This is a genomic window from Clostridium sp. MCC328 (assembly GCF_018785465.1).
In the GTDB taxonomy this organism is placed as follows: Bacteria; Bacillota; Clostridia; order Lachnospirales; family Lachnospiraceae; genus Pilosibacter; species Pilosibacter fragilis.
On the sequence record NZ_WQPW01000108.1, the window covers coordinates 1 to 49,814 of the forward strand.

51 protein-coding genes, 1 tRNA gene and 1 pseudogene are annotated in these 49,814 nt (G+C 50.4%); 18 read left to right on the forward strand and 35 right to left on the reverse strand.

Annotation, left to right across the window (positions count from 1 at the left end):
• From GPK83_RS14230 to GPK83_RS14270, 9 genes are all read right to left on the reverse strand, one after another.
• Positions 1–383, reverse strand: a 383-nt coding sequence (locus GPK83_RS14230) for a DUF5131 family protein (protein ID WP_215705085.1), incomplete at its 3' end; no start/stop codon positions are given.
• A complete protein-coding gene (locus GPK83_RS14235) occupies positions 380–817 on the reverse strand; it encodes a radical SAM mobile pair system MarR family transcriptional regulator (RefSeq protein ID WP_215705086.1) in 438 nt (145 codons plus the stop codon). The genes GPK83_RS14235 and GPK83_RS14230, both read right to left, overlap by 4 nt.
• Positions 818–921: 104 nt before the next feature.
• Complete coding sequence (locus GPK83_RS14240; RefSeq protein WP_215705087.1) at positions 922–2,430, reverse strand: DNA methylase; 1,509 nt, start codon at positions 2,428–2,430, stop codon at positions 922–924.
• A 72-nt stretch (positions 2,431–2,502) separates the two neighbouring features.
• Positions 2,503–2,640 carry a hypothetical protein gene (locus GPK83_RS14245; protein ID WP_252196375.1) on the reverse strand — a complete coding sequence of 46 codons (138 nt, stop codon included), beginning with the start codon at positions 2,638–2,640 and terminating at the stop codon, positions 2,503–2,505.
• A gap of 116 nt (positions 2,641–2,756) precedes the next feature.
• Positions 2,757–3,176 carry a nuclear transport factor 2 family protein gene (locus GPK83_RS14250; protein WP_003864537.1) on the reverse strand — a complete coding sequence of 140 codons (420 nt, stop codon included), beginning with the start codon at positions 3,174–3,176 and terminating at the stop codon, positions 2,757–2,759.
• 34 nt (positions 3,177–3,210) lie between these two features.
• Positions 3,211–3,690: a flavodoxin gene (locus GPK83_RS14255; RefSeq protein ID WP_050005984.1), complete on the reverse strand. Its 480-nt coding sequence runs from the start codon at positions 3,688–3,690 to the stop codon at positions 3,211–3,213.
• A gap of 16 nt (positions 3,691–3,706) precedes the next feature.
• Positions 3,707–4,033, reverse strand: a complete 327-nt coding sequence (locus GPK83_RS14260) for a DUF6050 family protein (protein ID WP_215705088.1) — start codon at positions 4,031–4,033, stop codon at positions 3,707–3,709.
• Positions 4,034–4,044: 11 nt separating this feature from the next.
• Positions 4,045–4,557: an ImmA/IrrE family metallo-endopeptidase gene (locus GPK83_RS14265; protein WP_215705089.1), complete on the reverse strand. Its 513-nt coding sequence runs from the start codon at positions 4,555–4,557 to the stop codon at positions 4,045–4,047.
• A 59-nt stretch (positions 4,558–4,616) separates the two neighbouring features.
• On the reverse strand, positions 4,617–5,036 hold the full coding sequence (locus GPK83_RS14270) for a helix-turn-helix transcriptional regulator (RefSeq protein ID WP_007592960.1): 420 nt from the start codon (positions 5,034–5,036) through the stop codon (positions 4,617–4,619).
• A gap of 203 nt (positions 5,037–5,239) precedes the next feature.
• Here GPK83_RS14270 and GPK83_RS14275 point away from each other — a divergent pair, with 203 nt between their 5' ends.
• The 6 genes from GPK83_RS14275 to GPK83_RS14300 all read left to right on the forward strand — a co-directional run bounded on the left by GPK83_RS14275 (position 5,240) and on the right by GPK83_RS14300 (position 9,205).
• Positions 5,240–5,503, forward strand: coding sequence for a hypothetical protein (locus GPK83_RS14275; RefSeq protein ID WP_119311423.1), 264 nt, complete (start codon positions 5,240–5,242; stop codon positions 5,501–5,503).
• The gene (locus GPK83_RS14280; protein ID WP_215705090.1) at positions 5,500–6,228 is read left to right on the forward strand and encodes an ImmA/IrrE family metallo-endopeptidase; all 729 of its coding nucleotides are present in this window, start codon (positions 5,500–5,502) and stop codon (positions 6,226–6,228) included. The genes GPK83_RS14275 and GPK83_RS14280 overlap by 4 nt, the downstream gene beginning before the upstream one ends.
• Positions 6,228–6,470 (forward strand): hypothetical protein, encoded by a 243-nt coding sequence (locus tag GPK83_RS14285; RefSeq protein ID WP_117473792.1) that lies wholly within the window; start codon positions 6,228–6,230, stop codon positions 6,468–6,470. Before GPK83_RS14280 ends, GPK83_RS14285 begins: the two co-directional genes overlap by 1 nt.
• A gap of 219 nt (positions 6,471–6,689) precedes the next feature.
• Positions 6,690–7,187 (forward strand): hypothetical protein, encoded by a 498-nt coding sequence (locus tag GPK83_RS14290; protein WP_119311426.1) that lies wholly within the window; start codon positions 6,690–6,692, stop codon positions 7,185–7,187.
• A 540-nt stretch (positions 7,188–7,727) separates the two neighbouring features.
• Entirely contained in the window at positions 7,728–7,922 is a 195-nt protein-coding gene (locus GPK83_RS14295) for a helix-turn-helix domain-containing protein (protein ID WP_084761729.1), read from the forward strand.
• Between the two features lie 122 nt (positions 7,923–8,044).
• A complete protein-coding gene (locus tag GPK83_RS14300) occupies positions 8,045–9,205 on the forward strand; it encodes a tyrosine-type recombinase/integrase (protein WP_215705091.1) in 1,161 nt (386 codons plus the stop codon).
• A gap of 46 nt (positions 9,206–9,251) precedes the next feature.
• Here the strand turns inward: GPK83_RS14300 and GPK83_RS14305 are convergent.
• The 5 genes from GPK83_RS14305 to nifS form a co-directional block, all read right to left on the reverse strand.
• Positions 9,252–9,340: transfer RNA gene (locus tag GPK83_RS14305), tRNA-Ser, on the reverse strand.
• Positions 9,341–9,758: 418 nt separating this feature from the next.
• Positions 9,759–10,832 (reverse strand): N-acetylmuramoyl-L-alanine amidase, encoded by a 1,074-nt coding sequence (locus GPK83_RS14310; RefSeq protein ID WP_252196376.1) that lies wholly within the window; start codon positions 10,830–10,832, stop codon positions 9,759–9,761.
• On the reverse strand, positions 10,829–11,905 hold the full coding sequence (gene mnmA / locus GPK83_RS14315; protein WP_215705093.1) for a tRNA 2-thiouridine(34) synthase MnmA: 1,077 nt from the start codon (positions 11,903–11,905) through the stop codon (positions 10,829–10,831). Before mnmA ends, GPK83_RS14310 begins: the two co-directional genes overlap by 4 nt.
• Entirely contained in the window at positions 11,905–12,345 is a 441-nt protein-coding gene (gene nifU / locus GPK83_RS14320; RefSeq protein WP_015553494.1) for a Fe-S cluster assembly scaffold protein NifU, read from the reverse strand. Before nifU ends, mnmA begins: the two co-directional genes overlap by 1 nt.
• A gap of 11 nt (positions 12,346–12,356) precedes the next feature.
• Positions 12,357–13,541 carry a cysteine desulfurase NifS gene (gene nifS / locus GPK83_RS14325; RefSeq protein WP_215705094.1) on the reverse strand — a complete coding sequence of 395 codons (1,185 nt, stop codon included), beginning with the start codon at positions 13,539–13,541 and terminating at the stop codon, positions 12,357–12,359.
• Positions 13,542–13,854: 313 nt separating this feature from the next.
• Between nifS and GPK83_RS14330 the strand changes: the two genes are divergently transcribed.
• Positions 13,855–15,438: an oligosaccharide flippase family protein gene (locus tag GPK83_RS14330; RefSeq protein ID WP_215705095.1), complete on the forward strand. Its 1,584-nt coding sequence runs from the start codon at positions 13,855–13,857 to the stop codon at positions 15,436–15,438.
• Here the strand turns inward: GPK83_RS14330 and GPK83_RS14335 are convergent, their stop codons facing one another.
• Together GPK83_RS14335 and GPK83_RS14340 are read right to left on the reverse strand one after the other, a co-directional pair.
• Entirely contained in the window at positions 15,439–15,669 is a 231-nt protein-coding gene (locus GPK83_RS14335; RefSeq protein WP_015553497.1) for a hypothetical protein, read from the reverse strand.
• Between the two features lie 230 nt (positions 15,670–15,899).
• Positions 15,900–16,424 carry an adenine phosphoribosyltransferase gene (locus tag GPK83_RS14340; RefSeq protein ID WP_215705096.1) on the reverse strand — a complete coding sequence of 175 codons (525 nt, stop codon included), beginning with the start codon at positions 16,422–16,424 and terminating at the stop codon, positions 15,900–15,902.
• A gap of 317 nt (positions 16,425–16,741) precedes the next feature.
• Between GPK83_RS14340 and GPK83_RS14345 the strand changes: the two genes are divergently transcribed.
• The gene (locus tag GPK83_RS14345) at positions 16,742–17,221 is read left to right on the forward strand and encodes an Rrf2 family transcriptional regulator (protein WP_021904784.1); all 480 of its coding nucleotides are present in this window, start codon (positions 16,742–16,744) and stop codon (positions 17,219–17,221) included.
• Between the two features lie 302 nt (positions 17,222–17,523).
• On the opposite strand, the gene GPK83_RS14350 is transcribed toward GPK83_RS14345, so the two are convergent.
• Positions 17,524–18,834: an O-acetylhomoserine aminocarboxypropyltransferase/cysteine synthase family protein gene (locus GPK83_RS14350; RefSeq protein WP_215705097.1), complete on the reverse strand. Its 1,311-nt coding sequence runs from the start codon at positions 18,832–18,834 to the stop codon at positions 17,524–17,526.
• Positions 18,835–19,111: 277 nt separating this feature from the next.
• On the opposite strand from GPK83_RS14350, the gene GPK83_RS14355 reads away from it, so the two are divergent.
• Positions 19,112–20,110 carry an ABC transporter substrate-binding protein gene (locus GPK83_RS14355; RefSeq protein WP_215705098.1) on the forward strand — a complete coding sequence of 333 codons (999 nt, stop codon included), beginning with the start codon at positions 19,112–19,114 and terminating at the stop codon, positions 20,108–20,110.
• A gap of 199 nt (positions 20,111–20,309) precedes the next feature.
• Here the strand turns inward: GPK83_RS14355 and GPK83_RS14360 are convergent, their stop codons facing one another.
• On the reverse strand, positions 20,310–21,455 hold the full coding sequence (locus tag GPK83_RS14360; protein ID WP_242990564.1) for a D-alanyl-D-alanine carboxypeptidase family protein: 1,146 nt from the start codon (positions 21,453–21,455) through the stop codon (positions 20,310–20,312).
• A 407-nt stretch (positions 21,456–21,862) separates the two neighbouring features.
• Here GPK83_RS14360 and GPK83_RS14365 point away from each other — a divergent pair, with 407 nt between their 5' ends.
• Positions 21,863–23,374 (forward strand): polysaccharide deacetylase, encoded by a 1,512-nt coding sequence (locus tag GPK83_RS14365; protein ID WP_252196377.1) that lies wholly within the window; start codon positions 21,863–21,865, stop codon positions 23,372–23,374.
• A 28-nt stretch (positions 23,375–23,402) separates the two neighbouring features.
• Here GPK83_RS14365 and GPK83_RS14370 read toward each other — a convergent pair whose 3' ends face one another.
• From GPK83_RS14370 to GPK83_RS14400, 7 genes are all read right to left on the reverse strand, one after another.
• Positions 23,403–23,561 carry a hypothetical protein gene (locus GPK83_RS14370; RefSeq protein ID WP_215705100.1) on the reverse strand — a complete coding sequence of 53 codons (159 nt, stop codon included), beginning with the start codon at positions 23,559–23,561 and terminating at the stop codon, positions 23,403–23,405.
• Between the two features lie 53 nt (positions 23,562–23,614).
• Positions 23,615–24,562: a GTP-binding protein gene (locus tag GPK83_RS14375; protein ID WP_330579520.1), complete on the reverse strand. Its 948-nt coding sequence runs from the start codon at positions 24,560–24,562 to the stop codon at positions 23,615–23,617.
• 89 nt (positions 24,563–24,651) lie between these two features.
• Positions 24,652–25,920 carry a CobW family GTP-binding protein gene (locus GPK83_RS14380; RefSeq protein WP_215705101.1) on the reverse strand — a complete coding sequence of 423 codons (1,269 nt, stop codon included), beginning with the start codon at positions 25,918–25,920 and terminating at the stop codon, positions 24,652–24,654.
• Between the two features lie 305 nt (positions 25,921–26,225).
• Positions 26,226–27,044, reverse strand: coding sequence for a metal ABC transporter permease (locus tag GPK83_RS14385; RefSeq protein WP_215705102.1), 819 nt, complete (start codon positions 27,042–27,044; stop codon positions 26,226–26,228).
• On the reverse strand, positions 27,045–27,755 hold the full coding sequence (locus tag GPK83_RS14390) for an ABC transporter ATP-binding protein (protein WP_117470694.1): 711 nt from the start codon (positions 27,753–27,755) through the stop codon (positions 27,045–27,047).
• Entirely contained in the window at positions 27,752–28,921 is a 1,170-nt protein-coding gene (locus GPK83_RS14395; protein WP_215705103.1) for a metal ABC transporter substrate-binding protein, read from the reverse strand. The genes GPK83_RS14390 and GPK83_RS14395 overlap by 4 nt, the downstream gene beginning before the upstream one ends.
• Positions 28,922–29,098: 177 nt before the next feature.
• Positions 29,099–29,758, reverse strand: coding sequence for an HAD family hydrolase (locus GPK83_RS14400; RefSeq protein ID WP_015553508.1), 660 nt, complete (start codon positions 29,756–29,758; stop codon positions 29,099–29,101).
• Positions 29,759–29,991: 233 nt separating this feature from the next.
• Here GPK83_RS14400 and GPK83_RS14405 point away from each other — a divergent pair, with 233 nt between their 5' ends.
• Positions 29,992–30,474: a hypothetical protein gene (locus GPK83_RS14405; RefSeq protein ID WP_181968034.1), complete on the forward strand. Its 483-nt coding sequence runs from the start codon at positions 29,992–29,994 to the stop codon at positions 30,472–30,474.
• Between the two features lie 132 nt (positions 30,475–30,606).
• On the opposite strand, the gene GPK83_RS14410 is transcribed toward GPK83_RS14405, so the two are convergent.
• Genes GPK83_RS14410 through GPK83_RS14420 form a run of 3 tightly spaced genes read right to left on the reverse strand, consistent with a single transcriptional unit; the run spans position 30,607 to position 33,956 of the window.
• Positions 30,607–31,818, reverse strand: a complete 1,212-nt coding sequence (locus GPK83_RS14410; protein WP_117552561.1) for an ABC transporter permease — start codon at positions 31,816–31,818, stop codon at positions 30,607–30,609.
• Complete coding sequence (locus GPK83_RS14415) at positions 31,812–32,636, reverse strand: ABC transporter ATP-binding protein (protein WP_215705104.1); 825 nt, start codon at positions 32,634–32,636, stop codon at positions 31,812–31,814. Before GPK83_RS14415 ends, GPK83_RS14410 begins: the two co-directional genes overlap by 7 nt.
• 3 nt (positions 32,637–32,639) lie before the next feature.
• Entirely contained in the window at positions 32,640–33,956 is a 1,317-nt protein-coding gene (locus GPK83_RS14420; RefSeq protein ID WP_242990559.1) for an efflux RND transporter periplasmic adaptor subunit, read from the reverse strand.
• Between the two features lie 547 nt (positions 33,957–34,503).
• On the opposite strand from GPK83_RS14420, the pseudogene GPK83_RS14425 reads away from it, so the two are divergent.
• Both GPK83_RS14425 and GPK83_RS14430 read left to right on the forward strand, forming a co-directional pair.
• Positions 34,504–35,256, forward strand: a pseudogene (locus GPK83_RS14425) (ATP-binding cassette domain-containing protein); the annotation flags it as partial.
• 148 nt (positions 35,257–35,404) lie between these two features.
• The gene (locus GPK83_RS14430) at positions 35,405–36,259 is read left to right on the forward strand and encodes an ABC transporter permease (protein WP_015553516.1); all 855 of its coding nucleotides are present in this window, start codon (positions 35,405–35,407) and stop codon (positions 36,257–36,259) included.
• Positions 36,260–36,467: 208 nt separating this feature from the next.
• On the opposite strand, the gene GPK83_RS14435 is transcribed toward GPK83_RS14430, so the two are convergent.
• Positions 36,468–37,367 (reverse strand): YitT family protein, encoded by a 900-nt coding sequence (locus GPK83_RS14435; RefSeq protein WP_015553517.1) that lies wholly within the window; start codon positions 37,365–37,367, stop codon positions 36,468–36,470.
• 269 nt (positions 37,368–37,636) lie between these two features.
• The gene (locus GPK83_RS14440) at positions 37,637–37,969 is read right to left on the reverse strand and encodes a DUF3870 domain-containing protein (RefSeq protein WP_015553518.1); all 333 of its coding nucleotides are present in this window, start codon (positions 37,967–37,969) and stop codon (positions 37,637–37,639) included.
• Positions 37,970–38,244: 275 nt separating this feature from the next.
• On the opposite strand from GPK83_RS14440, the gene GPK83_RS14445 reads away from it, so the two are divergent.
• Positions 38,245–39,270: a DUF4392 domain-containing protein gene (locus tag GPK83_RS14445; RefSeq protein WP_252196378.1), complete on the forward strand. Its 1,026-nt coding sequence runs from the start codon at positions 38,245–38,247 to the stop codon at positions 39,268–39,270.
• A gap of 376 nt (positions 39,271–39,646) precedes the next feature.
• Positions 39,647–40,543: a LysR family transcriptional regulator gene (locus GPK83_RS14450; protein ID WP_015553520.1), complete on the forward strand. Its 897-nt coding sequence runs from the start codon at positions 39,647–39,649 to the stop codon at positions 40,541–40,543.
• A 353-nt stretch (positions 40,544–40,896) separates the two neighbouring features.
• Here the strand turns inward: GPK83_RS14450 and nudC are convergent, their stop codons facing one another.
• Positions 40,897–41,781, reverse strand: a complete 885-nt coding sequence (gene nudC / locus GPK83_RS14455) for an NAD(+) diphosphatase (RefSeq protein WP_117470703.1) — start codon at positions 41,779–41,781, stop codon at positions 40,897–40,899.
• Positions 41,782–42,104: 323 nt separating this feature from the next.
• Between nudC and GPK83_RS14460 the strand changes: the two genes are divergently transcribed.
• Together GPK83_RS14460 and GPK83_RS14465 are read left to right on the forward strand one after the other, a co-directional pair.
• Entirely contained in the window at positions 42,105–43,469 is a 1,365-nt protein-coding gene (locus GPK83_RS14460; protein WP_215705106.1) for an MATE family efflux transporter, read from the forward strand.
• Positions 43,470–44,061: 592 nt separating this feature from the next.
• Positions 44,062–44,472, forward strand: a complete 411-nt coding sequence (locus GPK83_RS14465; RefSeq protein WP_015553523.1) for a helix-turn-helix transcriptional regulator — start codon at positions 44,062–44,064, stop codon at positions 44,470–44,472.
• Here the strand turns inward: GPK83_RS14465 and GPK83_RS14470 are convergent.
• Positions 44,426–44,689: a helix-turn-helix transcriptional regulator gene (locus GPK83_RS14470; protein WP_015553524.1), complete on the reverse strand. Its 264-nt coding sequence runs from the start codon at positions 44,687–44,689 to the stop codon at positions 44,426–44,428. The two genes, GPK83_RS14465 and GPK83_RS14470, sit on opposite strands and share 47 nt — an antisense overlap.
• Before the next feature lie 200 nt (positions 44,690–44,889).
• Between GPK83_RS14470 and GPK83_RS14475 the strand changes: the two genes are divergently transcribed.
• Positions 44,890–45,318, forward strand: coding sequence for a hypothetical protein (locus GPK83_RS14475; protein WP_015553525.1), 429 nt, complete (start codon positions 44,890–44,892; stop codon positions 45,316–45,318).
• A 172-nt stretch (positions 45,319–45,490) separates the two neighbouring features.
• On the opposite strand, the gene GPK83_RS14480 is transcribed toward GPK83_RS14475, so the two are convergent.
• From GPK83_RS14480 to GPK83_RS14490, 3 genes are all read right to left on the reverse strand, one after another.
• Positions 45,491–46,882, reverse strand: coding sequence for an alanine/glycine:cation symporter family protein (locus tag GPK83_RS14480; RefSeq protein ID WP_215705107.1), 1,392 nt, complete (start codon positions 46,880–46,882; stop codon positions 45,491–45,493).
• 511 nt (positions 46,883–47,393) lie between these two features.
• Positions 47,394–48,182: a tRNA threonylcarbamoyladenosine dehydratase gene (locus GPK83_RS14485; protein WP_015553535.1), complete on the reverse strand. Its 789-nt coding sequence runs from the start codon at positions 48,180–48,182 to the stop codon at positions 47,394–47,396.
• 160 nt (positions 48,183–48,342) lie between these two features.
• Positions 48,343–49,563 carry a diaminopropionate ammonia-lyase gene (locus GPK83_RS14490; protein WP_215705108.1) on the reverse strand — a complete coding sequence of 407 codons (1,221 nt, stop codon included), beginning with the start codon at positions 49,561–49,563 and terminating at the stop codon, positions 48,343–48,345.
• Positions 49,564–49,814 lie beyond the last annotated feature (251 nt).

Consider the following 49,814-nt stretch of genomic DNA (forward strand, 5'->3'; position numbering starts at 1 on the left):
GCGTCGATACGCCACAGTTCGGCTTTCCTCGTCACCGTAACGCCAAACCATGCGTTTTCCAGATCGGTATCAAAATCCAGCAGATCGGGGCGCTTGGTAAGGAACAGGAACTGATGCTGTGGATTTTCACGGATCTTTGCAAATACCTCGTCTCTCCATTCCGGCTTCCATCCGGAGAGATCGCTCATGCCGGTAAGAAGAAAGTTTTGTGGACGTTTCTTTTCCATCATCTTGAGCTTACCCGGAAAGAACTCAGGATCAGCGAAGTCATCGATCATATGCCAGCGTTTCACATTGTTGCGGGCATAGCAATATGCACACCCCACTGTGCAGCCGATGACGAGATTCATGTTCTGAATCTGATCTTTGATACAAATACTCATGACTTCTGCCACTCCTCAAGATTCTTTCTGATGCGGTCGAGGCATTCCTCAAACCGGGTAATTTCTTCCTCTGAAAAACCCTTGTAGTAAATGCTGTCCATCTCATCAGATACAGAATCGTACTCGCCCTTTAAGGTATGTGCTTTCTCGGTCAGAAACAGGAGGGTTTTCCTTTTGTCCGTTTCAGACTGAACACGGCTTATCAGTCCTTGATTTTCCATTCTTTCCAGCATCGTCGTAAGAGAAGTTATCGCTAATCCGCATTTAGTCGAGAGTGATCTGATCGAGATTCCATCCTCCTGCCACAGCACATAAAGAATGCGCCCCTGGGCTCCATTAAACGCATCGATATTTTTTTCGCTGAGAATCTTCTCAAAAATCCGGTCACCAAGCTGTTTTATTTTGGTGACAAGAAATCCTCCATTTGTTTTCATGCAAAAGCTCCTATATAGTAGTTTATAAAATCATACTATATAGGAGCTTTATTGTCAACAGTTTGTATGTCTGAATAAAGGAAAATTCCGATTAGTTTGATCCTCTATGCCTTATGCCCGCCGATCTGCGCATTACGGTCTTTCGCGGTTGCGCCTTCTTCAAGATTCATCGCCTTGAGGATGGCGTTCTTTCCATACTTCTTTTTGATCGCAAGCGTGGCGGCTTGTATTTTCCTCTCACGCTCCAATGCGGCGTCTTCGGCTTTCTGTTTTTCCTCTTCTGCGGCATAGTCGGTGAAGAGGTCAAGCTGGACAGCACCGTCATTTTTCTTCGGCGCGTCCGCTTCCGGCAGGACATGATTTGCCACAACATACATACGGCGGACAAGCAGATTCTTGTCCACGATCCGGTCAAAGAGTTCTGACACAGCACACATTATTTTGCGCGTAGATGATGTGTGACCGTCGAGATTAGTAGAGCCGTGTGCCTGTTTGGGAATCTCCCGTCCGTAGGGGTCTTTCTCAATCGCGCCGTGATACTTTGCCCGTCGTGCCGGATCGGTCAGGTTCTCAATATCGTAGCCAACTGTGAGAACCATCTGGTCGGTGACAAGCCCCTTGTCCACCAAATCCAGCACAAGCAAGTCCGTCATTTCCCGCACAACCAACTTCGCTTTCTGCGGCTCATAGGGACAGTGCAATACCTGACCGGAGCTGATGCTGTTGGAGCTGGGACGGTATGCCTTGATTGCCTCAATGGTGGTCGGCTCCCAGCCCCACGCATGGTCGATGAGCAATTCTGCGTTCTTGCCGAAGAGTTTATAGAGTAGGTCTTCGTTCCGTTCAGAACAGAGGGCAACATCGCCCATGGTGAACATCCCGTTCTGCTCAAGTTTCTTGGCAATGCCTCGACCTACGCGCCAGAAATCCGTGAGCGGCTGATGCGTCCAAAGCTCGCGCCGGAATTTCATCTCATCCAGTTCAGCTATTCGGACGCCGTTCTTGTCGGCGGGGATGTGCTTCGCCACAATGTCCATTGCCACTTTGCAGAGGAAAAGATTCGTGCCAATTCCTGCGGTTGCTGTGATGCCGGTTGTTTCAAGCACATCGAGGATGATCTTCATGGCGAGGTCATGTGCCGAGAGCTTGTAAGTATTCAGGTAGTCCGTCACGTCCATGAACACCTCGTCGATGGAGTAGACCACAATATCTTCCGGGGCAATATACTTGAGATAAACCTGATAGATGCGGGTGCTGTACTCCATGTAGTACGCCATCCGAGGCGGCGCAATGATGAAGTCAATCGCCAGAGACGGGTCTGCTTGCAGCTCTGAGAAGAAGTGCGATGTGCCGTCCAGTCTGCGTCCCGGTGCGTCGTGCAGCCGTCCGGCATTCGCTTCCTTCACGCGCTGCTTGACTTCAAACAGCCGTCCGCGTCCGGAGATACCGTAGCTCTTGAGAGAGGGTGTAACGGCAAGGCAGATGGTCTTGTCCGTCCGGCTCTCATCCGCGACAACGAGATTTGTGTCCAGAGGATCTAAGCCGCGCTCCCGGCACTCCACGGAGGCGTAGAAAGATTTCAGGTCGATTGCGATATAGGTTTTGTCTTTCATTTTCGGCTGTCCTCCTTCCCGCAATGTATAAAAGCAGGAGCTTATGCGCTGCCAATCAAGTTCTCCGTCCTATCAAAGCGGCATCGGTGTCCGGGCGATCAGAATGACCGCCAGAATCGCGCCCACAAATGCCGCTGCCCCTACGACCGCCAACACCTTTTTGTCGAGCTTCTTCTTCGCTGCCTTGCCAATCAGCGCAGCGCAAGCCATGCAGACAGCCGCAGCAACAAGCGCAATGCCCAGCGTTTCCCATAGCCAAGAAAGTTCATGTAGGATTTTCATGCGATCATCATCTCCTGTTCGTTAAACTGGAATTTATAGTCCTCTCAAAACCAATTTGCTTTTTCTTCTCGAAATACGGGAATATCACTATCTCGATATGGATTGTAATTATGAAGATTGCAACCAAACTCTTTTAATGATTTTATTTTGTTATCCTGTGTCCATACAATTAAAGATATTCCGTCAAATTCTTCAACATTTCCATTATTCATTTTGCTTTTAAAATACCACTCCACGATTGTTTGATTGCCTTGATGAAAAAATTGCTTAATCTCCCAGACAAGAACACTTCCGCGTGTATTCCATTCGTCAAACCAGTGCTTTACCGTTTTGCGGTTTTCATATTTAGGACTCCAACTCTCAGTATATACAACATCATCTGTAAAAATATTGTCAATTCCTAAATCTGCTTTCTTAATCCACATATCAAACCATAATCGGATAATTTTTTCTCTCTCGTTCATAAAGTACCTCCACAAATTCCGAGTTGTCTGCCCCTTAAAGTCCAAGTCCTTCAACCCACGCCGCAAGCTCCTGATGCCCGACGCTACCCTTGAAAACCTTGCCGTCCATCAGCTTTGCGCCTTTGCAGCTCGGCGCAAGGCGTTCGTTCGTCTTGCCAATGTCGCTTCCTCCGGAGGTTGCAAACGGGATGATCGTCTTGCCGGTCAAATCATAGCTCTCAAGGAACGTATTGATAATCGTCGGCGCGACATACCACCAGATCGGGAAGCCCACAAAGATGGTATCGTAGTCCTTCATGTTGTCCCGCTTGACGGCAATCTCAGGACGGGAGGCAGGATCGCTCATCTCAATCGTGCTACGGGCTTTCTTGTCCATCCAGTTCAGATCAGCTTCCGTGTAAGGCACCTTCGGCTCAATCTCAAAGATGTCCGCGCCGATTGCCTCCGCCAGCGTCTCGGCAACCTTCGCGGTCACGCCGGACGCAGAAAAATATGCTACAAGTTTCTTGCTCATGTTTTTTCCTCTTTTCTCAAGTCACAAGTCTGTATATGGTCAGGGGCAGATACCAGAGGGCAACTGCCAGCTTCCAGATCAGAATTACGCCGCCGATCAGACCGCCAAGGACAAGGTTGAGTGCGACAACACCTACTGTCCCGGAAATGCCAAAGCCAATCGGAATCAGCGTGAACATCTTCCCAATGCCAAAAGGCACTCCGCAAGCAAGCCAGATCAGGAAATAATCGGGCGCTCCGTTTTCGACGAAAATACGGCTGAACATCGAAAACAAAAACAGCGCAACCACAACCGGAATGACGGTCTTCTTTAGGAACTCTTTCATGACATCGCTTTTCGTCATACTGACCTCCTTCATTTCAAAAAGCTGCTGCGGTACTCCATCCGACGAAGTTTATGCCCGGTTTCTGCCAGATGCGCGATTTTCAAAGCAACCAAGTTGATGTCTGTGTGCATTGCCCGCGCAATCTGCTCCGAGGTGTACCCGTAGTCGTAGATGTATTCGAGGATTTCATCGGAATCAAGAAGGATCTCTGCTGCAACGATGTTTGCCTCGTACTCCGGCTTCGTTGCCATATCATACAGCACAAACTCCTGCAAGCCATGTTTTTTTGCAAGCGCACGGTGCAGCCGGTCGTGACCGATCTCATGGGCGCAGACAATCCGCTTCATTTGAGGACTCAAATCCTTGTTGAGAAAGATGAAGCGGTTTCTTTTGACGATGCAGTACATACCCTTGAGTGATCCGAGATTTTCGCAATCGTCCATGACATTGATACCCAGCGCGTTTGCAATCTGGAAAGGATCTCTTGTGCCACAGCGTTGGACGAGATCGCTGCCGACTTTTGATAGTTGTTCGGCGTTCATCGCGCCACCTCCCTTCGGGGATAACCATTATATCAAACAGCCTGTACCAAAAACCGGACTTACTCTTCCGTCTGTTCTTTCCGGTACTTTTTCGGCGTGTATTTCTTGTTCTTTTCTTTTGCAATCCAGTAGGCTCTGGTGAGAGCCTGCATCGCACCGTCCAGCGCGTCTTCACTGAGACTGCCTCCTGCAAACATACCGGAAACCTCGCTCACCAGCTCGTCAATTTCCCGTGCTGCCTTTGCGCCGCCCTGTTCCTGTGCGGCAAGGACGAGCATTCCGCTGTTGCCGAGAAGATATTCCGGCGTTGTATTCAGAGCCTCAGCGATTTTCTTCACAACTTCATATTTTGTTGGCTTTCGACTGCCCAGCTCGTAATTTTGAATTGTCCTCGCAGTAACAGAGACTTTTTCTGCAAGAGCGGCTTGTGTCAGGTTTGCTTCCACTCTCTTTTCTCTCAGCCTGTCTTTGAATCCCATAAGGCACCTCTTTCTAAAATTTTCTGCGAACACGAACAGAACTTTCGTTAATTCCATTGACGTGAACATCGTGTTCGTGCTATACTGTGCCTACACGAACATCTCGTTCGTGAACATGATACCACACGAACAGAGCGTGTGTCAACATTCTTGGCGAAATTCGTGTCGGAAACAGGCAACTTTTTTAGGAACGGAGGACGCTTATGAACAATTTACAATGCAGAAAAGCCTACGTCAGAGTCAATCTGGATGTCGATGAAGAGGGAACAATCATCCCGATGCTGATCCGATGGAAGGACGGAAGGGTTTTTCAGATCGAACAGCTCAAGTACAAATGCCGCGCCAGCTCCAACAAGGTTGGGGGTGGCGGCATCCGTTACACGGTCATGATCAGAGGAAAGGAGTCGTTTCTCTTTCATGAAGGTAATAAGTGGTTTGTCGAAGCAAAGGAGGACAACTGCTCATGATTTTATCCCAGCGCCAACTTGAAGAAATTGCAGCCTCAACAACGAAGGACTTCAACCGGTTCTTTTTCGGGGATGAGGCTGACAAGCCCGACCGATCAGCTTTGCCAACACCCATTGATCAGTTTGCAAAGAATTATCTCGGTCTTCGCGTATCATTCGCCCGTCTCTCGCCGGACGGAAGCATCTGCGGTGTCACTGCCTATGCCGACACCGAGTACAAGATCACGGAGCTTGGTATTACGCGCACACTGGCTTTGAAGCGTAATCAGATTATCTTGGATGAGAGCTTCATTCGATCCGGCAATGTGCAGCGGCTCTGTGCCAAGCGTAGATTTACCCTTGCCCACGAGTGCGCTCATCAGATTCTCTTCCAACTGGAATCGGAAGAGGTAAAGACATCCTGCGAAATGAAATACTCCGCACGGACAGCCTATACGCCGCGAGAGCTGAAAACCCGCGAGGACTGGAACGAGTGGCAAGCAAATGTCTTGGGCGCGGCGATCCTGCTTCCTCAAAAAGAGGTTGACCTGGCAATGCGTCGGTTTGCAGAAACGCCGCTGATCAATTACGAGGGGAGGTATTCGTATGGTGATCACTTAACGCTGCGCCTTTTCTGCCGGTTGTTCGGTGTCTCCAAGACAACAGCGTCTATCCGCCTTCGTCAGCTCGGCTACATGGTAGATCGTCCATTCAGTGAGTATGTTGATCCATTGGAGGTGTGGTAATGAAGAGAGCATCCATTCGGGTTCAGGAACCGACGCCGGAGCTGATCGAAAAAATCCACAGGGCAAGAGTTGCCATTTCCCAGCAGAAGCCTCGATACCTGAAATGTCCGTATTGTCAGCATAATGCCATTGCTGTCTACGAGGACACGAGAGGTCATGTAGAATCCAAGTGCAAGAAATGCGGGCGGATCACCGTCTTTGATGTGCTGAACATGAGAAGACTGCGACCGCGTACCAAGTAAGTACCGAGTAAGAACCAGAGGACAAGCCTCTGTTCTAAAATAAAATATATGTCATAGCTGAGCTGTGGAGCCGCCTGATAGGTGAAGTCATCCTAATGCCGCATGAGACAGAGTGTAATTACTCTGTTTTATCGGCATGGGATTCAAACCTCACCGTCATGCGGCTCTTTTTCTGTCTTCACCCTTCCCGCTGCTCCCGCGCAGCGGAAAGGATGAACAATGAAAACACCTAAGACCCCTATCGAGTTCGACTACGACCTCTGGACTACGGAGGACGGAAAGTGCATGGTGCGCGTGAAAATCACCGGCGAAGTGACGGAGGTTGACCGTAAGGTCATGCGAATCCTCCGCGCAGAGGAAAAAAGACTGCGCCGCTCAAAGCAAGGAGTTCCCATTTCCGGAACTGAAGGCAAAACAGCCGAAGAACGGGCAAGTGTGCTGTCCTTAAGCTATGTCAGCTATGAGGGTTGTGAGGATTTAGAACCATACTGGTTGATTGATTCTTCCAGCATGGAGGAAAGCGTTATGTTCTGGATGTCAGAAAAGGAGTTTCGTGCAACGCTTACGCCGAGGCAACTTGACATCTACCTGAATTGCATCATCGGTGGACAGTCAAAAATTGATTATGCTGCTGCCAACAATATGCAGCGGCAAAGTGTTTACAATGCTGCGACACTAATCATGAAGAAAGCAAAATACTTTTTCAAAAAATTTTGATGATATACCTTACATTAGCTGCTTTTTTGTCCGTGGGATGGTGAAGAGAGGCAAATCACTCTTCACTGCTCCTTGAAAACTGAATAGTTCAGTGCTGCGGATCTTTCCGCTTCTGCGAAGCAACACAGCTTCCGACGCCAGGACCTCCCGCAAGGGAGTGAGCGACCTCCGGAGAGCTATAACAGCCGTGTGGTGCGGCTGCTTGCGACGATGCAGATGCCGGGTATAATGATACTTCCGTCTTTTCTTTGAAGGGGCGGCTCGGAGCGATCCTCGGAGGGGTGAGAGTCCCATGATACCGATTGACCATTGGTAGTCCGCAGCATTCCCTATTCGGCAGGGGCGCGAGCTGCAAATATGCCGGAAGGATAAACAACATGAAAACGCCCGAAAGGGCTTTATCATCAAAAACTATGGGCAGCAGTCTACTCAAAAAGGACTGCTGCCTATCCTTTTGCTGATAAGGCAAAAACAAATCTTGTGGAGGTGAGACGGGTGAATACCGCATCAACCATTTCTCAGCGCGATGCCTACAAGCTCATGCTGAAAGACTATCCCGATGTGATGAGCATTGAGCAGATGTGCGAAATACTCAGCATCAGCACAAAGACCGGCTACCGCATCCTGCGGGAAGGCAAAATCTGTTGTCTCAAAGTCGGCAGAGCCTATCGTATTCCGAAGGCTCATCTTTTCACGTTTCTCTGCATCGGTTGCGGAGAAGCAGTCACGGCGTAATGCTTGGACTCAATTTGTTTACAAAAAATGTTCGGCAGAGGTCCTCCAATTCGAACCCGGTTCTGGTATAATAGAAGCACGGTATCAGGTAGGTGTCTCTGCTACAAAGAAGGAGGATAATTATGGTAGCAGGACATCTCCGCGAAAAAAGCGGATATTACTACGCCGTGTTGAACTACACCGATTCTCTCGGAAAAAGAAAGACCAAGTGGATTTCCACCGGGCTTACTGTGAAGGGAAACAAAAAACGCGCCGAAGCAATCCTGATGGACGCACGACGCAATTTCAATCCCGAAGAGCCGAAGGTCATGAACGGAGACATTCTGTTCGCGGACTATATGGAAAAGTGGCTCGACATCATCAAAAGCTCGGTTGCAGTCCCGACATTCGCTTCATACTCGACTACGGTTAAAAAGATTGTAGCACCGTACTTCCGCGAAAAGGAAGTGACGCTCAAGAACCTGACCGCAAAAGACATTCAGGAGTTTTACCTGAGTGAGCTTGAGCGTGTCAGCCCGTCCTCGGTCATTCATTATCACGCCAACATTCACAAGGCACTCAAGTATGCCGTGAAGATTGACCTGATTGATGTAAACCCGGCGGATAAGGTTGAGCGTCCGAAGAAAGACCGCTACGTCGGCAGTTTCTATGATGCCGATGAGGTCAACGCTCTTTTCGAGGCTGCAAAAGGAAGCAAACTTGAGTTTCCGATTCTGTTCGGTGCGTTCTACGGTCTGCGCCGGAGTGAAGCAATCGGTCTGAAATGGGATGCCATCGACTTTGACCAGAACACCATCACCATTCGTCATACGGTTACTTCCTGTGATCTCGACGGCAAGCGCGTTCTGGTTGCGTCGGACACCACAAAGACCAAATCGAGTATGAGGACACTGCCTCTTGTTCCGTTCATGCGGGAAAGACTTCTTACGCTGAAAGAAGAACAACAGGAAAACCGCCGCTTGTGCGGACGCAGCTACATCAAGGACTATCTTGAGTATGTATGTGTCAATGAGATTGGCGATCTGATCAAGCCTCACTATGTCACAGAGAGTTTTCCGAAGCTGCTCAAGGCGAAAGGGATGAGACAGATCAGGTATCACGATCTCCGACATAGCTGCGCCTCGCTGCTTCTGGCAAATGGTGTTCCCATGAAGCAGATTCAGGAATGGCTTGGTCACAGCGACTTCTCAACTACGGCGAACATTTACGCACATCTGGATTACAGCTCGAAGCTGACTTCGGCTGACGCAATGCTCAATGGCTTGGGCTTTGCACAGAACTGAAAAAGAAAAGCCAGCAGTCGGAAAAACCGACTACTGGCGTGATTTCTGGCGGAGACGGTGGGATTCGAACCCACGGACCCTTGCGGATCAACTGATTTCGAGTCAGTCCCGTTATGACCACTTCGATACGTCTCCGTATTTATCTCAACATCAGCACCTCAGAAAACGGGGAGAACTGATGGGGAGAACAAGCAAAAATATTAAGTTAAGAATACCCGAAAAACCCCGTAAAATCAAGGGATTCCGGACAGGGAGCTACCGAGTAGCGACCACGATTTCGAGTGCGCCGCGTTACGGCCGCTTCGCTACGTCTCCAGGATGTCTGCCTCTTTAAAAAAGGCAGACTACATATTATTATACATATTTTTTCAGATTTGTATAGAGAAATTACAAAATAATTTTCACCAGCTTGCTCGTGCGTCGGTTTTCATCTCAAAATGCTTTGCAAGCTTGCCTGCATAAACATTTTTAAATGAGAACTGATATTAGGCGAACGCCAAATGCTTCTTGTTTTCATGCACATGAAAACAAGAAGCCAGCAGGCATCAATCCACTAATTCCCCTCCGCAAAATAAGCATCCACTGCTCCGGCGATCCCGCTCGCGATTTTCCCCTGGTAACCGTCATCCTGCAGCCAGGTATCCTCATCCGGATTGCTTAAAAATCCCATTTCAAACACACAGACCGGAATCTCGCACCAGTTGATATCGGAGGAGCTGTCCGTCTCCTGGACGCCGCGGTTTTTCGTGCCTGTGGTGCCGCAGACGGTGTCAACGATCTTCTTGGAAAGATTATAGCTCTTGTCGTGAAGACTGGCGTTATAAGGATTCTGGGACGTCATGCAGGTGGACAGTGCGCCGTAGACGCTGGAGTTATCCATAGTACCGGCATGAAGACGGATCAGGATATCCGCTCCGCTCTTGTTTGCCGCCACAGACCGCTCCGCGCTGCTCATATTCACATCATGGCTCGTGCGGATCATGACGACATGATAGCCGCGGTTTATAAGCTCTTTTTCCAGCTTTTTCGCCACTGTCAGCGTCACCTCGTACTCCGGGACTCCGCTGGATGTCCCCACCGCGCCTTCCGGCATCTTTGCCTTCATGGTCGTGGATGACGGGCCGATAGGCTCTTTTGAGGTGTTCGCCTTTGCCTGATGTCCCGCGTCGATGGCAACGGTGTGACCGTTAAACGGGATCTCCGGCGCAGTCTCAGCATCATCGCTCGCAGCCGCTGTGTACGCCGCCGCAGCCGCCTCTCTCGCGGCCTCAACGCTCTCTGCCTCGGACATCTCTGAGGACAGTTCTTCTGATTCTGAAGCTGCTTCCGCCAGTTCTGAACTCTCAGAAGCCACATCACCACCCTCTGGATCTGCGCTTAGCGGTTCCCCGGCAGCTTCTCCGAGCACCTGCACGTCCGCATCCCCGGACCCGGAAGCTCCTGTATCCGTGCTTTCTGCCACCAGGTCTGCACCATTCCCGGACATTTCAGCCCCCGCCGCCGTCTCACTGCTCAGATCCACTGCCTCATATTTCCTCGCCCCATTGCATCCGGTAAGCACCAGAGCAAAAAGGGCTGCAAAGACAAGGAATCGGAGGAGTCCGTTTCCCTTTTTCATCCTGCTCATAGGATCGTTCCTCCTCCGACTACGCATTCATCCTCATAAAATACAACTGCCTGTCCCGGCGTGATCGCACGCTGCGGTTTCTTAAACTGGCACTCCACCGTTCCATCCGGGAGTTCCCTGATGATACAAGGGGATCCCTTGTGGCTGTAGCGGATCTTCGCGAGAACCTCTTTCTCCTCTCCATGAAGACCGTCGATCGCCATCCAGTTCACATCCCTGCAGATCAGATGATCGGAAAACACATCATTCCCCTCGCCGATCACAACCTCGTTCGTCTCCGGGCGGATTCCTGTGACAAACACCGGATGTCCCATCGCAAGGTTCAAGCCCTTTCTCTGTCCGACGGTGTAGTGGGTGATTCCCTTATGTTTTCCGAGGATCACGCCGTTTTTGTCCACAAAGTTTCCGCATCCCGGAACATCGGACGCCTCGCGCTCGATAAATCCGGCATAATCGTTATCCGGCACAAAGCAGATCTCCATGCTGTCCTTCTTCTTTGCCACGGTGAGACCACGGTCCTCGGCGATCTTTCGCACCTCATCCTTCGCGTAATCACCGATGGGCATCAACGTCTTGGAAAGCTGGAACTGGGTCAGGTTGTAGAGCGCGTAGGTCTGGTCCTTCGCCGCCGTCACGGAATTGCGGATCGTGTAACGTCCGTTCGGCAGCTGGCTGATCCGGGCATAGTGACCGGTCGCAATATAATCAGCACCGATCTCCAGGCTGCGCTCCAAAAGCGCCTCCCATTTTACATAGCGGTTGCAGGCAATGCACGGATTCGGTGTCCGTCCGTGCAGATACTCCGCAACAAAATAATCAATGACATTCTTCTGGAATTCTTTCCGGAAGTTCATAACATAGTAGGGAATTCCAAGTGTCCACGCGACACGTCTCGCATCCTCCACCGCACTGAGTCCGCAGCATCCGCCGTTTTCCTCAACGGTACAGGAATCCTCTTCCTGCCAGATCTGCATGGTGACCCCGATCACGTCGTATCCCTGTTCCTTTAAAAGGCAGGCAGCAACCGATGAATCCACGCCTCCGGACATTCCTACCACGACTTTTTTCTTCATTAATATTCCTCGTCCTCTTCATGCTCACTGATATCGGACACCGGCTTCTGTAAGCCTTTGATCTCGATATGGTGCTTTTCTGCATAATCCCAGAGTGCTGCATGGATCGCTTCCTCTGCAAGCAGGGAGCAGTGAACCTTTACCGGCGGAAGTCCATCAAGTGCTTCCATAACTGCCTTATTGGTTACTTCCATCGCTTCCTCGATCGTCTTTCCCATTACCATCTCTGTCGCCATGCTGCTTGTAGCAACTGCAGCGCCGCAGCCGAAGGTTTTGAACTTGCAGTCACGGATGATGTGACTCTCGTCATCGATATCGAGATAGATTCTCATGATATCGCCGCATTTTGCGTTTCCGACAGTACCTACGCCGCTGGCGTCCTCAATTTCTCCCATGTTTCTTGGGTGCTGGAAATGGTCCATTACTTTCTCTGAATACATTATTTTTCCTCTTACTTTCTGTTCTTCTTAATGAAATCCTCATAGAGTGGGGACATTGCGCGAAGCTTCTCCACGATCTTCTTAAGGCAGTCTACAGTATGGTCGATCTCTTCCTTCGTTGTCTCCTCGCTTAAGGTAAGACGTAAGGATCCGTGCGCGATCTCGTGCGGAAGTCCGATAGCTAAGAGCACATGGGACGGATCCAGGGAACCGGATGTGCATGCGGAGCCGCTGGATCCGCAGATTCCGTCCATGTCCAGCATGATGAGTAAGGACTCACCCTCGATGAACTGGAACGCGAAGTTTGCGTTGTTGGAGAGACGGTTCGTGCGGTGACCGTTTAATCGTGTGTACGGGATCTCGTCCATGACACGTCCGATCAGGTAATCACGGAGCTCTGTCTCTTTCTTCTTATTATTCTCAAGCTCTGCCATCCCGATCTCGACAGCTTTCCCGAGACCGACGATTCCCGGCACGTTCTCAGTTCCGGCACGGCGTTTTCTTTCCTGGGCACCGCCATGGATGAAGGAGCGGAGCTTTAAGCCTTTTCTGATGTAGAGGAAGCCGACTCCCTTCGGTCCGTGGAACTTGTGGCCACTGGCGCTTAACATGTCGATATGGTACTCATCCACATTGATCGGCTCATGGCAGAATGCCTGAACCGCGTCTGTGTGGAAGATGATCCCGTTCTCATGGGCAATCTCACCGATCTCCCTGATCGGCTGGATCGTTCCGATCTCGTTGTTGGCGAACATCACAGAGATCAGGATCGTATCCGGGCGGATTGCTTTCTTCAACTCGTCGATGGAAACGGAGCCGTACTCGTCTACCGGGAGGTAGGTGATCTCATAGCCGCGCTTCTCGAGATACTCACAGGTGTGAAGGATCGCGTGGTGCTCGATCTTTGTTGTGATGATGTGTTTTCCTTTGGACGCGTAAGCCTCCGCAGTCGCGATCAGAGCCCAGTTGTCGGACTCGGAACCGCCGTTTGTAAAGTAGATCTCATTGTCCTTTGCGCCGAGAGAATTTGCGACCGTCTCTCTTGCCTTTGCGAGCGCTTCCTTACACGGTGTGGAAAACTCATATACCGCAGAAGGGTTTCCGTAATATTCTGTATAAAACGGCAGCATGGCTTCCACGACTTCCGGACGTACCTTTGTCGTAGCCGCATTGTCGAGATAGATTACTTTCTTCATTGTTCCGCCTTTCTGTAAAGCTTGATCATCCAGTCTTGCTGTTATACCGCCGCAAGGCTGAACTGTTACCATTTATTTTATGCCATGACCCGAAAGTCAGCTCCCAAAAAGGCGCGGACAGGCCACAGATATCCTACATTATATACGAAACCGGTTGGGAATTTCAACCGGTAATCTTATGTTTTTTCAGAAATACACAGTAACTCGCTAAGTATTTAGGAAATCCCCGTATTTTCAGCGGTTTCAGCCGTCATATCCATCTCTTATTTCCACATATATATAACAGAATCCTTCTGCCTCAACGGAGCTGCCCATGCCTTTATCCCATAAAACTCACCCACTGATCACTGGAACCATTCTCCTCACCGCCGCCGGACTTCTTTCCCGGGTCCTCGGATTTTTCTACCGGATCTTTCTCTCCCGGACGATCGGTGCGGAGGGACTCGGAATCTACCAGATGATCTTCCCAGTCTACGGAATCTTTTTCTCCCTCTGCGCCGGGTCGATCCAGACCGCCATCTCCCGCTTTACCGCGGCGGACCCGGACCATGCGAAGCGAACGCTGCTCTCTGGTTTTTCTTTATCTTTCGCCATGTCTCTGGCCGCCGCCTTTGTGATCCGGCACTTCTCGGTCCCTCTTGCGGAACACGTCCTCATGGAACCGCGGTGTGCCCCATTGCTCTCCGTCATGGCCTTCGCGATTCCGTGTACCTCCGTCCATGCCTGCATCTGCGGGTACTATTACGGAAAAGAAAAAGTCTCCGTCCCCGCTGCCGCCCAGCTTTTTGAACAGATGATCCGGATCTTTACGGTATTTCTGCTGGTGTCTGTCTGCATCGAGAAACGGATTCCGGTCACAGTGTCACTTGCCGTATTCGGGCTGGTTGCCGGGGAAGCCGGATCGGCATTGTTTATGCTGATATTTTTTCTTTTATTTCATGAATTTCACGAAAATACAGGCAGATCATACAGTGTTGGCCAAAGTTCCATAAAAAATCCTCTTTTCGGGAATTCCGGACGAATTTCAGATTTCTCAGGCAATCTGTTCTCTCCCATGGCCGCCCTCCTTGCCCTCGCCGCTCCGCTCATGGCAAACCGTCTCATCCTGAACCTTTTGCAAAGCGCGGAGACGATCATGATCCCGGAGCGCCTGACCGTCTACGGACTCACCCGTTCCCAGGCCGTCAGTACATATGGAACGCTCACAGGCATGGCAATGCCCTTTGTCCTCTTTCCATCGGCCCTTGTAAACTCTCTGGCTGTGGTCCTGTTGCCAGTCACCGCGAGGCATCAGTCCGCCGGAAACGATTCCGGAATCGCGGACGGGATCTCCATGGCCTTCCGGTACAGTCTCTATCTCGGGATCTTCTGCGTTGGGGTCTTCACGGTCTTCGGCGAAGCACTTGGCTTACAGATATTTAAAAGCCAGGACGCCGGATCCTTCATTCAGATCCTCGCCTGGCTCTGCCCGTTTCTCTATCTCGCCACCTCGTCTGGCAGTATTTTAAATGGTCTCGGAAAAACAAAGCTCACTTTTTTCCACCATCTGATCTCCCTTCTCGTCCGCATCGCCTTCGTGTGGTTCGGGATCCCGGAGTTTGGGATCCGCGCATGCCTCTGGGGGATGCTTGCGAGTGAGATGCTTTTAGCCCTGCTCCATATTCTGGCGCTCCGAAGGATCGTCCCATGTGACTGGAACGCATGGATATTGATCGGAAAGCCTGTTTTCTGCCTGCTTTGCGCCCTGTGGCTCTTCCGGCTCTTTCCGGAAACGCTTCCGCTTCCGGCAGGACTCCCGGATTTTTTCCGGACTGCAGTGCAGATACTTCTTTTATCCACCATGTATCTCCTGTTTCTGCTGTTTTTTCACAGAAAACAGAGTCCGGCCTCTACATGATCACTCGTCGAATTCCACCGTCACATAATACCCACGGTCATTCTGGATAATATCCTTCACGATGCCCTTTTTGCTCTTCAGTCTCTCCGTAAACCGGAACAATCCCGACATCGCCACCGCCGGCTCGATCATGTAGTTCACATTGACCGGTGTGATGGACTCGCTGACGTCCACCTCCTGTCCGACCTCCACAAGACCCGGACGTTCCATTTTAAATACGATCTCTCTCATTTTTATCCTCTTTTCTATTTACGGTAACAGGCATTCCAGAAGTCGTGAAACATTTCGTCGGTACCTTCTGGTTCTCACTTTCCGCCTTGTATCATCGCCACAGGCAGTTTCTTCCGGATGCCCAGTGACGTAAAAATGCCGCCAGACCGCTTTTTTAGCGTTCCCTGGCGGCATTACCTTTTTACTTTCCCGGCATTGCTGCCATGTTCTCTCAAACCTGTCTGACGAGCTTATTTCCCCTCGTAAATGATCGCAGAATCCACATCATATTTCTGCAGTTTATCTCTTCCCTTTAATCCCGCAAGCTCCATCACAAAACAGATCTTAACGACCTCTCCGCCAAGCTCTTCCACAAGCTTTGCGATTGCTTCCACGGTTCCGCCTGTCGCGATCAGGTCATCGATGATCACGACCTTCTGGCCCGGCTTGATGGAATCCTTGTGGAGCTCGATGGTTCCTGTGCCGTACTCCAAGGCGTACTCCATAGAAACGGTCTCTCTCGGAAGCTTTCCCGGTTTTCTCGCTGGAACAAAGGCTTTTCCCATCGCGTAAGCAACCGGTGTTCCAAAAATAAATCCTCTGGACTCCGCTCCAACGACCACATCGAAATCTACGTCTTTTACCATCTCAAGGAGAGAATCAATCGACAGCTTTAATCCGTCCGAATCCTGTAAAATTGAAGTGATATCACGGAAAATAATTCCCGGCTCCGGAAAATCCGGGATGCTTACTACATAATCTTCCAGCTTTTTCATAATATTTATGGTTCCTTTCTGATTCGATCCACGATTACTTCTATTTTATCACATGTGTTTTTTTCTGGCAACCTTGAGAAAAAGCAAAACGTCGGTTGAATGCCTACCTTTTTTGTAGTATAATCAGAGCAGTTCCGGATTCCGCATGTGAGCGGAATCTTTGTTTGTTTCATCTGCGGATGCCCTCTGAGCGTATTTCTACAGAATAATATCGCAAAATTGTTCCGTATCGGCATAATTATAACATTTTTTAGGAAGTCCAGTGATCTGAGCATCTCACATCTTGTCAGATCACTGTTGAAATTGGTGAAATAATCATGAAAATATCTACAAAAGGTCGTTATGCACTGCGCATGGTCATCGACCTGGCTGAACATGCCGACGATGGCTTTATCTCCTTAAAGGACATCGCCGCCCGCCAGGGTCTCTCAAAAAAATATTTAGAGCAGATCGTTCCACTCTTAAACAAGACCGGAATGCTCTCCACCACCCGCGGCTACCAGGGCGGATACAAACTCGCAAAATCCCCGTCGGAATGCACCGTCGGTGCGATCTTACAGACCACTGAAGGCAGCCTCGCCCCGGTCTCCTGCCTCGAGCACACTCCAAACCCCTGCGAGCGCTGCTCCGCCTGCGACACGCTCCCGGTCTGGGAAGGTCTAAACCGCGTCATCATGGACTACTTAGACGGAATCACGATCCAGACGATCCTGGATCAGAAACATGAGCTGGAGGAAAAGCACAGACTGGCGGCTGAGGAGATCTTAAACAGTGTGAAGGGTCCGTGTCAGTCATAAAATCTGCGGCTTTGTGACTTTTTTATATTGTATTTTATATGTCGAAACAAAAAAGCTTCGCAAAAAAATTGTCTTAAGGCAGTTTCTTACGAAGCTTTTTCTGTGCCTGTTCAACGGCACAGACCGTTACAGATTTATATATTGGGGACGGCAGCATGGCATCCACATATATTCCACTTCCGTCCAACAACAGAACAGCGGTCACACATATTGCTACGCAGTGACCGCTGTCCTGTATTCGTTCGTTAATTGAGGGGGATTTTTTCCAGCACAGCTCGACGCACGGCTGAACTGTTGGGGGATTATTCCTGTAATGTCTTAAACGCCTCGTCCAGATCCTCGATGATGTCGTCGATGTTCTCTGTACCGATGGAGAGACGGATCGTGTTCTGCTTGATGCCCTGATCCGCCAACTCCTCGTCGTTTAACTGGGAGTGGGTCGTAGATGCCGGATGGATCACGAGAGACTTCACGTCAGCAACATTTGCAAGTAAGGAGAAGAGTTCGAGGTTATCGATAAACTTCTTCGCTGCCTCTGCGCCGCCTTTGATCTCGAAGGTGAAGATGGAGCCGCCGCCGTTCGGGAAGTATTTCTTGTAGAGTCTCTGCTGTTCCGGATCATCGGATACGGACGGATGGTTTACTTTTTCTACAAGCGGATGGTTGTTTAAGTACTCAACGACCTTCAGGGCGTTCTGTACATGGCGCTCTACACGGAGAGACAGTGTCTCGAGTCCCTGCAAGAAAATGAATGCGTGAAACGGGGAGATCGTTGCGCCTGTGTCGCGAAGTAAGATCGCGCGGATCTTTGTGACGAATGCAGCTCTTCCTGCTGCCTTTACGAAGCTTACACCGTGGTAGCTCGGGTTCGGCTCAACTAAGGACGGGAACTTTCCGCTTGCTTCCCAGTCAAAGTTGCCGCTGTCGATGATCACACCGCCGATCGTGGTTCCGTGGCCGCCGATGAATTTTGTCGCGGAATGGAATACGATATCTGCGCCGTACTTGATCGGTCTTACAAGGTACGGAGTCGCGAACGTATTGTCGACAACCAGCGGGATCTTATGTGCATGGGCGATGGAAGCCAGCTTCTCGATATCAACGACATCGGAGTTCGGATTTCCGAGTGTCTCAACATGGATCGCTTTTGTGTTCTCCTGGATCGCGTTCTCAACTTCCTCGTAGTTGAACGGGTCAACGAAGGTTGCTGTCACGCCGTACTCCGGAAGTGTGTGCGCTAAAAGGTTGTATGTTCCGCCGTAGATGTTCTTTGCCGCAACGATGTGGTCACCTGCATGAGCAAGGTTCTGGAATACATAGGTTGCTGCTGCCGCGCCGGAGGCAACTGCCAGTGCCGCAACGCCGCCCTCCAATGCTGCGATCCTCTTCTCAAATACATCCTCGGTCGGGTTTGTCAGCCTGCCGTAGATATTTCCTGCGTCTGTGAGTCCGAAACGTGCTGCCGCATGCTCGCAGTTTCTGAATACATAGGAAGAGGTCTGGTAGATCGGAACCGCTCTCGCGTCTGTCACCGGATCCGGCTGCTCCTGTCCTACATGAAGCTGTAATGTCTCAAATTTGAAGTTTCTCTCTGCTCTTGTTTTCTTTGCCATAGTGATTTTCCTCCTCTTATTCCGGATCGGGACATCGCATTTCATTCCCGAAAAATTTCTTATTTTCATTTACCAACCATCCTATCTGGTTGCAAGGTAATAGTACCATATGTTGGAAAATCTGTCTAATTGGATGTACTCAAGGTTTGCTATAGGTTTTTCCTATTGCTTTATGCTGCGTCAAGGCACCGCAGGAATCATGATCTTTTGCACCCTTTCCGGCATTTCTCATACACTGAACATATAGAACGATCGCAAAGAGAGGTCTTTTGGTATTATGAGAAAATTTCTGGCACCGGTTCTTTTTGTGTTTACGGCGGCGGCTCTGCTCACCGGGTGTAAAAAGAACGCGGAATCCTCCTTAACTCCCGTGACTTTAAATGAGGTTGCCCACTCCATCTTCTACGCCCCCCAGTATGCCGCCATCGAGCTGGGGTATTTTGAGGAGGAGGGAATCGATCTGACACTGGTAAACGGTGCAGGGGCTGACAAGGTCATGACAGCTCTGGTATCCGGGGATGCGGACATCGGGTTCATGGGATCTGAGGCGAGTATCTATACTTATATCCAGGGCGATGATGACTACGCCGTAAACTTCGCCCAACTCACCCAGCGGGCTGGGAACTTCCTCGTTGGACGGACACCGGAAGCTGATTTCAAGTGGGAAAACCTCATTGGGAAGAAAGTTTTAGGCGGCCGTGCCGGTGGCATGCCCCAGATGGTCTTTGAGTATATCTTAAAGAAAAACGGCATCGATCCCACAAAGGATCTCTCCATCGACCAGAGCATCAGCTTCGGTCTCACCGCGGCGGCGTTCACCAGCAATGATTCCGACTACACCGTCGAGTTCGAACCCTTCGCGACAGCCCTGGAACAGGAAGGAAACGGCTATGTAGTCGCGTCCCTCGGAAAAGACTCCGGCTACGTCCCTTACACGGCCTACAGTGCAAAAAAAAGCTATATTGAAAAGCATCCGGAGATCATCCGGAAATTCACAAATGCGATTCAGAAAGGCCTCGACTATGTGAACACCCACTCCGCTGAGGAGATCGCCGAGACGATAAGCCCGCAGTTTAAGGAGACCGACACCGAAAAGATCGCGATCATCGTGGACCGCTACAAAGAGCAGGATACCTGGAAAGAAAATACGGTCTTTGAGAAGGAAAGCTTTGAGCTTCTCGAGAACATTCTGGAGGAAGCCGGCGAGCTTGACACGCGGGTTCCTTATGAGGATCTTGTGAATACGGAGTTTGCGAAGGCAGCCGCAGAGAAATAACTTTTTAATCGGAGAGATCTGAATTTTTTTAATCATTGTAACTGTTCAGCAGGTCTGCGCACTTGCTGCGCTGACCGTAAGAAAACATAAGCTGGAAGGCAAAAATCCCATCGGCGCAGCCGGTCTCGAATGATTTTTGCTTGTAACTATGAAAGTACTGAGGTTACTAATCATTTAAATTCAGATCTCTCCGATATTTTTATACTTCCTCTCCTCTCATTCTCCACCATCCCATCATCCACTTCACATAGTCAGAAAATCCCGCGGGATCCACATCCCGGGCCGCAATGACAGGGATGTTTCCGATCTCCTCCCCATTAAACCGGTAGCGCAGCGTTCCAAGCTGGTCTCCCGCCTTTACCGGGGCCTTTGCGCTCTCTTCCAGCATCAGTTCCCGCTCCACGCCGGAAAAGTCCTCGCCGTGGAGTCCCAGATATGTAAAGGTCTCGCCGTAGGAAAGTTCCACCTCCGGCTCTTTTCCGCCTGTCACGGAGAGTTTCGGAAGCTCCGGCGGCGTCTCATCTTTATAGAGTCGGCAGTTTCCGTACCCGTAATTTAAGAGTGTCACCGCGTCCTTAAATCTCGCCTTGAAGTCCGGTGCCGCCATGATCGCGGCGATAAGCTCCACGCCGTCCTTTTTTGCTGTGGCGGAGAGACAGTATTTTGCGATACTGGTGGAACCTGTTTTCAGCCCCGTCACCTCGAAATTCGTCGCCATCTTTAAGAGCTTATTTGTGTTGGAGAGACCGAACTCCTTTGTCCCCTGCTTCGTCACATGGGTGATATTCTCCATCCAGATCGTCGTATAGTTTGTGATCTGCGGGTATTTTGTGATAAGTTCCCTGGACATCAGCGCGATGTCCCTCGCCGTAGTCACATGTTCCGGGGAATCCGTGAGTCCACAGCAGTCAATGAACTTCGTGTGCTCCATCCCCAGGCCTTTCGCCCGCTCATTCATCATCTTCACAAAAGTCCCCTCATCGCCTCCGATAAACTCAGCCATTGCCACCGACGCGTCGTTGCCGGAGGCGATGACGATGCACTTAATCAGAGTTTCCACTGTCTGGATCTCGCCCTCCTCCAGGAACACCTGGGATCCGCCCATGGATTTCGCGTGGGCGCTTGTCACCACCTCGTCTGTCAGACGGATCTTCCCTGACTGCAGGGCGTCGAAGATCAGGATCAGCGTCATGATCTTTGTGACACTGGCGGGATTTCTCGGCTCATCCGCGTTTTTCTCGCAGATCACGGTCCCCGTGGATGCCTCCATGAGGATTGCGGACGGAGCCGTGATCTCCGGGCCGGTGTACGGTGTCAGCTCCGGCTGCATCTGCTGTATTTCCATGATCTGATTTCTTATATCCTTTTTCCACGTCCCTTCCCTCATCATCCCATATCCGCTCACCGGTTCCATCATGAACAGGATTCCGGCCATGATCCCACAAATGCTTCTTTTTCCCACTCTCATATTTCTACTCCCGACCTGCCTGCTGTTCCATAAAATTTCTCCGCCCGGACGCCATTTTATTCCGCCCTGCGGCACGCTTTTCATGTTCTCAGCCAGTTTTCTCCTTATAAAATATGGCCCGGACATCCCCCTTTATGTCACTGCTTACAAAATGCTTAATTTTTCTATTTCTCGTAGCGTCGGACATGGGGTTGTGCTATGATAGAAGTAATAAATACAGAATTTTATCCGTTGTTCTGTCTGGCAAAGGACGGCGGTTACGAATTAAATTACGAGGTGATATTTTGGAATACAATAATGATTTTGAAAGGCGCCGCGCATATATTTCAAGCCGCGAAAAGCTGCGGAAACGGCGGCGGACAGTTCATATTACGATACTGCTGATCGTTCTCGGAGTTCTTCTCCTGGGAATCGGCGGACTGCTCCTCTTTAAAAAAGGAGGGCACTTATCCACACAGTTGAAAAACAACACTTCTGAATCTTCGGCGGAATCCGATCCGTCCGGAGATGATAAAACGACTGTTTCACTTGCGGAGAGCGGATCCGGAGAAGACGCTTCTCCGGAGTCACAGGAAGCTGCCGCACCGGCTGCCGCCTACAATACAGGCGATACTGCCCTGGATGGGATTTTAAACAGCGCTCACGCAAAATTCGTCACCTACGACTACGATGCTGCCATCAAGATCTTAAACTCCAACCCGGATTACGCGGAGAATTCCGATGTGAAGGAACTTCTCGCCGCCTGCGAGGAGACAAAATCCACACTCGTCCGGGCGGATGTAAACAAGATCACCCATGTGTTCTTCCACTCCCTGATCATGGATAACTCCAAAGCCTTCGACGGGGACGCGGATTCCAAGGGCTACAACCAGGTGATGACCACGAAGAGCGAATTTTTAAAGATCCTGGATTCCATGTACGAGAAAGGATATGTTCTCGTAAAGCTCCACGATATTGCCCACGAGGTGACGGACGAAAACGGCAATACGAAGATGGTGGCGGGAGATATTATGCTGCCGCCTGGAAAGATTCCTTTCGTCATGTCCCAGGATGACCTCTGCTATTACGAGTATATGGACGGTGATGGTTTCGCAAGCCGGATGATCGTGGGTGAGAACGGAAAGCCGACCTGCGAGATGGTGATGGATGACGGCTCCGTGTCGGTGGGCTCTTATGATCTCGTGCCGCTCCTTGAGGACTTTATCACGGAACACCCCGATTTTTCCTACCGGGGTGCCCGGGCGGTCCTGGCGTTTACCGGATATCAGGGCGTTCTGGGATACCGGACGGATCCGTCCTATGAGAGTTCTAACCCAAATTATGAGGCCGATAAAGAGATGGTCCGCCAGGTGGCACAGTGTCTCAGGGACAACGGATGGGAGCTCGCCTCCCACAGCTGGGGACATATCAATTTCGGGAAACGCTCCTTTGAGGATGTGAAGACAGACTCCGATAAGTGGGCCTCTAGGGTGGAATCCCTGATCGGAAAGACGGATATCCTGCTCTACCCATTCGGATCAGATGTTGGCGACTGGCATCCGTACACAATGGAAAATGAAAAATACGCATATCTCCATGAGCTGGGCTTCCGCTACTTCTGCAATGTAGACTCCAGCCAGTACTGGGTACAGTTTGGATCTGACTATCTCCGCCAGGGACGCCGGAACCTGGACGGCTACCGCATGTACTACGATCTGCCGGAGACGAATCCAGGAAAAGACCACTTAAGCGACCTCTTCGATGTGACCCAGGTCTTCGACCGCGAACGGCCGGTTCCGGTGGCACCGATGAATTAGACCTGGAATTAAAAACGGACTTCAAAAGTCATATCTCATATGGCTCATGAAGTCCGTTTCTTTTGTTTATATCCGCTAAAGCTTTCACTGAAAGTCCCTTCTGAATACATGGGAACCCGCAGAGCCTGCCAACGGCAGCTTCTTCGGAATTCGAGAAAATCAAAATACGCTGGACAGTTTTTCCCATCCAGCGTACCTGGTATTATTCTGCATTTTCTGTTTTTCAGCTGAAATCTTCATTTAGAACTGCACAATATCCTTGATCTCCTGCGCCGGCTCCACGCTCTCGGCGTAGAGAACCGGACCGACACCGTCGTAGTCCGGCCAGAACTCGTATGCGATCTTCGCGCGGACCTTGACCCACTGCTTTGTCTCAAGGTTTCTCGCCTCACGCGCCTTGCAGATAAATCCTAAAAATGTCATATCTGCCTCGCAGCATGTCATCGCCATTCGGCCCGGAACGAAATAGTTCTTCGGGAATTCCGGGGATTTTAATACCATACCGGTGAACTCCACAACTTTTCCCTCGTAGCGGTCCTGCTTATCCATGGCGTCGATGTACCAGATGCCGTAATCCTTCGGATCGATCTTGATCACATCTGCCTTCATGTCGTACGGAAGATCCTCTTCCAGAACCTCCTGCTCGATCTCGCCTTCCGCGTCCTCGAAAATCAGCTCTGCCTGCGGGTTTAAAGCCTTTAAGCCGCGGCGGTAGCGGGTGATGTTCTCATCGCTGACTTCATCGCAGCGGTTCATGATCACAAGCTCGGAGCGCTTTACAAGGAGCGCTAGGAGCGGCTTCATGTTGTTTAAATAGAGCTCGAAGGTGGAGCCGTCGATGATCGTGATCTGCTGGAAGAGTTCCCAGGTATCCGGGAGCTGCAGCTGATCCTGCGGCCACATTCCGTTCCACTCGATGAGCACCCGGGCCGGGTCATATAATGCCTCGATCCGTCCGTAGAAATCTTCATCCATCTCGGAGATGTCTTCCACGGTAACGATCTTTGTTCTTGTTTTCTTTAAGATCTCCTTATCGTACTCCGTATCGCCTTCCTCGCAGAGGATCAGAACGGTCGTACCGTCGGCCTGGAAATAGTCCTGCTGTAGAGTATTTGTGATAAACTGGGTCTTTCCCGCTTCCAGAAAGCCGTTGATGACAAATACCGGCATTTTTTCCTGCTGTTTCACTGTCTCATTCTCCTAATTATATAAAATGGTTCCTGCCCACGTCTTGCGCAGACAGGAACTTTTGGGTTTCATGCATCAAACTGCGTTCTTTAAGCCTCAAACGCTTTCTTTAACTCATCTTCCTTCAGATTGGAACCGATCACGCACACTTTTCCTGTGTAGATCGGAGCACCTGTACGGATCTCGGTCTCTTCCGGAACAAGATCGAAGTAGTACCATGTTCCGTCTGCATCCGGCAACATTCCCTTTGCACGGAGCACCTGGCCGTATTTCTCGGAGTGTGCGAGCTCCTGTAACAGGGACTCAAGTTTCTCCTTCGTGATGGTGCGGTTTGTCTCAAGCCCCCAGCTTGTGAATACCTCGTCGGCGTCATGATCGTGGTGGTGATGATGGTGGTGGCCGCATCCGCACTCGCTGTCATGGTGATGGTGATGCTCGTGCTCATCCTCGTCATCATCATCGTCGTGGTCATGATGGTGATGACCACAGCAGCATTCCTCATCGTCATGGTGGTGATGATGGTGCTCATGCTCATCTTCGTCGTCATCATCGTCATCGTGGTGGTGATGGTGGTGGCCACAGCAGCACTCCTCGTCGTCATCGTCATGGTGGTGATGATGGTGCTCATGCTCATCTTCGTCGTCATCATCGTCATCGTGGTGGTGATGGTGGTGGCCACAGCAGCACTCCTCGTCGTCATCGTCATGATGATGGTGATGGCCCTCTTTTACCTCCTCAAGGAGCTTCTCAGCCATATCATCTGTCGGCTTCTCGATGATCTCAAGAAGCTGCTCGCCTGTGAGCTTGTCGATCGGAGTTGTAACGATAGCTGCCTTCGGGTTCTTCTCGCGGATCATCTCTACACACTGAGCGACCTTGTCTGCGTCAGCGACATCGGTACGGCTTAACACGATGGTTCCTGCGCTCTCGATCTGGTTGTTGAAGAACTCACCAAAGTTCTTCATATACATCTTGCACTTCTGAGCATCAACGACTGTCACGGAACCATTTAATACAACGTCGATCTCACCCGCAACGTCGCAGACTGCCTTCATGACGTCGGAAAGCTTGCCGACACCTGACGGCTCGATAATTACACGGTCCGGTGTATACTTTGTAAGGACTTCATTTAAGGAACGTCCAAAATCACCGACTAAGGAACAGCAGATGCATCCGGAGTTCATCTCACGGATCTCGATGCCGGAATCCTTTAAGAAGCCGCCGTCGATACCGATCTCACCAAATTCATTCTCGATCAGGACTACTTTCTCGCCCGCAATTGCTTCTTTCAGAAGCTTCTTTATAAATGTTGTTTTTCCGGCTCCGAGGAAACCGGAGATAATATCAATTTTTGTCATAATGACACCTCTTTCTTGCCATCCGCGCGGCATTCCTGTATTTTTATCTGTCCGCCTTAATTTTATACTGTATCCAGACCAGATCCACTGCCGCACTTTCATTTTTCATTACCAATTACTAACTTTAACACATTTTCTAACAAAGTCAAGTACTGCCGCTTCCAGTGGGCGCCTGGAAAGCGGCAGAAATACGAGAAATTTTCTCATGTAATATTGTTTTCTCGCACAGTCTTCAGGATCTGGCAAAATCCAGCCTCATTGAGCGCTCGCGATTACGCATCTGCTGACATCCTGCTGTTTTTCCCTTATCTCGACTGCTTCACCATCTGAACGACACTGAACATACCGAACATCGCCAGGTTCACAACGACAACACTGGCTCCCGCCGGGATCGAATATACATAGGAAAGAATAAGTCCGATAAAGAAGCACACCACTGACACAACGCCCGAAGATACCACAACGCCGAAAAAGCTCTTAAAAACCCGCATGGATGTCAGTGCCGGGAAGATCACAAGGCTCGAGATCAGCATGGCACCCATCATTCTCATACCGAGAACGATCGTAATGGCAGTCAGGACCGCGATCAGAAGGTTATAGGCGGAGACCCGCACACCCGTCGCCTTCGCGAAGCTCTCATCGAAGGTCACGGCAAAGACCTTGTTGTAGCAGATCACAAACATGCCGAGGACCACCAGGGACAGGACTACGCTTAAGCACATGTCCTCGCGGCTCATTGCTAAAATACTTCCGAACATATAGCTGCTGACATCCGTCGTCATTCCCGTCGTCAGGGATGTGACGATGATACCGATGGCGAGAGATCCTGCGGAAATCATCGCGATCGCCGCGTCACTCTTGATCTTTCCGTTTCCCGTGATCCGAAGAAGCAGGACCGCCGCCGCTGCCACCACCGGGATCGATACCGCGAGAGGCGCCCAGTTAAAGGCCACCGCGATAGAGAGTGCCCCAAAGGAAACATGGGACAGTCCGTCACCGATCATTGAATACCGTTTCAGCACAAGGCTGACTCCCAGGAGCGATGCGCAGAGCGAGATACAGATACCGCCGATCATCGCCCGCACGAGAAACGGATAGGAAAACATTTCCTGTAAAAGTCCCATTTAGTTCTCACCTCCGAGGAATTCTCTTCCGAATTCCGATTTCTTATACTCATCCACGGTCCCGTAAAACTGGACCGTCTGTTTCAACTGTAAGATCTTGTTGGCCTGGGTCACGATATTTCCGATATCGTGGGAGACCATGAGGACAGCCACCTTCTCGTCCCTGTTTAGATGGCGGATCACCGCATAGAAATCCTGGGTGGATGCCGGGTCAAGTCCCGTGATCGGCTCGTCCAGGATCAGGAGCTTATCCGTAGCGCAGAGGGCCCTCGCGATCAGGGTACGCTGTTTCTGTCCGCCGGAGAGATCCCGGTAGCAGCTCTTTTTGAGATCCGTGATTCCGAGCTTTTCCATATTGACTGCCGCAAGCTTCCGCTCTTCCATCGAGTAAAACGGTCGGTTTCCACGCTTTCCAAGGCAGCCGGAGATCACGACCTCCTGTACCGTCGCAGGGAAATCCTTCTGGGCCGGGGTCTGTTGCGGGAGATATCCGATTCCGGACCGTCTCAACTCGTCCGCCAGCGTCAGGACACCGCCGGTGGGCTTTATGAGTCCTAAGAGTCCTTTCATCAGGGTGCTCTTTCCGGATCCGTTCTCGCCAACGATGCAGAGATAGTCCCCAGGATTGATCTCCATGGACACGTCCTTCACCACGTCATAGTTTTCATATCCAAAATCCACATGTTCACATTTTAATAATGGCTGGTTCATCGATAAAGTCCTTCCCGTAAATTGACAACATTCTGTTCCATCAGTTCCAGATAGGTGACGCCGTTATCAAACTCTCTTCTCGTCACGTTATGACAGGAGTGAAATAACAGTGGCTTCGCACCGGTCTCCTCGCTGATGATCTCCGCCACCCGGTGGCTGGAGAGTTCCAGGTAATAGACCGCCGGGATCTGTTCCTCCCGCACCTTGTCGATCAGGTATGCGATAGTCTTTGCGCTTGGCTCAGTGTCGGAGGCGCAGCCGGAAAACGCAGCCCTGTACCGGAGTCCGTAAGTGTCCGCAAAATAGCGAAGCGGAAACTTGTCCGCCATGACAATGAGGTCTAAGTCCGCGCCATTTACCACATCGCGGAATTCCTGGTCGAGATTCTCAAGTTTGCCGAGATAATCCTCTGCATTTGCCGCAAAGATGTCCGCGTCTGCCGGGTCCATCTCCTGAAGCGTGTCCGTGATCACCTGGGTGATCTTCATGGCATTCACCGGAGAGGTCCATATGTGCTCGTCGTATTCGATCTCGTAGTCCGCGTCATCATCGTGCTCATCATCCGTATGATCATGATCTTCCGCATCGTGATCATGATCATCGTCATCAGCATGGACCGTCTCATCATGGTCGTGGTCATCATGGGTACCGTCTGCCGACGCATGGCTGTGGTGATGTTCCTCACCTGCGTCCTCCATGCCTTCCACGATCTCTTCCTCCACGGTATCCACATAGTCCATCATCGTGATGACCTTTAAGCTCTCCGAATCCAGGGATGCCACAACCTGGCTCACCCACTGCTCCATGGCACCACCGTTGCAGATCAGAAGGTCCGCGTTCTGGATCAGGCGGATATCTGCTGGTGTCGGCTCAAAGGAATGGCTGTCCTGTCCCGCCGGGATCACCATGGAAAGATCTACGGCATCCCCCGCGATCTGTCTCGTGAAATCGTAGTACGGGAACAGGGTCGTTACAACTTTCAGCTTTCCATCATTCGGAGTTCCCACATCTCCGTGTGTGTCACTAACAGAGCCACAGCCTGTCAGGGTACCAAAAAGAAACATCGCTGCGGTGAGCCATGCTTCTATCCGTTTTCGTCTTGTTTTTCTAAAATCCTTCAATCCATTTCCTCCGGTATCTAACGCGCGGGCTGCTGTTTTAAGCATAGTTTACGCAAGGTCCGAATTTTCATGTTACTGTCTTTTATTTTTAATAGCAGCTCTTTGTTTCCTGCGCAGTTTTTCCTGCAGTCATCACTATATATAAATAAATCCGCTTACTGCTGTCACCTTTTTATGGCACATTGATAAGTCATGCCGCATCTGCACAGGTCTGCCAAACAGCTACTTTTCAATCTCCGTTAAGATATCAAGCGGTTTCTCAAGCAGAAATTCCGGCTGGAATGCCGCAAGCTCCTCACGGCCCCTGAATCCCCAGAGAACTCCCACCGTCGTCATCTTCGCGTTCTTTCCAGTCTTCATGTCCGTATTCGTATCTCCAAAATACAGGCACTCTGACGGGTCCGCGCCACAGATCTTCGCCGCCTTCAACGCTCCCGACGGGTCCGGCTTCTTCGGAACGCCCTCCTGCTCCCCGATCACCGTGTCAAAATATCCCGCGCCGAATACATATTCTACGGTCTTCTTCGCTTGGGCATCAGGCTTGTTGGATACAACAGCAATCTTTAAACCCAGCTCTTTCGCCTTCGAGGTGAGCTCCACGATTCCATCGTAAGGATGCATCTCATAGTTACAGTATTTTCCGAATATCTCCATATATACAGGGAGGATCGCCTCGTAGTGCGCCTCATCCGTATCCCCGCAGGCCGCGAGGGAACGTTTCATCTGCATTTTATATCCATCGCCGACGATGGTCATCATCTGTTCCTCTGTCAAAGGACCGAGCCCAAACTTCTCCAGTGAAAGGTTCGTACAGTATGTCAGCGCATGGATCGAGTTTACCAGCGTTCCATCCAGATCAAAGATCAGACACTTATATTTCATATCTGCCTCCATATAAAGCAAAAACGAATCAAAAACTGTGCCACTCATTTTATCACACTAAAAAAAAAATGACAATACCTTTCTGCGCATATATAGGGCTCCGAAAATTTCCTTTAAATCCCATTGACTCTTTCCAGTTTCCATATTAGGATATATCTATATGAAAAGGACAAATCTACATATATTTTATGTGCATTTTTGTACCAAAAGACGAAATCCCAGGAGGTACGTTTATGAAAAAATTTTGCATCGCAGCTCTCGCTGCAACACTGGCTCTCGGAACCATGATCACAGCTCAGGCTGCTGATACAATAGATGGAACTGTTGTATCCGGCACATACAAACGCAGCACAAACGGCGGACGCCGCCGCGGTTTAAAGTCCCCGGCAGGCGGTGCCTGGGAGAAGCTTTCTGACGGTACCTACAAATATCACTTTGCGGAAGGTCTCGAAGCTACCGATTACTGGCTGGAGATCGATGGAACCTGGTACTATTTCGGTCATGACAATATCATGCAGACCGGATGGGTAAAGGATGACGGCAACTGGTACTACATGGATCTTGAGACCGGTGCTCTCTTCACCGGCTGGCACGAGATCAGCGGCAAGTGGTACTACTTCCACGAGGAAGGTGATGGCTTCAAGGGCACTCTCATGGTAAACTGTGAGACTCCGGACGGATACACCGTTGACGTGAATGGTGCGCTTGTAGAATAGTCACTGGCATAAATTTTAAAAATCCCCGCAGGATCGTTTTTCCGCATCCTGCGGGGATTTTTTGCCGGTCCATATAGCATCCGTTCCAATAATACGTTTCTTGCATATGTCCCATTGATCGGCAGTTCCTCTTTATTCATATCTCAGAGCATCGATCGGATCCGCCTTTGCGGCTTTCGACGCCGGGTAAATCCCAAAGAAGATGCCGACCACGGCCGAAAAGGATACCGCAAGAAGGATGATCCCGGGTTTGATCACAACAGGGAGTCCAAGCGCCGCGCCGCCTGCCGTCACGAGACTCACAGCGAGAAGAACGCCGATGATTCCGCCCAGAGCTGACAGGATCGCGGACTCTGTCAGGAACTGGATCAGGACATCCCGGGTCCTTGCACCGAGCGCCTTTCTGATACCGATCTCGCGGGTCCTCTCCGTGACGGACACCAGCATGATGTTCATGATCCCGATGCCGCCCACCAGGAGAGAGATCGCAGCGATCCCGCCCACAGCCATGGAAAGTCCGCCCATGAGGCTGTCGATGGATCCCATCTCATTTGCCACCGTATTCGTATAGAAATCTTCCGCGTTTCTATTCTTAATTTTCCCGAGATACATCGTCAGCCTTGACATGAAATTTACCATGTCCGTTCCCTCTTTCGCGTACAGACGACAGTAATAGAACTGGTCATTCGGCCATGTGAGCAGTGTATACGGGATATACGCGGATCCCGTATCGCCGGAACCTCCGGACAAAAGCTTCTGGAAGGCGCTCATCTCTTTTTTGTAGACACCGACTACCGTATACATGTCTGTATCCCCGTAGACGGTGGTCCGGAAGGTCTTTCCCACCGCGTTTTCCGTTCCGAAAAGTTTTCTGGCACTCTCCTCCTCTATCACCACATTTTTCTTTCGTCCAAGGATATCTCCTTCGTTTAAATAACGTCCGGAAATCATGGTCACCGGCTGGACATCGCTAAAATTCCAGTCGATCCCCTGGAAGTCAAATTTCATGTTTGTCCGTCCTGCAAGGACTTCTGAATTTACGCTGGCGTAACTGTCGATATAGGATATCTCATCCCCAAAGATCTCCTTGATCTTATCAAGTTCATCCAGGGTAAAGTAATCGCTGTCCCGCACATCCTCCACATTGTATCCGATGGATACCACCGCCTGGGTGGCCCCCGCGTCCTTATAGAGGTCCGCGAACAGTCCGCGCATCGTATCGCCGATGGAAACGATGGATATGACAGAACCGATTCCGATGATAATGCCCAGCATGGTCAGGAGTGAGCGCATCTTGTTCGCCATGATTGCATGGAAGGCCATGATCATATTTTCGCCTAGCATCCGACCACCCCACTCTCTGTTCCGGCTGTTTTCTGGAAGTGTCTGTAGAGACCTTTCATGTGGACTTTACCGCTTCCTTTTGTCGGGTTTTCGTTGATCTCATCTTTGATGATCTGACCATCTGAGAAGTGGATGATCCGGTCCGTAAAGGCGGCGATATTTTCCTCGTGGGTGACAACGATCACTGTGGCTCCCGCTTTGTGGAGTTCCGAGAAGATCTCCATGATCTCGATGGACGCGGCTGTATCGAGATTTCCCGTCGGTTCATCCGCCAGGATCAGCGGCGGCTCGTTCGCCAGCGCTCTCGCAATGGCAACGCGCTGTCTCTGTCCGCCGGACATCTCATTGGGCATGTGTCCGGAGCGTTTTTCCAGCCCCACGCACTCCAACAGTTCCATGGCCCGCTCCGTCCTTTTCCTTTTCGGGATCCTCGCGTAGGTCATCGGGAGCTCCACATTTTTTAACGCCGATGTCCTGGAGATCAGGTTGAAGGATTGGAACACGAAGCCGATCTTTTTATTCCGCACCGCGGAGAGTTCGTCCGGGGACAGGGCCGCCGTGTCGATCCCGTCGAGGTAATAGTGACCCAGTGTCGGGCGGTCCAGGCAGCCTAAAATGTTCATCAGGGTGGATTTTCCCGATCCGGAGTGTCCCATGATCGCAACGAACTCGCCGCGGTGGATCGTCAGGTTGATTTTCTTTAGTCCCATGACCCGGATCGCGCCTGTGTCGTAGATCTTTACGAGGTTTTCCAGGCGGATCAGCTCGTCTGTCACGTTTTCCGTCATGTAGCGGGATCTTGTCAGTTTTTCAAACATTGTTTATTCCCCCTGTTTTCCGGATGATGTGACTGCCATTCCATCTGTGTACTGCTCTCCCGGCTCCGCAATCAGGACGGAGTTTTCATCCAGGGAGCTCCCTTCCACCGGGATGATCTCCATCTCCACATCGCCTTCCACACCGATGTCCACCGGAACCCAGGATACGGTTCCGTCACTGATCTCCTGGACGTAGTTCGTTCCGTCTTTTTCCATCACGGCGGAGACTGGGACTGTCAGGGCGTTCTCGGATTCTTCCAGGACAATGGACGCGCGGGCGGTGATTCCAGCGATCAGTTTTGTGTCCTGATCTGTGACGCGGATCTTTGTGGGGATGACGCGCTCGCTGGAACCGCCGCCTTTTTCTTCGCCGGTCGGGGAGATCGAGATGACTTCGCCGTGGACGGTCTCACCGTTTAAGATGTCCGCGGAAATCTCGGCTTCCTGGCCGACGGCGACTTTTCCGATGGTGTACTCGCTGACTTTGATCTCGAGTTCCAGGTTATCGAGGTTTTCGATCACGAAGAGTGGGGCGTCGTTTTCCATTTTGTCGGCAAAGCGGCCTACTTTTGTGTTGACGCGGACGACGGTGCCGTCGATAGGGGCTTTTAATATCGTATTATCTAACTGCTCTACGGCTTTTTCGTAGTCGAATTTTGCTTTTTCGATCTGGAGGCGGTAGGAGTCATCGGCGACGGCGGATCCGTTTTTTATTGTGTAGGAGTCGCATTCCCGTTCTGCGTCGTGGAGACCGTTTTCCGCTGTCTCAAGATCAACTTTGGGGACGCTGCCGCCATCAAAGAGGGCTTTTGTGCGGTCGTAGTTGGCCTGGGCGGTGTTCAGGTCCTGGATGGCTTTGGCGTAGCCGTTTCTTGCTTCTTTATCTTTTTCGGCGCAGGTGGTCACGGCGAGGTCGTAGTCGTTTTTGGCGATGTCGGCTTCTTTTTTTACGTCGGAATCGTCGAGGACTGCCAGGGGCTGGCCTTTTGTGACTTTGTCGCCTTCTTTTACGGGAATTTCGAGGATCTCAGCGTGGAGGTTTGAGACGACGTCTACGCTGTCGGTTCCGGAGATGGGGCCGGTGACGGTGAGGCGGTTTTGGATGGTTTTGCGGGTTGGGGTCACAGTGTCCACAACGGGGACCATGTCTTTTCCGCCGGACAGGAGTTTGATGCCGGTGATTCCGAGGATGGCAATGGCGGCGGCGATTATGATCTTTTTTCTCTTTGGGTTTTTGGGTTTCTTTTCTGTGGTTCCGGCCAGTAGGGAGTCTAGTTCTTTGTCGAATTCTTCTGGTGAGATTTTTTCTTCACTGCTCATACTCATGTGTTCCTTCCGAGGTTTTCTATGTTAAATGTGATTATTTTAACACTGGAATTTAGTATAGCAGGGAAATGTTTCTTTCTTGGGTCTTTTATCTGGCGGTTTTCTTGCGATTTTCTTACGGTTTTTGGGGGAGAGGTGAATTGGCGGGGGGGTACGCACAGACCAGCTTTCAGATTCGGGCTCAGAGGATTTTCGGGGCGGTTCCTCTAGGCTTGCAGGAGAATGCTAAAGGCGGAGAAGCGTGGACACAACTCGCTTACGCTCAAACAAGTGTCCACGCTCCTCCAACGCATTCTTCTGCGCGCCAAGAGGAAGCCATGCCCCGAAAATCAATCGCCCGGATCTGAAAGCTGGTCTGTGCTGTGTACTGGCGGGAGCGCAGGCGCTGCGCTGTGCGTTGAGGATATGACTGTGCTGAGGGACGAGAAAGGAATAAGCAGTGCTGCATAATAGTTGTGTACTGTGCTGTTGTTTTGACGGTTGGCTCACGGATGAGAGGTTTTTACATATTTTATAGTAAATACGTTTGAGTGAGGTATCCATGACTCCGAAATTGGAAGTTAGAGGGGTGGATTATTCCTACCACACCATGGAGGGAGAGACGAAGGCCCTTTCTGATATATCGTTTCATGTGAATTCCGGCGAGTTTCTTTGTATTGTCGGGCCGTCCGGGTGTGGGAAGTCTACGTTGCTTTCTCTGCTTGCCGGGCTTTTGGCCCCTGAGCGGGGGGAGATTCTTTTTGACGGGGTTTCTGTCGGGAAGGGGACTTCGGGGATCGGGTACATGCTGCAGAGGGATCATTTGTTTGAGTGGCGGACGATCCTTTCGAATGTTTCACTGGGGCTTGAGGTGCGGAGGAAGTGTGATTCAAAGCATTTGAGCCGGGTGAAGGAGCTTCTGGATTCTTACGGACTTCAGTATTTTTACGATGCGCATCCGTCGGAGCTTTCCGGGGGGATGCGGCAGCGGGCTGCTTTGATCCGGACTCTTGCTTTAGAGCCGGATCTTCTGCTTCTTGATGAGCCGTTTTCTGCTCTGGATTATCAGACGAGGCTTTCGGTCTGTGATGATATCAGTTCGATCATCCGCAGCAGAAAGAAAACGGCGATCCTGATCACCCATGATCTTTCGGAGGCGGTGAGCACAGCGGACCGGATCCTGGTGCTGACGAACAGACCGGGGACGATCAAGGGGGAGCTTGTGATTCGGTTTCCGAACCATGAAATGAGTCCTTTGAAGCGGCGGAATTATCCGGAGTTTTCTTCTTATTTTAATGAATTGTGGAAGATTCTTGGGAACGGGAATGGTGATGATACGTCAACTGTCGATGGGGCCGGATCTGGAGATACAGATATTATCAATGGAACTGAATCCGGTGATGAGAATGCACCGGCAGCCAGAAACGGACTCATGACCGCTGTCAATGTGGGAGGTGATCCGGATGAGATTTCATAGTATCGCTTCTTTTATCCTGCGCAGGCACCGGGCTGTGATCCCGGCAGCGGATCTTGCGGTCTCCCCGGCCCAGTGCCGGTATCTGGAGCAGGAGCGGCGGATCCGGAGGCAGATCTTCATCTGCAGGATCTTATTTCTGGTCCTGTTTCTTTTTTCCTGGGAGATCAGCGCCCGGATCGGGATCCTGAACGATTTTATTTTCAGTTCCCCGTCCCGGGTGCTCTCCTGTTTTCTTTCCATGGCGGCAGACCGGACGATCTTTTACCACACGGGAGTCACGGTTTTGGAGACGCTTTTGAGCTTTTTTCTTGTGACATGGATCGGGATCTTCGGCGCGGTGGCACTCTGGTCCAGCAGGCGGCTTGCAAAGATTCTGGAACCGTACCTTGTCATATTGAACAGTCTGCCGAAGTCCGCTCTCGCGCCGCTGCTCATCGTATGGCTGGGCAACAACATGAAGACGATCATCACGGCGGCGGTCTCTGTTGCGGTATTTGGCTCGATCTTAACGCTCTACAACGGCTTTCTCTCCATGGATCCTGACCAGATCCGTCTGATCTACACGCTGGGAGGAAAACAGAAGGATGTTCTCACAAAGGTCCTGCTGCCCGGCTCTGTTCCACTTATCATCAGCAACATGAAGGTCAACATCGGTCTCTGCCTCGTCGGCGTCATCATCGGCGAGTTTCTCTCCGCCCAGGCAGGCCTTGGCTTCCTCATCATCTACGGCAGCCAGGTCTTCAAGCTGGATCTCGTGATCATGTCCATCGTGATCCTCTGTATTCTGTCCGCAATCCTGTATCAGGCGGTGGCAGTGCTGGAACGGAGGTGTAGGCAGTAGAATCCATCCACAGTTTCTGGTATCGGTAGGTTTTTCGGATGCATGACAATCCGTTAATCCATAAAATCTTTCTAAACAAATTTTTTTACCAACATCATGCACCGCTCTCATCAGTGACTGGAAGAAATAGTCTCACAAACAAAAATCCCCAGAAAACACCGCCCATATACCGGGGCATGTCTTCTGGGGAATATTTTTTGATTTTAAGCTAGTCCAAGGACTCTCTGTAGAATCCGCCATAGAAGTCTTCTGTTTTGAATACGTTTATGATCACGTTTTCATCTACTTCCTGGATCAGCTGGACGATATCGTTGATCTCGTAGGAAGAAATTACGGTGTGGAGCAGGTACATTTTTTTGTGGCTGTAGCCGCCGATGGCGTCCACGCAGGAAATACCGTGGTGATACTTGCTGACATACGCCTTCATGACCTCTTCCGCTTTCTCAGTGGTGATCTGTAAGGTCACGCGGTCATAGCGGTGATGGAAGGTGGAGATCATCTTTGTGGAGATGAACTGGAACAGGATGGAATATCCTGCATACTCCCAACCGAACATGTGTCCAAAAATTACAAGGATACACACATTTCCCATGAACACATAGTTCCAAATGGACTTTCCGGTCTTATTGGAAACATAGAGGGCAATAAAGTCGGTACCACCTGTGGATGCGTTTCCTTTTAAGGAAAGGACAACGGACAGTCCGTAAAGCACACCGCCGAAGATCACATTCAGGGTCAGATCCTCAAATAGCGGAGTATAGTGGCAGACTTTTAAGAAAAAGCTTGCAAAAAATACCTGCAGCAGCGAAAACACCGTGAATTTCACGTTGATGCTGCGGCAGCACATCAGGGCAACAGGCAGGTTTAAAACAACGAGTGCCAAAGATGTCGAGACGGTAAATCCATACAGTTCAGTGATTCGGTCGATCAAAATCGCAAGTCCCGTAAATCCGCTGGACAGAAGGCCTGCCGGACGAATAAAGGCCAGAATTACATAAGACTGCAGAAGGGCAGATGCCAGAACTGCCACGAAGGAAATCGCACAGCGGACAACAAAATTTTTCCGTATTTCACGTACCTTTTTGGTAACATCATTCCAGGAACTCATAAGTGGGGTACTCCTTTTTCATACTCTTGGTGCTGCGATCCGGTATTGTTGTATTTGATAAATCAAATGGTATATTTCCCCGAATCGGTCCATTATTTTCAGATTCTTTGCCGTTTTGTATGGGGTATTAGAAAAACGACCTTCCTAACTTTATCATGATTTTTTTGATTGTCAATCGGTCTCTTGAAAAACGAGAAAAAAACAACCGGAGGAGAACTCCGGCTTAATAATGTTAAAAATTCTATTCTCTTGTTTCCGCATCTATACAATTATTTTCCGCGGTTTTCCCCGATCGCCGTGAGGTACCGGTTGCACGCATCCTTCATGCACGCGATCAATGGCTTCTGCGTCAAAGCAAAATAGCGCTCCCTGATCTCCTTCTCGATCAGCGGAACGTCTGTCCTCAGGCTCTTCCCCACAAACATGGATGCCACGAACTGCTTCGTCACCTCAAGGATCGTATTGCAGTCCAGTTCCAGGATCTTCCCCGTATCCCGCTCCACGATCAGACTGATATAAAACTCCCCGTGGAGATTGTAGATCGCATCCTCTTTGCTCGGCTTTGCCTGGCCGACCACGAGGATCGTGTTTTTGTTTTCCATATAATATACCCCTTTTTGTTCCCGATATAAGAAATTGCTCATAGTAACCGACCTGCCCGCTCACGCAGACGAAACCTTTGCTGACAGCGCAAGAAAAACAAATGTCATCTGCGGTACCACTTGTTTTACTTTTGCGCCCGTTACATAGTATATCACAAAATATATTCGTTTTCCATTGACTTTTCTATGCATTTCCACTAGACTAGAGACAACGAAAACAGATTCTTTTATTTATCGGGACTCCTGCCCGGATGTTCCCTCCGTAAATAAGAGCCATGAATCTTCCAACAGGGGATCAGTGGCTTTTTTTGTTGCCTGAAATCCGAAAAACGATCCATATCGGCTTTTTCATACACACGGCAGCGAAAAAAGTTTTCCCCCTCATCAAACATATTTGGAGGATAAATACCATGACATTTTTTAAAGATCTGGATACCATTATGAAACAGGATTTCGGAAACCGCGGGCTCTTAAAAGCACTCCCGGACAATCCGATCCAGGAAACCTTAAACACGCTCGCGGACGCCCGCCGTGTCATTCTCTTAACCGGCTTTCCGGTCCGACTCAGCGACGGCTCTTATGTTGGTGAAACCGACGGCCCCTTAGGCACCGCTGATATTGCAGCAGCCCTGACCGCTCTCGGCGCCTCCGTCCTCGTGATCACCGATGAGCCCGCCTTTTCCATTGTAAGCGACGTTGTCTGCTACCGCGCTCCAAAAGCAAAACTCATGATGCTCCCTAAAACAGACACCGGAGACTTCATCCAAAATTGCATCAAAACCTTCGCCCCGACCCACCTCATCTCCTTAGAACGCCCCGGTAAAGCCGCCAACGGCCACTACCACAGCATGCGCGGCGAAGTCCTCGATGACATGATCACTGACTCCGCCCTCTTTCTCTCCGAAGCAAAAAAATCCGGAGCCACCACCATCTCCATCGGCGACGGCGGCAACGAGATGGGCATGGGCACCTACCGCGACGTGATCGAACATTTCGTTCCCTTCGGTGGAACGATCTGCACCGCCGAATCCGCCGACATCACCCTCGCCAGCGGCGTCTCCAACTGGTGGGGAATTGGTATCGCCGCCCTCTGCTCCCTCTTCGCTGAAAAAAATCTCCTCCCGACCCGCGAGGAAGAGACCGAGTCTCTCCGCCTCGCCGTAGCCGCCGGCAGCGTAGACGGTTGCACCAAAAAGAACGAAATGACCGTCGACCGCCTGGATCTCGAGACGCATCTCGGAATCCTGGATTCTGTTAACGACATCTTAAAGAAAGAACTGGACATATGTGCAATTGCATAAAGTAATCTCCATATCGCACAGCGCAGCGCCTGCGATCCCGCCAATACACTCGGCTGGCCACCCTCGCGCAGCCAATCTCAGCGCTGGCCTGGGTCCGGATCCGGGTGCCTGATTTCGGGGGCATGGTTTCCTCTTAGTGCGCAGGAGAATTCGTTGGAGGAACCGCCCCCGAAATCCCGAGTACCCGGAGCCGGACCCAGGCCAGCGCGTACCCCGCAGCCACATCCCAGGCCAGCACGTACCCTTTAGCCAATCCCCCGCACATTTCATATTGACATCCCCCACCCCCATTCTATATAATAGATATAAATAATACGAATACCACATATGAAAGGGGGTTATACTCCTGCGGTCCCACCCGGACGGCAGTATTTTTATGGAACAGCACCTGTCACAATACAAAATCTTCTACGAAGTAGCCCGCTGCGGCAACATCTCCCGCGCCGCCAAAGAACTCTACATCAGCCAGCCTGCTATCAGCAAAGCCATCAGCAAACTTGAAGAAAGCCTCGGCATCAAACTCTTCAGCCGAAACTCCCGCGGCGTCCAACTAACAAGAGAAGGCGCGATCCTCTTCCAGCATGTGAACACCGCCTTCGACTCCATCGGCCGCGGCGAACGCGAACTGAAGCGGATCCATGATTTCCATATCGGGAACTTGAAGATCGGTGTCAGCAACACCCTGTGCAAATACGTCCTTCTCCCCTACTTAAAAGGATTCATCGGAAAATACCCGCACGTAAACATCGCCATCGAGAGCCAGTCCACCTACCAGACCCTCGACATGCTGGATGCCAGAAAGATCGATATCGGACTCGTGGCGGAGCCAAAAAGCAAAAAAGGCCTCCACTTCCAGCCGGTAATGGAAATCAGCGATGCATTCGTCTGTACTCCGGCCTATCTGGAAAACCTCCATCTGAGAGAAGGCAATGACACCGATATTTTTAAAACCGGAAATATCATGCTCTTAAACCGCTCCAATATGAGCCGGAAACATGTGGACGCCTACCTGGCTGACAACCAAATCGAGATCAACCAGATCCTGGAGACCACCGACATGGAACTCCTCATCGAATTCTCCCGGATCGGACTCGGAATCGGCTGCGTCATCAAAGATTTCGTCGAAGATGACTTGAAAAACGGTACACTCATTGAGATCCCGTTAGATATCCCGATCCCGAAACGCGTCATCGGCTTCTGCTGCCATCCTCAGGATATGCCGGATACCCTGAGAGAATTCATGGAATTCTCCCGGACATTCCACAAAGCATGATCTGACAATCGCGGGCATTTTTAATACCGATCTTCCCAGAATTGGCAAACAAACAATATAAGTGCAAATCGCCCGCAAAAAAAGAGCCAGGAACTGAATTCCGATCAATTACAAAATCCAGTTCCCGGCTCTTTTTAGTTTCTCATTTGTAACTGTTCAGTACCTTCACAGTTACATGCAAAAATCCATTCCAAATCGGCTACGCCGATGGATTTTTGCCTTTTTGCCTAGGTTTTCTTACGGTCAGCGCAGCAAGTGCGCAGACCTACTGAACAGTTACTCTCATTTTTCTTATGTACGCTCAACCACTCCTCCAGGCGCAGTCTCCGCACGCGTTTTTACAAAACAAATCCCTAATTCTGGTCCTTATACCCAGTCACTTCATAAAACTTCTCAAGACTTCCATACTTAAACACCATCTTAAGCTCACTTCCGATGCTGTTCATCATCGTCTCATCCGGGATCTCGTCGCGGTGGTACCATCCCGCCTCAGAGAGCTCATCTTCCTGAAGCTTGATCTTATCCGGTCCGTCTAACTCCGCAAAAAATCCGATCATCTCCGTGTCAGAGAATGCCCATGGCTGGCTCTTATAATAGCGGATGTTCTTGACCTTCAGTCCGACCTCCTCCATGACCTCACGGTGGATCGTCTCCTCAAAGCTCTCCCCGATCTCCACGAAACCGGCGATCAGCGCGTATCCGCGGTACGGGTTGTTGTTCACGCGGTATCTGGACATTAAAAGTCTGTCCCCGTCGGAGATTGCAACGATGACAGCCGGAGAGATCTTCGGATACTCCGTCTGTCCGCACTCCGGGCACACTAACGCACGCTCAGTCTTGCTGTTCTCCATCAGATGACCACAGCGTCCGCAGTACTTTCTGCTCTCTTTAAAGCGATGAATCTGTGTCGCCGTGATTCCCGCGAAAGCCTGATACATCGGATGCATCTTTCTGTACGCCGCTGTCGAACAGAGTTCATAGACATCGGAATCATATCTCGGCATCTCCGTCACATAGTAATAATGATTTCCATCGATGGCGAACAGATAATACGCGCTTTCTTTCAGCAGCTCTTTGTCCTCCGGGAAATCAGAAAACTTCGGAATCTTGTGATTTTCCTCGTCCACTTTTCTTAAAAGTGTCTTACTCTTCTTTATATAAAGGACAAAGTCCTCATCCTGCGCCTTCGGCTGTCCGTAGGTCAGGTCAAATTTATGCGGGTTGATATCCTGGATCATTCCTATACTCCTTATTCGTTGACATAAGTTTCTGCCTCCCCGCAGCACCTCTCAGTTTCTGCTTCCGGCCCGGCAAAACCTTAAAATTTTCACATCATTTCCATGATACGACGGGCATTCATTTTTGTCAATCCGTCAAAACCTTCCGCTCTGCACAGTTCCTCAAAGAAACTTCGCCATATGTTTCCCTGTTTCGGTTGACGAACATGTTCATTTGCCTTATAATGCCATTCAGTGTCCCTTCACAAAGGGAGAATGTATGTTTATTTGTAACCGTGAAATTTCTTCACGGTTATCTATGTTTTACGAAAGGAGTTACCCAAATGGCAACAGAAAACAAAATGGGCGTCATGCCGCTAAACCGGCTTCTGATCTCCATGTCCGTACCAATGATGATCTCGATGCTCGTCCAGGCACTCTATAACATTGTGGACAGTATGTTCGTCGCGCAGTTAAGCGAGAATGCCCTGACCGCCGTATCCCTGGCGTTCCCGGCGCAGAACCTGATGATCGCCGTGGCGACCGGAACCGGCGTCGGTGTCAATGCTGCTCTCTCAAGAAATCTCGGCGAAAAGAACTTTGATCGCGCCAACAGGATCGCGGACCACGCTCTGTTCCTGGCGGCTATGAGCTACATCGTATTCGCGATCTTCGGTCTCTTCTTTGCGAGACAGTTCTTCCGTCTCCAGACCGATATCGAGGAGATTGTGGATCTCGGAACTACTTATTTGAGAGTCTGCACGATCGCTTCCTTCGGACTCTTTATGGAAATTGCATGTGAGCGTCTCTTACAGTCCACCGGAAAAACGATTTACTCCATGTACACCCAGGGACTCGGCGCCATCATCAACATCGTCCTTGACCCGATCCTGATCTTCGGTTACTTCGGAGCACCGTCTCTCGGGATCGCCGGTGCCGCAGGCGCCACTGTTTTCGGACAGATCATCGCCTTCGGCCTCGGTTTTTACTTAAATAAGACGAAAAACCACGAGATCACGATCTCCCTCAGGAGCTTTAAGCCCAACGGTGAGATCATCCGCCACATTTACGCGGTGGGCGTTCCGTCCATCATCATGGCATCCATCGGAAGTATCATGACCTTTGGAATCAACAAGATCCTTATCGCCTTTTCTTCCACGGCGACAGCTGTATTCGGTGTCTACTTCAAGCTCCAGAGCTTCGTGTTCATGCCGGTCTTCGGTTTAAACAACGGAACCGTTCCGATCATCGCCTACAACTACGGTGCCGGAAAACCGGACCGAATTATGGGAACCATAAAGCTGGCCGCTGTGTACGCTACAACGATCATGCTGTGCGGCTTCGCTGTCTTCCAGCTCATGCCGGATAAGCTTTTAATGATCTTCAGCGCCTCCGATACGATGCTCTCCATCGGCATTCCGGCACTCCGGATCATCTCCATCAGCTTCCTGTTTGCGGGCTGCTCCATCGTCTGTACTTCCCTGTTCCAGGCACTTGGACATGGAATGCTGAGTTTATGGATCTCCGTGTTCCGTCAGCTTGTCGTTCTTCTGCCGGTGGCATTTATCTTCGCAAGGATCGGTGGTCTTCACACCGTGTGGTTTGCCTTCCCGATCGCCGAAGCTTTCGCGATCATCTTCAGCGGTGTGTGCCTTGTCCATGTGTACCGTAAGGAGATCATTCCGTTGAAAGCACAGCAGGGAAAATAGTTTTTTAATTAAAGAATCGAATTTTTCAGACATGTAAGCTTACGTCCTGACAGGTCGTTTCTCCCGGTTATTTCCGTGTATGAAACGGCTTTGCCAGACTTAAGTTTACATGCCTTTTTGTTATTACCTCTTTTCCGAAGTTCAAAATCATTCCTCGTCTTTTCGAATTCTCCGATGATCTGCATTTCTGTCCGTCAGCATTTTCTTATAAAATTTTTTCAAAAAATATGTGATTTTAACCTTTTAGTTCAAGACAAACCGCGAATTTTATAGTATGATATAGCTACTTACAAAACAGAGGTTCTAAGTCTCATATACCGGCGACAAGGATCCGTCGTCCGTTTCCCTATGAAAATTAATGAATACGTAACTATTCAGTACCTTCATAGCTACGTGCAAAAATCCATTCCAGATCAGCTTCGCTGATGGGATTTTTGCCTTCCAGCCTATGTTTTCTTACGGTCAGCGCAGCAAGTGCGCAGACCTACTGAACAGTTACAAGAATACTTAACATTACCCGCTGTCAGAAACATTTTTTAATGGCTGACAGCTGACATCAGTCTGCCCTGATTGGAAATTTGGAGGATGATGTATGAAAGAATTATCGAAAACGCTGACCGGAAAAAAGATCCGGGATGAAATGTTAAAAAGAAAGATGACAGTCCGCGATCTCCAGGATGCACTGGAACTGGACAGTCCCCAGTCGATCTATAAGTGGCTTCGCGGGGAATCGCTCCCCTCTCTTCCGAATATGCTGGTCCTCGGTGAGCTGTTCAAGGTTCCGTTGGAAAGGCTTCTGGTCCATGAGGACGGAAGTGTCGCTTACCACCGTATCTTCGATGACAGCCTTCCTTACGAGATTGCCTATCTGGTCCAGGACAAAGATGACTTTTCCGTAAAAAGGCGGCATGTGGCACGGGCAGATACCTTCGCGGGAACCTGTTACTCAGGAATCTTTAATCTGCCTCAGGAGTGTCCTCACTCAAAAGCTCCTCATAACTGACATTTAAGACTTTTGCGAAGTATCTCAGTTCAATATCGGTCACAAACCTCTTTCCGCTCTCAATCCTCTGGATCGCGTTCTTATCAAGGTCCAGACCGAGAAGCTGAAGCATATCCGCCAGACGTTTCTGTGAAACATCGTTCATCCTGCTGCGAAGTTCACGGATCTTGATCCCGCAGATATTGTTCCTGCCGGATATTGACTTGTTTTTGTACATATAATAACACTCCTTGTTTGGCATTCACTAATTGTCACTCCAAACAATATATGTTATTATTGAAGCAGTCATGACATTCACTGGATGTCACAAGAAGATTTTATTGGTATGCATTATCAAACCTAAAAAAATATGATCCTGCTGCCGCACCACAGGAGCAGATCTCTTAAATATACAACTTTTCAAAGGAGGATTTATTTATGGAAATCACAAAAGAATTAAAACAGGATCTCTCCGAGCTGGAATCTGCGTGCAGCAGTTTTCTCGGAAAATATGAATCACAGCTCACGGACGCACTGAATAAGACGAAAATGTCCGCTGAGGACAGCTTGAAAATAGACCTGATGCTAGAACTTGTCACCCACCTCTCCTCTGCGCAGTTCGTCTCTTCCTACATGCAGAAGGATATCGTGAAGGAAGGAATTCTGCTCCAGGATGCGGCCGGAAACTTCACGCTCGGCGGCGATCCTCTTCCGACGATGAGCGATATCGAAGTGTATGTCCACGATGATGAATTAAACCAGGACGTCTGGAAGCGTGTATTTATCGGCGGCGGAACTGAAAAGCGGATCTGCGGTCTGCGCCATCCGGATCTCACTTCCGGAGTCCATGCAAGAATCCGCGGTTAGTTTTTCCCAGGAAAAGTCCATAAAAAAGATCCGCCAGCATACCGTACGAAACTATCTTCGGTATCCTGACAGATCTTTTTTCTTTATTTCGTAACTGTTCAGCGCCTTCTCCCTGTGTCTCATACGGTCAACGCGGCAAGTGCGCAGACCTGCAGAACAGTTACTTTATTTCTTACTTATTTGTCTTTTTCTCCTCATACTCCTTCAGCGCCCGCAGTGCCTCCCCTGACAGCGGAAACAGCACTATCAGGTTAAACACCGTCATAAGACCAACGCCCACGTCTCCGAGATCCCACACCACCGTGTACGCCTGCAGTCCGCCGACGAACAGCATGATCAAAGCAAAGATCTTGTAGAGTGTCTGATAAATCCAACGGTTTCCGAACAGGTACGCCACATTGGATCTCGCGTAGAACAGGATTCCCAGGAACGTGGAAAAGCTGAATAGCGCCAGTGTTACAGCGATAAATATTACGCCAATGTCCCCCATATAGTAGCTCATGACTTTCTGTAAAAGATCCATTCCCGCAAGCCCCGTCGTCAGTTCTTCCGGGACGAGCAGCATGATCATCGCCGTGCAGCTGCAGATCACAATGGTGTCGATAAATACGCCAAGCGCCTGCACGAGACCGACCTTTACCGGATCGCTCTCCTCCGCCGCAGCCGCCGCGCATGGTGCGGAACCGGAACCAGCCTCATTGGAAAACAGGCCACGCTTCACGCCGTTCATGAGCACCGCGCCAAAGCCGCCCGCCGCGATCTGGCGAAGTCCGAAGGCTTCCGCAAAGATCCTCGCAAACACGCCAGGAACGCTGCTCAAATGGGTCGCGATGATAAACAGGGTGATCACAAAATAGCAGCCCGCCATGATCGGAACGATCACATCAAGGGCGCGGACCGTAGCGTTCTTTCTCATAACGATCACCGCAGAGATCACGACGAGGACTACCGTCGTCACGAGCGGCGAAATTCCAAAGGCATTCTCAAATGCCGACGCCACAGAGTTGCTGATGACCTGGCTGATTCCACCCCAGCAGATCAGGCCGGACAGCGCAAACAGGACCGCGATCACGGAACGTTTCAGTTTCTTCTTTCTCACCCTCTCCGCATAGCTGTGGATATAGTAAGCCGGACCACCGTGGTAACCGCCGTAGAGCGGGTCCTTTTCCTTATAAAGCTGCGCTAAAGCCGCCTCCACAAACGCTGTGGAGGCCCCAAGCGCCGCCGACAGCCACATCCAGAATACAGCACCGGCACCGCCTGCCGAGATCGCCGCAACAACTCCCACGAGGTTTCCCATTCCTACTCGGGTCGCTGTGGACACAAACAAAGTCTGGATCGGTGACAGGCCGCCTTCCTCCTGTTTTTTTCCGTTCAAAGCCCGGATCATGTCCGGAAACAGGCGGACCGGAAGAAATCTTGTCCGAAGCGTAAAATAGACTCCCGTTGGAATTAAAAGCAAAACAAGAAGCGGGATCCCGATCCCATTTCCGTTCCCCAGCGGAATCGTAAACAGGTCTCCCCATAAGAAGCGGTACACCGCTTCGATAACTGCTGTTACCATAAGTAAATTTTCTCCTTTTCGATATAACATGACAGACAGGCGCCCGCTCCCCCAAAGCGTACATTTGAAGCTTCAATACTAAAACGCGCCAGTCTGTTAAATTGGCATGTACAAGTTTTTATTATACACGTTTATAATGTGTGCTGTCAAATAATCCTTATGAATAGCTCGTATGTGGGAATGAATTATCAGTTATATATGAGGTAAAAAATACGCAGCTATTTTAAGCCCCTCCAGTTATCGCGGCTGATCCCCCTGTTTCGGTCCCCTGAACAAACGACGCTGGTACCCAGCCACTCTGATGCTCATGCGAGTCTGAACTTTATCTTCTTGTCCGTATAAACTATGAGGAGCACGCTTTGCGAGCTTCTCAAGTTATTGCGGCAGTCTCCAAGGTCTCATTCAATCATGGACTTTGGCTCGTTGCTCGCGTAAATAAAAAAGGACACCTCTTTGGTATCCTTTTTCATCTTTCTAAATGCAGTTTAAATTCATGCTGCCCCAAAGAAAACTACGCGTTCTCCTGCTGCTCCGCTTTCTTCGGCGGCATCACACAGAGATCCTTCACGACCTCCCCCGCCAGGATCAGTCCCGCAACGGACGGAACAAACGCGATACTTCCAGGAATTGCGCGGCGCTCGGTGCATTTATGCTTTGCGCCCGGCGGGCAGATACAGTTTTTCCGGCAGCTGATGCTCATGTCTTCCTGCTGCTCTACCGGCGGCTCTGTGGAATAAACCACCTTTAATTTCTTCACTCCGCGCTTCTTTAACTCGCGGCGCATGACCTTCGCAAGCGGACACATGCTGGTCTTATAGATATCTGCCACATGGAACTGTGTCGGGTCCAGCTTGTTTCCTGCCCCCATGCTGCTGATGACCGGAATCTCGCAGCTGATGGCTCTCATGATGATCTCAAGCTTTGCTGTCACGGTGTCCACAGCATCCACCACATAGGAATACTCCGTGAAATCAAATTCGTCGGCGTTTTCCGGAAGGTAAAAGCACTTTCTAACCTCCACCTGGGCGTCCGGGTTGATTTCCAGGATCCGGTCACGCATGACCTCCGCCTTGTACTGTCCGATGGTCTTTCTCGTCGCGATGATCTGGCGGTTGATGTTCGTGAGGCAGACCTTATCGTCATCCACCAGCACAAAAGAGCCGACTCCGCTCCTCGCCAGCGCTTCAGCCACATATCCGCCGACTCCGCCGATACCAAAGATCGCCACCTTTGCCTTCGCGAGACGGTCCATATTTTCTGCTCCTAAAAGGAGCTGTGTCCTTGAGAACTGATTTAACATATCTAACTCCAATCCTGTCTGTACTTCAATTGACCAGATACCATTATACCCACTAGTTTGATATGTGTAAAGAGAGTGCTTCATTATTTCGCGATTTCACCACTCGATCAGTTACTGACATTGCACGTGTACAGTACCCTCAATCACTTTGTTGTTAGACTTACGGCAACGGATACGCCCCGCACTCCACAATATTCCGATAGGACACAGGATCCGTATCACCTTCCGTGTTGATCAGCAGGATCACGGAATCCGCTCCCAGTCCCAGCGCCTTTCTCGCAGCCTCAAGTTCCGGGCGTTCCAACAGCATCAGTACAGCTCCCATAGTCGATGCCCCGGATTCGCCGGATACGATCACCGGGTCATCCCCCGCCGGCTTTGCGTATGCCCGCATGGCATGGGCAGCCGCATAGTCTTTACAGGTGATGTAAGCCGCAGGAACCGATTTTAACACCGGCCAGATAGATTTACACGGTGTTCCGCAGTTTAATCCCGCCATGATGGTCTCCGGCGCTCCGTCCACCGAGCAAAGTTCCCCTGCTTCCCCGGATCTAAAAATACAATCCGCCACGTCCGGCTCCACGATCATGATCTTCGGTGCTTTCTCCCCGTAATGGTTTACAAGATATCCTGCGACAGCCCCCGCCATGGAGCCGACGCCTGCCTGCAAAAACACATGGGTCGGAATCTCTCCCGCTGCCTCGGTCTGCTCCGCCGCCTCCGACGCCATGGTAAGATACCCGTCCATAATCCAGCCTGGGATCTCCTCATATCCGTCCCAGGAAGTATCCTGGATCAGGAACCACCCGTGCTCCTCACTCATCTTCTTCGCGTATTTTACCGTATCATCGTAATTCCAGTCTGTGACTGTCACCTCCGCCGGACCAGCCTGCCGTACAGCCTCCTCACGGGCCTTTACGGTGCCTTTCGGCATATAGACGTAAGCATGTGCCCCAAAGAGCCCGGAAGCCCAGGAAACGCCCTTTCCGTGGTTTCCATCCGTCGCCGTCACAAACGTGTACTTCGCAGTCTTTTCCCGCACATCCGCTTTCTGAAATTCCGAAAAATCCACCTTTCCTGGATCAAGCCCCAGCTCCCGGCACAGGATCCGAAACATCGCATACGTTCCGCCCAGTCCCTTAAACGCCTTCATCCCGAACCGCTCCGCCTCGTTCTTCACAAAGATTCCTTTTACACCAAGCTTGCCGCCAAGCCCCCGCAGTTGCACCAGCGGTGTCCGGTTATACGCCGGAATACTCTCATGAAATCTCCTCGTCTCCTTCGCCTTTCCCTCAGAAAACGCCGAAAGATCCACCTGATCCACTTCCGGTACATTCATCAAAACTTTTGTTCCGTATTCCTCTTCTAATTTCTTTGCCATAAGAATCCCCTTTCCACGATCTTTCAATTATAAAATTATAACATACGTGCCATAAATTCGCAGTAAAAATCCGGATATTAAAAAGGAAGACCCTTCACGAATCTCTCCACAAAAGGTCTTCCTCCTATACTTTTTCACACATCACAATCGGCTTACGCCTCTTCGATCGCCTTGTACATGAATTCACCATAAACTACCGCATAATCCACTTTGTTATTCCTGGTGATTTCATCAAGCTCATCCACAAGATC

Excerpts from the sequence above, each read along its gene's own strand:
- GPK83_RS14440 (WP_015553518.1), bottom strand. The coding sequence starts at position 37,969 with ATGGAAAACAAAAACACGATCCTCGTGGTCGGCCAGGCAAAGCCGAGC.
- GPK83_RS14430 (WP_015553516.1), top strand. The coding sequence starts at position 35,405 with ATGAGATTTCATAGTATCGCTTCTTTTATCCTGCGCAGGCACCGGGCT.
- mnmA (WP_215705093.1), bottom strand. The coding sequence starts at position 11,905 with ATGAAGAAAAAAGTCGTGGTAGGAATGTCCGGAGGCGTGGATTCATCG.
- GPK83_RS14295 (WP_084761729.1), top strand. The coding sequence starts at position 7,728 with ATGCTGAAAGACTATCCCGATGTGATGAGCATTGAGCAGATGTGCGAA.
- GPK83_RS14350 (WP_215705097.1), bottom strand. The coding sequence starts at position 18,834 with ATGGCAAAGAAAACAAGAGCAGAGAGAAACTTCAAATTTGAGACATTA.
- GPK83_RS14250 (WP_003864537.1), bottom strand. The coding sequence starts at position 3,176 with ATGAACGAGAGAGAAAAAATTATCCGATTATGGTTTGATATGTGGATT.
- GPK83_RS14490 (WP_215705108.1), bottom strand. The coding sequence starts at position 49,563 with ATGGCAAAGAAATTAGAAGAGGAATACGGAACAAAAGTTTTGATGAAT.
- GPK83_RS14270 (WP_007592960.1), bottom strand. The coding sequence starts at position 5,036 with ATGGGATTCAAAGACAGGCTGAGAGAAAAGAGAGTGGAAGCAAACCTG.
- GPK83_RS14420 (WP_242990559.1), bottom strand. The coding sequence starts at position 33,956 with ATGAGCAGTGAAGAAAAAATCTCACCAGAAGAATTCGACAAAGAACTA.
- GPK83_RS14395 (WP_215705103.1), bottom strand. The coding sequence starts at position 28,921 with ATGCTTAAAACAGCAGCCCGCGCGTTAGATACCGGAGGAAATGGATTG.
- GPK83_RS14285 (WP_117473792.1), top strand. The coding sequence starts at position 6,228 with ATGAAGAGAGCATCCATTCGGGTTCAGGAACCGACGCCGGAGCTGATC.
- GPK83_RS14465 (WP_015553523.1), top strand. The coding sequence starts at position 44,062 with ATGAAAGAATTATCGAAAACGCTGACCGGAAAAAAGATCCGGGATGAA.
- GPK83_RS14265 (WP_215705089.1), bottom strand. The coding sequence starts at position 4,557 with ATGAACGCCGAACAACTATCAAAAGTCGGCAGCGATCTCGTCCAACGC.
- GPK83_RS14355 (WP_215705098.1), top strand. The coding sequence starts at position 19,112 with ATGAGAAAATTTCTGGCACCGGTTCTTTTTGTGTTTACGGCGGCGGCT.
- GPK83_RS14380 (WP_215705101.1), bottom strand. The coding sequence starts at position 25,920 with ATGACAAAAATTGATATTATCTCCGGTTTCCTCGGAGCCGGAAAAACA.
- GPK83_RS14460 (WP_215705106.1), top strand. The coding sequence starts at position 42,105 with ATGGCAACAGAAAACAAAATGGGCGTCATGCCGCTAAACCGGCTTCTG.
- GPK83_RS14475 (WP_015553525.1), top strand. The coding sequence starts at position 44,890 with ATGGAAATCACAAAAGAATTAAAACAGGATCTCTCCGAGCTGGAATCT.
- GPK83_RS14240 (WP_215705087.1), bottom strand. The coding sequence starts at position 2,430 with ATGAAAGACAAAACCTATATCGCAATCGACCTGAAATCTTTCTACGCC.
- GPK83_RS14345 (WP_021904784.1), top strand. The coding sequence starts at position 16,742 with ATGAAAATATCTACAAAAGGTCGTTATGCACTGCGCATGGTCATCGAC.
- GPK83_RS14410 (WP_117552561.1), bottom strand. The coding sequence starts at position 31,818 with ATGCTAGGCGAAAATATGATCATGGCCTTCCATGCAATCATGGCGAAC.
- GPK83_RS14245 (WP_252196375.1), bottom strand. The coding sequence starts at position 2,640 with ATGGCTTGCGCTGCGCTGATTGGCAAGGCAGCGAAGAAGAAGCTCGAC.
- GPK83_RS14445 (WP_252196378.1), top strand. The coding sequence starts at position 38,245 with ATGAATCTTCCAACAGGGGATCAGTGGCTTTTTTTGTTGCCTGAAATC.
- GPK83_RS14335 (WP_015553497.1), bottom strand. The coding sequence starts at position 15,669 with ATGAGAGAGATCGTATTTAAAATGGAACGTCCGGGTCTTGTGGAGGTC.
- GPK83_RS14370 (WP_215705100.1), bottom strand. The coding sequence starts at position 23,561 with ATGGGAAAAACTGTCCAGCGTATTTTGATTTTCTCGAATTCCGAAGAA.
- GPK83_RS14275 (WP_119311423.1), top strand. The coding sequence starts at position 5,240 with ATGAACAATTTACAATGCAGAAAAGCCTACGTCAGAGTCAATCTGGAT.
- GPK83_RS14260 (WP_215705088.1), bottom strand. The coding sequence starts at position 4,033 with ATGACGAAAAGCGATGTCATGAAAGAGTTCCTAAAGAAGACCGTCATT.
- GPK83_RS14435 (WP_015553517.1), bottom strand. The coding sequence starts at position 37,367 with ATGAGTTCCTGGAATGATGTTACCAAAAAGGTACGTGAAATACGGAAA.
- GPK83_RS14300 (WP_215705091.1), top strand. The coding sequence starts at position 8,045 with ATGGTAGCAGGACATCTCCGCGAAAAAAGCGGATATTACTACGCCGTG.
- GPK83_RS14330 (WP_215705095.1), top strand. The coding sequence starts at position 13,855 with ATGCCTTTATCCCATAAAACTCACCCACTGATCACTGGAACCATTCTC.
- GPK83_RS14280 (WP_215705090.1), top strand. The coding sequence starts at position 5,500 with ATGATTTTATCCCAGCGCCAACTTGAAGAAATTGCAGCCTCAACAACG.
- GPK83_RS14485 (WP_015553535.1), bottom strand. The coding sequence starts at position 48,182 with ATGTTAAATCAGTTCTCAAGGACACAGCTCCTTTTAGGAGCAGAAAAT.
- GPK83_RS14450 (WP_015553520.1), top strand. The coding sequence starts at position 39,647 with ATGGAACAGCACCTGTCACAATACAAAATCTTCTACGAAGTAGCCCGC.
- GPK83_RS14290 (WP_119311426.1), top strand. The coding sequence starts at position 6,690 with ATGAAAACACCTAAGACCCCTATCGAGTTCGACTACGACCTCTGGACT.
- GPK83_RS14385 (WP_215705102.1), bottom strand. The coding sequence starts at position 27,044 with ATGGGACTTTTACAGGAAATGTTTTCCTATCCGTTTCTCGTGCGGGCG.
- GPK83_RS14340 (WP_215705096.1), bottom strand. The coding sequence starts at position 16,424 with ATGAAAAAGCTGGAAGATTATGTAGTAAGCATCCCGGATTTTCCGGAG.
- GPK83_RS14470 (WP_015553524.1), bottom strand. The coding sequence starts at position 44,689 with ATGTACAAAAACAAGTCAATATCCGGCAGGAACAATATCTGCGGGATC.
- GPK83_RS14400 (WP_015553508.1), bottom strand. The coding sequence starts at position 29,758 with ATGAAATATAAGTGTCTGATCTTTGATCTGGATGGAACGCTGGTAAAC.
- GPK83_RS14235 (WP_215705086.1), bottom strand. The coding sequence starts at position 817 with ATGAAAACAAATGGAGGATTTCTTGTCACCAAAATAAAACAGCTTGGT.
- GPK83_RS14360 (WP_242990564.1), bottom strand. The coding sequence starts at position 21,455 with ATGGAAATACAGCAGATGCAGCCGGAGCTGACACCGTACACCGGCCCG.
- GPK83_RS14480 (WP_215705107.1), bottom strand. The coding sequence starts at position 46,882 with ATGGTAACAGCAGTTATCGAAGCGGTGTACCGCTTCTTATGGGGAGAC.
- nudC (WP_117470703.1), bottom strand. The coding sequence starts at position 41,781 with ATGATCCAGGATATCAACCCGCATAAATTTGACCTGACCTACGGACAG.
- nifS (WP_215705094.1), bottom strand. The coding sequence starts at position 13,541 with ATGAAGAAAGTAATCTATCTCGACAATGCGGCTACGACAAAGGTACGT.
- GPK83_RS14415 (WP_215705104.1), bottom strand. The coding sequence starts at position 32,636 with ATGTTTGAAAAACTGACAAGATCCCGCTACATGACGGAAAACGTGACA.
- GPK83_RS14255 (WP_050005984.1), bottom strand. The coding sequence starts at position 3,690 with ATGAGCAAGAAACTTGTAGCATATTTTTCTGCGTCCGGCGTGACCGCG.
- GPK83_RS14310 (WP_252196376.1), bottom strand. The coding sequence starts at position 10,832 with ATGAGCAGGATGAAAAAGGGAAACGGACTCCTCCGATTCCTTGTCTTT.
- nifU (WP_015553494.1), bottom strand. The coding sequence starts at position 12,345 with ATGTATTCAGAGAAAGTAATGGACCATTTCCAGCACCCAAGAAACATG.
- GPK83_RS14405 (WP_181968034.1), top strand. The coding sequence starts at position 29,992 with ATGAAAAAATTTTGCATCGCAGCTCTCGCTGCAACACTGGCTCTCGGA.
- GPK83_RS14390 (WP_117470694.1), bottom strand. The coding sequence starts at position 27,755 with ATGAACCAGCCATTATTAAAATGTGAACATGTGGATTTTGGATATGAA.